56 protein-coding genes, 2 tRNA genes and 1 riboswitch (2 of these 59 cut by a window edge) are annotated in these 57,671 nt (G+C 43.3%); of the genes, 12 read left to right on the top strand and 46 right to left on the bottom strand.

Annotated features, from left to right (window positions below; all coding sequences use genetic code 11):
* Window positions 1-516: the 3' portion of a GNAT family N-acetyltransferase gene (locus NST94_RS09410; RefSeq protein WP_254857033.1), read on the top strand. It extends 96 nt beyond the left edge of the window; 516 of the gene's 612 nt are visible here — the last part of the coding sequence; its start codon lies off the left edge, out of view; its stop codon occupies window positions 514-516.
* A 76-nt stretch (window positions 517-592) separates the two neighbouring features.
* Here NST94_RS09410 and NST94_RS09405 read toward each other — a convergent pair whose 3' ends face one another.
* Complete coding sequence (locus NST94_RS09405; RefSeq protein WP_256720936.1) at window positions 593-1,042, bottom strand: helix-turn-helix domain-containing protein; 450 nt, start codon at window positions 1,040-1,042, stop codon at window positions 593-595.
* A gap of 195 nt (window positions 1,043-1,237) precedes the next feature.
* Window positions 1,238-2,275, bottom strand: coding sequence for an NADH:flavin oxidoreductase/NADH oxidase (locus NST94_RS09400; RefSeq protein ID WP_076124961.1), 1,038 nt, complete (start codon window positions 2,273-2,275; stop codon window positions 1,238-1,240).
* Between the two features lie 246 nt (window positions 2,276-2,521).
* Here NST94_RS09400 and NST94_RS09395 point away from each other — a divergent pair, with 246 nt between their 5' ends.
* A complete protein-coding gene (locus NST94_RS09395; RefSeq protein ID WP_076301285.1) occupies window positions 2,522-2,902 on the top strand; it encodes a VOC family protein in 381 nt (126 codons plus the stop codon).
* 31 nt (window positions 2,903-2,933) lie between these two features.
* On the opposite strand, the gene NST94_RS09390 is transcribed toward NST94_RS09395, so the two are convergent.
* Together NST94_RS09390 and NST94_RS09385 are read right to left on the bottom strand one after the other, a co-directional pair.
* Window positions 2,934-3,584, bottom strand: coding sequence for a suppressor of fused domain protein (locus NST94_RS09390; protein WP_076124958.1), 651 nt, complete (start codon window positions 3,582-3,584; stop codon window positions 2,934-2,936).
* Window positions 3,585-3,644: 60 nt separating this feature from the next.
* Entirely contained in the window at window positions 3,645-4,736 is a 1,092-nt protein-coding gene (locus NST94_RS09385) for an alpha/beta hydrolase (RefSeq protein ID WP_076301286.1), read from the bottom strand.
* Between the two features lie 180 nt (window positions 4,737-4,916).
* On the opposite strand from NST94_RS09385, the gene coaA reads away from it, so the two are divergent.
* Together coaA and NST94_RS09375 are read left to right on the top strand one after the other, a co-directional pair.
* The gene (gene coaA, locus NST94_RS09380; RefSeq protein ID WP_076124954.1) at window positions 4,917-5,852 is read left to right on the top strand and encodes a type I pantothenate kinase; all 936 of its coding nucleotides are present in this window, start codon (window positions 4,917-4,919) and stop codon (window positions 5,850-5,852) included.
* 165 nt (window positions 5,853-6,017) lie between these two features.
* Window positions 6,018-6,971 (top strand): glycosyltransferase family 8 protein, encoded by a 954-nt coding sequence (locus NST94_RS09375; protein WP_076184303.1) that lies wholly within the window; start codon window positions 6,018-6,020, stop codon window positions 6,969-6,971.
* Between the two features lie 17 nt (window positions 6,972-6,988).
* On the opposite strand, the gene NST94_RS09370 is transcribed toward NST94_RS09375, so the two are convergent.
* From NST94_RS09370 to NST94_RS09310, 13 genes are all read right to left on the bottom strand, one after another.
* Window positions 6,989-8,227, bottom strand: a complete 1,239-nt coding sequence (locus NST94_RS09370) for an RICIN domain-containing protein (protein ID WP_280752698.1) — start codon at window positions 8,225-8,227, stop codon at window positions 6,989-6,991.
* Between the two features lie 177 nt (window positions 8,228-8,404).
* Window positions 8,405-9,103, bottom strand: a complete 699-nt coding sequence (locus NST94_RS09365) for a hypothetical protein (protein WP_339281895.1) — start codon at window positions 9,101-9,103, stop codon at window positions 8,405-8,407.
* A gap of 506 nt (window positions 9,104-9,609) precedes the next feature.
* A complete protein-coding gene (locus tag NST94_RS09360; protein ID WP_076301288.1) occupies window positions 9,610-10,254 on the bottom strand; it encodes a hypothetical protein in 645 nt (214 codons plus the stop codon).
* A gap of 144 nt (window positions 10,255-10,398) precedes the next feature.
* Window positions 10,399-10,920: a hypothetical protein gene (locus NST94_RS09355; RefSeq protein ID WP_076184300.1), complete on the bottom strand. Its 522-nt coding sequence runs from the start codon at window positions 10,918-10,920 to the stop codon at window positions 10,399-10,401.
* A 21-nt stretch (window positions 10,921-10,941) separates the two neighbouring features.
* Window positions 10,942-11,403 (bottom strand): FMN-binding protein, encoded by a 462-nt coding sequence (locus tag NST94_RS09350; protein ID WP_076301289.1) that lies wholly within the window; start codon window positions 11,401-11,403, stop codon window positions 10,942-10,944.
* Window positions 11,404-11,492: 89 nt separating this feature from the next.
* Window positions 11,493-12,071, bottom strand: coding sequence for a TetR/AcrR family transcriptional regulator (locus NST94_RS09345; protein ID WP_280752697.1), 579 nt, complete (start codon window positions 12,069-12,071; stop codon window positions 11,493-11,495).
* Window positions 12,072-12,137: 66 nt separating this feature from the next.
* Window positions 12,138-14,219: an alpha/beta hydrolase fold domain-containing protein gene (locus tag NST94_RS09340; protein WP_280752696.1), complete on the bottom strand. Its 2,082-nt coding sequence runs from the start codon at window positions 14,217-14,219 to the stop codon at window positions 12,138-12,140.
* Window positions 14,220-14,426: 207 nt separating this feature from the next.
* Window positions 14,427-15,983: a glycoside hydrolase family 32 protein gene (locus NST94_RS09335; protein WP_256720938.1), complete on the bottom strand. Its 1,557-nt coding sequence runs from the start codon at window positions 15,981-15,983 to the stop codon at window positions 14,427-14,429.
* 88 nt (window positions 15,984-16,071) lie between these two features.
* The gene (locus tag NST94_RS09330; RefSeq protein ID WP_076219908.1) at window positions 16,072-17,556 is read right to left on the bottom strand and encodes a glycoside hydrolase family 68 protein; all 1,485 of its coding nucleotides are present in this window, start codon (window positions 17,554-17,556) and stop codon (window positions 16,072-16,074) included.
* A gap of 138 nt (window positions 17,557-17,694) precedes the next feature.
* Complete coding sequence (locus tag NST94_RS09325; RefSeq protein WP_076301291.1) at window positions 17,695-18,972, bottom strand: ABC transporter substrate-binding protein; 1,278 nt, start codon at window positions 18,970-18,972, stop codon at window positions 17,695-17,697.
* 29 nt (window positions 18,973-19,001) lie between these two features.
* Window positions 19,002-20,198 (bottom strand): helix-turn-helix domain-containing protein, encoded by a 1,197-nt coding sequence (locus tag NST94_RS09320; RefSeq protein ID WP_076301292.1) that lies wholly within the window; start codon window positions 20,196-20,198, stop codon window positions 19,002-19,004.
* A gap of 5 nt (window positions 20,199-20,203) precedes the next feature.
* Window positions 20,204-21,985, bottom strand: coding sequence for a sensor histidine kinase (locus tag NST94_RS09315; protein ID WP_076301293.1), 1,782 nt, complete (start codon window positions 21,983-21,985; stop codon window positions 20,204-20,206).
* A 209-nt stretch (window positions 21,986-22,194) separates the two neighbouring features.
* Window positions 22,195-22,977: a helix-turn-helix transcriptional regulator gene (locus tag NST94_RS09310; protein WP_076301294.1), complete on the bottom strand. Its 783-nt coding sequence runs from the start codon at window positions 22,975-22,977 to the stop codon at window positions 22,195-22,197.
* 208 nt (window positions 22,978-23,185) lie between these two features.
* Here NST94_RS09310 and NST94_RS09305 point away from each other — a divergent pair, with 208 nt between their 5' ends.
* Window positions 23,186-23,551, top strand: a complete 366-nt coding sequence (locus NST94_RS09305; protein ID WP_051491055.1) for a VOC family protein — start codon at window positions 23,186-23,188, stop codon at window positions 23,549-23,551.
* A 101-nt stretch (window positions 23,552-23,652) separates the two neighbouring features.
* On the opposite strand, the gene NST94_RS09300 is transcribed toward NST94_RS09305, so the two are convergent.
* On the bottom strand, window positions 23,653-24,858 hold the full coding sequence (locus NST94_RS09300; RefSeq protein ID WP_076301295.1) for an MFS transporter: 1,206 nt from the start codon (window positions 24,856-24,858) through the stop codon (window positions 23,653-23,655).
* 192 nt (window positions 24,859-25,050) lie between these two features.
* Here NST94_RS09300 and NST94_RS09295 point away from each other — a divergent pair, with 192 nt between their 5' ends.
* Window positions 25,051-25,623: a TetR/AcrR family transcriptional regulator gene (locus NST94_RS09295; RefSeq protein WP_076301296.1), complete on the top strand. Its 573-nt coding sequence runs from the start codon at window positions 25,051-25,053 to the stop codon at window positions 25,621-25,623.
* A 333-nt stretch (window positions 25,624-25,956) separates the two neighbouring features.
* On the opposite strand, the gene NST94_RS09290 is transcribed toward NST94_RS09295, so the two are convergent.
* Window positions 25,957-26,835 (bottom strand): SDR family NAD(P)-dependent oxidoreductase, encoded by an 879-nt coding sequence (locus NST94_RS09290; RefSeq protein ID WP_076301297.1) that lies wholly within the window; start codon window positions 26,833-26,835, stop codon window positions 25,957-25,959.
* Between the two features lie 165 nt (window positions 26,836-27,000).
* Here NST94_RS09290 and NST94_RS09285 point away from each other — a divergent pair, with 165 nt between their 5' ends.
* Window positions 27,001-27,459 (top strand): MarR family transcriptional regulator, encoded by a 459-nt coding sequence (locus NST94_RS09285; RefSeq protein WP_076124930.1) that lies wholly within the window; start codon window positions 27,001-27,003, stop codon window positions 27,457-27,459.
* Between the two features lie 220 nt (window positions 27,460-27,679).
* Entirely contained in the window at window positions 27,680-27,763 is an 84-nt protein-coding gene (locus NST94_RS09280) for a putative holin-like toxin (protein WP_219214875.1), read from the top strand.
* A gap of 214 nt (window positions 27,764-27,977) precedes the next feature.
* On the opposite strand, the gene NST94_RS09275 is transcribed toward NST94_RS09280, so the two are convergent.
* The 3 genes from NST94_RS09275 to nrdR form a co-directional block, all read right to left on the bottom strand.
* Window positions 27,978-28,050 (bottom strand) — tRNA-Lys (locus NST94_RS09275).
* Between the two features lie 10 nt (window positions 28,051-28,060).
* Window positions 28,061-28,136, bottom strand: a tRNA-Ala gene (locus tag NST94_RS09270).
* Between the two features lie 251 nt (window positions 28,137-28,387).
* Window positions 28,388-28,864, bottom strand: coding sequence for a transcriptional regulator NrdR (gene nrdR, locus NST94_RS09265; protein WP_036678976.1), 477 nt, complete (start codon window positions 28,862-28,864; stop codon window positions 28,388-28,390).
* Window positions 28,865-29,027: 163 nt separating this feature from the next.
* On the opposite strand from nrdR, the gene NST94_RS09260 reads away from it, so the two are divergent.
* Window positions 29,028-29,246 (top strand): alpha/beta-type small acid-soluble spore protein, encoded by a 219-nt coding sequence (locus NST94_RS09260; protein ID WP_036678974.1) that lies wholly within the window; start codon window positions 29,028-29,030, stop codon window positions 29,244-29,246.
* 84 nt (window positions 29,247-29,330) lie between these two features.
* Here the strand turns inward: NST94_RS09260 and NST94_RS09255 are convergent, their stop codons facing one another.
* The 11 genes from NST94_RS09255 to NST94_RS09205 all read right to left on the bottom strand — a co-directional run bounded on the left by NST94_RS09255 (window position 29,331) and on the right by NST94_RS09205 (window position 41,727).
* A complete protein-coding gene (locus NST94_RS09255) occupies window positions 29,331-29,894 on the bottom strand; it encodes a lytic transglycosylase domain-containing protein (RefSeq protein ID WP_036678971.1) in 564 nt (187 codons plus the stop codon).
* Window positions 29,891-30,487, bottom strand: a complete 597-nt coding sequence (gene coaE / locus NST94_RS09250; RefSeq protein WP_076220141.1) for a dephospho-CoA kinase — start codon at window positions 30,485-30,487, stop codon at window positions 29,891-29,893. Before coaE ends, NST94_RS09255 begins: the two co-directional genes overlap by 4 nt.
* A 9-nt stretch (window positions 30,488-30,496) precedes the next feature.
* Window positions 30,497-31,243, bottom strand: coding sequence for a manganese efflux pump (locus tag NST94_RS09245; RefSeq protein WP_076124925.1), 747 nt, complete (start codon window positions 31,241-31,243; stop codon window positions 30,497-30,499).
* Between the two features lie 131 nt (window positions 31,244-31,374).
* Window positions 31,375-32,211 carry a DNA-formamidopyrimidine glycosylase gene (mutM, locus tag NST94_RS09240; protein ID WP_076124923.1) on the bottom strand — a complete coding sequence of 279 codons (837 nt, stop codon included), beginning with the start codon at window positions 32,209-32,211 and terminating at the stop codon, window positions 31,375-31,377.
* A gap of 52 nt (window positions 32,212-32,263) precedes the next feature.
* The gene (polA, locus tag NST94_RS09235; protein ID WP_076301298.1) at window positions 32,264-34,933 is read right to left on the bottom strand and encodes a DNA polymerase I; all 2,670 of its coding nucleotides are present in this window, start codon (window positions 34,931-34,933) and stop codon (window positions 32,264-32,266) included.
* 189 nt (window positions 34,934-35,122) lie between these two features.
* On the bottom strand, window positions 35,123-35,782 hold the full coding sequence (phoU, locus tag NST94_RS09230) for a phosphate signaling complex protein PhoU (protein ID WP_036678957.1): 660 nt from the start codon (window positions 35,780-35,782) through the stop codon (window positions 35,123-35,125).
* A gap of 73 nt (window positions 35,783-35,855) precedes the next feature.
* Entirely contained in the window at window positions 35,856-36,611 is a 756-nt protein-coding gene (pstB, locus tag NST94_RS09225) for a phosphate ABC transporter ATP-binding protein PstB (RefSeq protein ID WP_036678954.1), read from the bottom strand.
* 198 nt (window positions 36,612-36,809) lie between these two features.
* Window positions 36,810-37,538 carry a response regulator transcription factor gene (locus NST94_RS09220; RefSeq protein WP_036678951.1) on the bottom strand — a complete coding sequence of 243 codons (729 nt, stop codon included), beginning with the start codon at window positions 37,536-37,538 and terminating at the stop codon, window positions 36,810-36,812.
* 109 nt (window positions 37,539-37,647) lie between these two features.
* The gene (locus NST94_RS09215; protein ID WP_076124920.1) at window positions 37,648-39,444 is read right to left on the bottom strand and encodes an ATP-binding protein; all 1,797 of its coding nucleotides are present in this window, start codon (window positions 39,442-39,444) and stop codon (window positions 37,648-37,650) included.
* A 178-nt stretch (window positions 39,445-39,622) separates the two neighbouring features.
* Window positions 39,623-40,009: a VOC family protein gene (locus tag NST94_RS09210; protein WP_076124919.1), complete on the bottom strand. Its 387-nt coding sequence runs from the start codon at window positions 40,007-40,009 to the stop codon at window positions 39,623-39,625.
* Window positions 40,010-40,167: 158 nt separating this feature from the next.
* Window positions 40,168-41,727 carry a fumarate hydratase gene (locus tag NST94_RS09205; protein ID WP_076301386.1) on the bottom strand — a complete coding sequence of 520 codons (1,560 nt, stop codon included), beginning with the start codon at window positions 41,725-41,727 and terminating at the stop codon, window positions 40,168-40,170.
* Between the two features lie 102 nt (window positions 41,728-41,829).
* Between NST94_RS09205 and yfbR the strand changes: the two genes are divergently transcribed.
* Window positions 41,830-42,435, top strand: coding sequence for a 5'-deoxynucleotidase (gene yfbR / locus NST94_RS09200; RefSeq protein ID WP_081383138.1), 606 nt, complete (start codon window positions 41,830-41,832; stop codon window positions 42,433-42,435).
* Between the two features lie 61 nt (window positions 42,436-42,496).
* Here the strand turns inward: yfbR and thiH are convergent, their stop codons facing one another.
* The 6 genes from thiH to NST94_RS09170 form a co-directional block, all read right to left on the bottom strand.
* Window positions 42,497-43,633, bottom strand: a complete 1,137-nt coding sequence (thiH, locus tag NST94_RS09195; protein ID WP_076301300.1) for a 2-iminoacetate synthase ThiH — start codon at window positions 43,631-43,633, stop codon at window positions 42,497-42,499.
* Window positions 43,634-43,666: 33 nt separating this feature from the next.
* A complete protein-coding gene (locus NST94_RS09190; protein WP_038569684.1) occupies window positions 43,667-44,434 on the bottom strand; it encodes a thiazole synthase in 768 nt (255 codons plus the stop codon).
* A 55-nt stretch (window positions 44,435-44,489) separates the two neighbouring features.
* Complete coding sequence (gene thiS / locus NST94_RS09185) at window positions 44,490-44,693, bottom strand: sulfur carrier protein ThiS (RefSeq protein WP_038569682.1); 204 nt, start codon at window positions 44,691-44,693, stop codon at window positions 44,490-44,492.
* A gap of 38 nt (window positions 44,694-44,731) precedes the next feature.
* Window positions 44,732-45,337, bottom strand: coding sequence for a thiamine phosphate synthase (locus NST94_RS09180; protein ID WP_280752695.1), 606 nt, complete (start codon window positions 45,335-45,337; stop codon window positions 44,732-44,734).
* 113 nt (window positions 45,338-45,450) lie between these two features.
* A riboswitch (TPP riboswitch) is annotated at window positions 45,451-45,552 on the bottom strand.
* A gap of 87 nt (window positions 45,553-45,639) precedes the next feature.
* A complete protein-coding gene (locus NST94_RS09175) occupies window positions 45,640-46,512 on the bottom strand; it encodes an SDR family oxidoreductase (protein WP_076184281.1) in 873 nt (290 codons plus the stop codon).
* A 95-nt stretch (window positions 46,513-46,607) separates the two neighbouring features.
* Window positions 46,608-48,815, bottom strand: a complete 2,208-nt coding sequence (locus tag NST94_RS09170; RefSeq protein ID WP_256720939.1) for a GDSL-type esterase/lipase family protein — start codon at window positions 48,813-48,815, stop codon at window positions 46,608-46,610.
* Between the two features lie 293 nt (window positions 48,816-49,108).
* Between NST94_RS09170 and NST94_RS09165 the strand changes: the two genes are divergently transcribed.
* Window positions 49,109-49,993 (top strand): AraC family transcriptional regulator, encoded by an 885-nt coding sequence (locus tag NST94_RS09165; RefSeq protein WP_143766381.1) that lies wholly within the window; start codon window positions 49,109-49,111, stop codon window positions 49,991-49,993.
* 75 nt (window positions 49,994-50,068) lie between these two features.
* Here NST94_RS09165 and NST94_RS09160 read toward each other — a convergent pair whose 3' ends face one another.
* The 4 genes from NST94_RS09160 to citZ all read right to left on the bottom strand — a co-directional run bounded on the left by NST94_RS09160 (window position 50,069) and on the right by citZ (window position 54,200).
* Window positions 50,069-50,497: a hypothetical protein gene (locus NST94_RS09160; RefSeq protein WP_036678923.1), complete on the bottom strand. Its 429-nt coding sequence runs from the start codon at window positions 50,495-50,497 to the stop codon at window positions 50,069-50,071.
* A gap of 127 nt (window positions 50,498-50,624) precedes the next feature.
* On the bottom strand, window positions 50,625-51,566 hold the full coding sequence (gene mdh, locus NST94_RS09155; RefSeq protein ID WP_076301302.1) for a malate dehydrogenase: 942 nt from the start codon (window positions 51,564-51,566) through the stop codon (window positions 50,625-50,627).
* Window positions 51,567-51,644: 78 nt separating this feature from the next.
* Window positions 51,645-52,940: an NADP-dependent isocitrate dehydrogenase gene (icd, locus tag NST94_RS09150; RefSeq protein WP_036678918.1), complete on the bottom strand. Its 1,296-nt coding sequence runs from the start codon at window positions 52,938-52,940 to the stop codon at window positions 51,645-51,647.
* A 147-nt stretch (window positions 52,941-53,087) separates the two neighbouring features.
* Window positions 53,088-54,200, bottom strand: a complete 1,113-nt coding sequence (citZ, locus tag NST94_RS09145) for a citrate synthase (protein WP_036678915.1) — start codon at window positions 54,198-54,200, stop codon at window positions 53,088-53,090.
* Between the two features lie 397 nt (window positions 54,201-54,597).
* Here citZ and ytvI point away from each other — a divergent pair, with 397 nt between their 5' ends.
* On the top strand, window positions 54,598-55,713 hold the full coding sequence (gene ytvI, locus NST94_RS09140) for a sporulation integral membrane protein YtvI (RefSeq protein ID WP_076124908.1): 1,116 nt from the start codon (window positions 54,598-54,600) through the stop codon (window positions 55,711-55,713).
* Between the two features lie 89 nt (window positions 55,714-55,802).
* On the opposite strand, the gene NST94_RS09135 is transcribed toward ytvI, so the two are convergent.
* The 3 genes in view from NST94_RS09135 to NST94_RS09125 are tightly spaced (at most 38 nt apart) and all read right to left on the bottom strand, a layout consistent with a single transcriptional unit that may run on beyond the window.
* Entirely contained in the window at window positions 55,803-56,201 is a 399-nt protein-coding gene (locus tag NST94_RS09135) for an FxsA family protein (protein WP_076124906.1), read from the bottom strand.
* Window positions 56,198-56,725: a thioesterase family protein gene (locus tag NST94_RS09130; protein WP_038569667.1), complete on the bottom strand. Its 528-nt coding sequence runs from the start codon at window positions 56,723-56,725 to the stop codon at window positions 56,198-56,200. The genes NST94_RS09135 and NST94_RS09130 overlap by 4 nt, the downstream gene beginning before the upstream one ends.
* A gap of 38 nt (window positions 56,726-56,763) precedes the next feature.
* Window positions 56,764-57,671: the 3' portion of an MFS transporter gene (locus tag NST94_RS09125; protein WP_036678905.1), read on the bottom strand. 277 nt of this gene lie beyond the right edge of the window; only the last 908 of its 1,185 coding nucleotides appear in the window; its start codon lies beyond the right edge, outside the window — the gene reads right to left on this strand; its stop codon occupies window positions 56,764-56,766.

The raw sequence follows: 57,671 nt of genomic DNA, 5'->3' as shown, positions 1-57,671 counted from the left end.
GAGGAGTTTCATGCACTTACTCTACAGCCTGAAATTATTGAATTCTTGCCGGATTGGAATGTTCCTAAAGAACAACGATTGGACTGGTTAATAAACTATGAAATAAAAGAGAACCAGCAGTTTCTTCAAGCGATCTCAGCGGGCGGAGATATCGGAGAGCTTCGTCTTCGTTTAGGCATTATTTTAAAAGAGTCCGGTGAGTTCATTGGTTGGTGTTGTACAGGAATTAAGGATGAATTGCCCGTTCCCAACAGAGAGATTATGTATGCCATATCCAAGGATCATCGCGGTAAAGGCTACACTACTCAAGCTGCCAAGGGATTAATTAAGTATTTGTTTGATAATAGCTCTACCGATGTATTAAGTGCCATTGCTCTGAAGCACAATATCCCGTCTAATAGAGTCATTCAAAAATGTGGTTTCGAGCTTCTTGACGAGATTACGATTGAACATGAAGACTATAATTATTACCGCCTTTCCCAGCAACAGTGGAATGAACAGGTAGGATGTAAATAGCGCCCCACACTAAAAAACCTCTGTATGGGAAATGGAGATTCGGTCCATTTACCAAAACAGAGGTTTTATTGTGAATTCATGACTGTTGCTTCATGCGAAGCATTTGATTCAAAAGCTCTTTCACATCTTTTTCTGGAAAAGCTGCAAGCAGGGTCTCTTGAAAGGTATCTTGTGCACGAAGGAGCTTGTCTTCGCCAATGGCAGTCAAGGCAGTATAGATACTTCTGCGATCAGCATCACACGCTTTTCTTTCTAAAGCGCCACAGCCTTTGGCCTCAAACCGACTAACCAGTCGGGAAACTGCACTCTGGCTTAAACCCACCATAGCTTCGAGTTTCTGCAATTTCAGTTTCTTCTCCGGCGCTTCCGACAAAAATAACAGCAAATAAAATTCTTTTAAGGATAAGCCATGTTTGGCTTGTAGATTAGCTTCCAATTCATTCGTCACATTCATTTGTATATGCGTTAACGTCAACCAACTCGTTATAAGTTCATTGTTAAGAATGTCGCCCATTTTATTATTCATCTCCCGGGTGTATGGCTTTTCATGATTTTTTCCTTCTATATAATAGTACTACAATCCACAACCATACATAAAGTATAGGTTCGATACTATACTTTATTTTATTTTAAAAAAGAGGAGAGACCGTTTCTCCAAGAAGCCGGCCCCTCCACACTTTACAATTATTTTGTTTAGACTTCACACCATTTAAATTAATCTTTATCCATTAATTCTTGGAAACCCGAAAGAATATTGTCTGGGAATACCCGCATCTTTCTGAAGCTCGACCCCTGCTTCCAGCGTCCAGTATGGATTTCTCAACATGCCCCGGCCCACGGCAACAAGATCAGCTTCCTCATTCCCAATCACGGCATTAGCAAGTACAGGCTCATCCAATCTGCCAACCGCAATAACCGGAACATTCAAGCCATATTTGATTTCTCTGGCCAAAGGAACCTGATAAGCTGCATGCGTCCCTGGTTTCCCGGCAGCTGCGATAGGACCTTCACCACCTGCACTGATATGGAAAATATCTGCGCCTGCTTCTTTGTAAGCTTTACTAAATTCCAAGCTTTCTTTGATACCGTACCCGCCCTCAACATATTCTTGGGCGGAGATACGCATAATCAATGGCATTCCTTCCGGCATTTCACTTTTTGCTGCGCGAATGACTTCTGTACCAAACAGTGTTAAATCCTTGCCATATTCATCTGTTCTTTGATTGGTTAGAGGGGAATGGAACTGATGAATAAGGTAACCATGCGCTCCATGAAGCTCGATAACATCAAATCCCGCTTGTATCGCCCGCTTCACGCCCAACCGGAATTTCTCAACCATAGCTTTCACTTCTTCAGTTGTTAAGGCACGTGGTGTTTTGGAGTCAGCGTCAAAAGGAACGTTAGAGGAGGATACAGGAACTGCTGCATCTTCTGCTTTACGTCCGGCGTGTGCAATTTGAATACCTACTTTAGCGCCATAAGAATGACAAGCTTCAACGATTCTGGCCAGTGCAGGAATTTGCTCATCAGACCAAATGCCAAGATCAAAATCAGTAATCCGGCCATCAGGCTCCACGTCCGTCATTTCAATAATAATTAATCCGGTTCCGCCAACAGCGCGGCTTACGTAATGATTATAATGCCAATCCGTAGCAATTCCGTCTTTGTTAGAGACTGAATACTGACACATCGGAGGCATAACCACGCGGTTCTTCAGCTTCAAATCCTTCAATTCATACGGGGTGAACAAGTCCTTCATGATATCTCTCCTCTTTATAAAAAACTAAGTATAGTATGATCAATGCTTCCAGTGAACATGAGTTTCTAAGTTCATCTTATATAAAATATTTATAAATGCATGCTCATGCATGTATATTATTATAGAATAGCGATGATGTCAACCGTGAATAATCTTCAGCTTAATGGAAACTCCGTGTATTGTTGAAACTTCTATCTTAAGGTAATATATGGATATCTATTTTTCTTTGAAAGGATGACCTCACTCGTGGACAAAAAGCTCTTACAATCGCATAGTATTTTCCCTACGTTGAATATTGAGCAAACCGCTGACTTCTACAGCCAGTACTTAGGTTTTAAAGCTGTACCCTATTTAGATACACAAGAACCACATCTTTGTTTGTATCGTGACGATACAGAGATTATCCTTACGCAATCCCATGGACAAAAGGTCATTCCCAATCGAGAGTTGTACGGTTATGGATACGATGCCTATTTTATTACGAAGCAGCAAGAAGAGTTGGAGAAGGAGTTCGAAGCTGCCGGTGTTCATATTGTTCGTTCTTTATCAAACACCGATTATAATAACAAGGAATTTGTGATCGAAGATGTGGATGGTCGCTGGATTGCTTTTGGAATCAAAAAATAAAAAAACGGCTCTCAGCCGTTTTTTCTTGTATTTAAAAGAGTCCCCATAACTTCTTACAACTATTTTTACGGGAAGGATCCAAAACATCCGTAACCCCAATCTTATTTAACTTGTGTAGTAACTCTTCCTCGCTATGCTTGATTTTATAATCTAACTCCTCCCCATAGAGCGGAATTAACGTATAAAAGTGCACCACTTTCTCATGGCTCATTTCTAAATTAAAGAAACCGGCTTTATCTTTTACATCTGGAACCCAAACGAACATCCCTTGAAATCCTGTATCCTCACTATAAGGCTGGGCGGGATTACCGTTTACAAGCGTATGCCCCATATAAAGCCATGTATTATATTCATGCGGAAACCTAGCCATTGTTTTCAGGGCTCGAATCGGCCAATAATTCCGTTCATCCTTAAAAGCCTCATCCGACAGCTTCCAGGTAGGAGGGAGACAAATCATTAGTTCAGCATATTGATATTCTTCTGCACCTTCTGGCACCGTCATCGGTAATTCGCTCATTCCAGAGGTAATTAAAGTATAGAAGTTCCGCTCAGGCGTCGGATCAAGAATTAGAATATCTATCGACAGAACACCTGAAATAATTTCTTTAAAAACATTATCAATAACACCTATGTATTTTTCAATATGATTACATATTTTCTCATTAGACTGAGCAGAATGCATTCATAATTCCCTCCCTTATATATGTTTATCGGTATAAACAAAGGAGAGTTTATTGCTAATTTACAGAATTTCTTCTCCACTACCATGGATCTCACAAAAATCTTTATGAACCCTACTAATTAATGCCGAATAACCTTGCCCCTGATCTAAAAGATGCTCCACAAGGAACTTACTTATAAGCTCATTTAAGCAAGTATGAATTTCACAGGTTCTTTGTTTTAAATTCTCTCCTTCCTCATAAAGGGGCAGATCGCTAAATGACATATGTGTAGCCTTTCGTATTTTCAGAAAAGATTTATATCCGTTCCAATTCTGAAAAAGCGCCTCTTGTCCTTTGATGAAATCATTTGCCAGTTTCTCCTGTAATATATTACTTAAGGATTTTAAGGTCGAGGCCTTTTGCCTTAATACAAGAAGCGGCACAGTATTGTTCTTCTCTTCATTCTCAATATATAAGTGCATGCTTGCATCTAATAAAATAGCAGCTTTAATTCTATCGTCTTCCATAGTTAAATCTAATGCAGTAGCACCGCCGATGGAATGGCCGATAATACCAATCTTATTCATATCAAATAAGCCCATCACATCTTTATCCATAGAATTAAGCGTGGACAGGTGATCCAGAACGTATTGGATATCTTTTTTTCGAATGGAAATTAAGTTATGTAAATCGGTATAATCCGCAGCTTTTATTTGCCTCATGGCTTCGGATTGATTAATAAATTCTCCACTAGGGCAAACAGTAAACATAGCTTCGTACGCAGCACTGACCGTTACCACTATGAAACCTTGCTTGGCCAGCGCTTCTATATTATAAATATACATATCTCTATCTAAACCTAATGCAGGTGAGTAGATGATGACTGGATAGGAGCGTTTGGATTTGCTTTGAAAGGTCCGATCGCTGATTGAGGTAGATAATGTATTTATGATTTCCATGTTCATGCCAATATCTTGTAGAAGCTCTCTCGCCTGTTGTTCACAGGGCCCGAAAAGCTCCATATATTTCATTGCAGATGCGTTTTTATTTAATACACCCTCTGTATCCGGATAATAAATACTTATAACTATTTTCCTTCCCTCTGACTCTTCTTGGAACGTTTCCGTGCGTGTGTAATCCTTCAATAATTCAACTTTTCGAAAAATTCCCATTGCCCCACCCCATCCTTCCTAATATTCTATATTTTAATTGATTTTCCCATTTACTGAAATGCAATCTCCTTAATGTCCATAATTATGTCGATTACAATGAATGGAATGAAGCTGTATGAACGGTTATAATACCTAAGTGCATAAGAAATCTCTAAAAACTTCAGGGATGTGGAAAATTTAATGGTGAATAATTCAGCATATACACTTTATTTACGTGAGGATTGGAAAAAACTAAGCGATTTCACCGCTATCCAATTATCAGAAGAAGAACTTATGGAAGTCCAAAGTATTAATGAAAAAATCTCCAGCGAGGATGTTAACGAAGTCTATCTTCCTCTGTCCAATTTACTAAATCTGCAACTTCTATCTGCTCATAAATTTAATGAGTCTATAAATCACTTTCTGAACAATGATCTAAAAAAAGGTCCATTTATCATAGGTATCGCGGGAAGTGTCGCTGTTGGTAAAAGCACTACGGCCAGACTCCTACAAAAACTCCTCTCACAATTACCTTCCCATCCAAAAGTGGATTTAGTTACGACTGATGGTTTTCTACATCCCAACGCAGAGCTGGAAAAGCGCGGTATAATGACGAAAAAGGGCTTTCCTGAAAGCTACGACACGCGTAGTTTAATTTCTTTTTTAACGGATGTGAAGTCTGGGGTGCCGCGGGTCCAAAGCCCTGTATACTCTCACTTAACTTATGATATTGTGCCAGATGAATATATTACGATTGAGAATCCGGATATTCTAATTGTTGAGGGCTTAAATGTTCTTCAGACTGCGATTACAAATAATCATAATATGCCTAACTATTTTGTATCTGATTTCTTTGATTTTTCTATTTATGTGGATGCTGATGTGAACGATATCGAGACATGGTACATTGATCGGTTTATTAAGCTCAGAGATACTGCCTTCCAAGATGAACAATCTTATTTCAAAAAATATGCACAGCTGTCTCTAGAGGAATCTATTGAAATTTCAAAGCGGATCTGGAAAGAAATAAACTACGTTAATTTGCAGCAAAATATTCTGCCCACCCGAAATCGTGCGGATCTTATAATGCATAAGGACAACAATCATCACGTAGATCAAATTAAGCTGCGAAAATAAAGATTGAAGTCCTTAGCCGACCAAGTTGCTGAGATTCAGCACTTGGTTTTTTGGTGTTCACATGAAATTGGGTGAATATTCTGGGTTTAATGTCTCTGTCCTCTGATCAAGGCGAACGTATACTGTGGTACATTCGTACACAAACGTGAAGAGAGGATAAATCAAATGATCGATATCGCCTTGGCTTTTCAAGATAAGGATGGGAAATATGCTGAACATGCCGGAGTCGTTCTAGCGTCAATTTTTCATCATACGAGTTCCCCAATTCATATTCATATTTTACATGATGTTTCTTTAAGTGAAACTAATAAGCGCAGGCTTAGCGCATTAACTACAAAACATAATCATACCCTTAGCTTTTATTCAATCACTATGCCTGATGATCTAACTCAGGTGCTAGCCAATGTTAACTCCATTAATGTATGGACGCAGGCATGTATGTATCGATTGCTTCTTCCTGCACTAATACCCGTGGACAAAATCATCTATCTGGACTGCGATGTATTAGTGAATATGGACATTACTGAATTATGGCAGGTTGAACTGAATGACAAGTATTTGGCTGCAATTTGGGACCAGGGAATTAGAGAGGTTGCTCATATTGTGAGCGCTAAGGGATTAAATCCTGATCTTTATTTTAATTCCGGAGTGATTTTATTTTCTTTGCATAATATCCGCCAGAATACCAACTGGTACGAAGAAATGCTAACCTTCCTACGTACCTTTCCTGATGTCACCATGCCAGATCAGGATGTTCTGAATGCAGTTTTTGGTGGGAATTACCTCCCCCTTGATATCCGTTTTAATTCGTTCAACACAAACATTCCGGACCATGATTTCACTAACAAAATCATCCATTTTGCCGGAGATGATAAATGCTGGAATAAAGATTCCGCGGGTTCATCCCTATATCAGCAATTCCTAAAGCTAACCCCTTGGAGAATCACCAGAGCCAAAACCAGACGAAGAAAACGGAAAAGCAGCCCTTTAAAACCACACCTCACCCGAAAAAGAAACAAGCAGAAAATAAAAATTGTTCAGTTGAACTTAACCCCTATTCTTTTAGCCGATTTAAAACAAATTAGACCGATTAGACCGATTAGAAAAAGCCCCATTTGATATGGGGCGGCATTTCTTTAGTTCACTTTCGTAAAAAACCATTTCTGAGCATCACTCCCGTTATCCGTCCACTGCTGAACTGCTGCACCATCGGCTGTTGATGCTCCGGATACATCCATGGCTAATCCGCTCACTTTTGAAATAAGCTTATAATAGCCCCCTCCAACATCAATAATGCTCCATCGCTGAGCGTTGGTACCATTGTCATCCCATTGCTGCAGCTGTACACCGCTCGCGGTTGATGAGTTCGGCACATCCAACACTTTTCCACTATGCACCGCCGTAAGCTTGTAATAACCGTCGCCTGTACTCTCCACTTTAAATTTCTGATTATTGGCAGTGTAATTGGTCCATTGCTGCATTTTCGCCCCGCTTGCTGTGGATACATCTACTACGTCCAGAACCTTACCACTAGCCTTGTCAGCTAAAGTGTAAATCCCACCACTAACAATGCTTGAGGTAGGCGCAGCCTGATACACACGTACGTAATCAACCAGCATTTGAGCTGGGAAAGCAGTTGAAGCATTTGGACTTCCCGGCCAATTTCCACCCACGGCAAGGTTTAGCAGGATGAAGAAAGGTTTCTGGAACTCCTCCGTATTCCCAGTTCCGTTCTCAATATAAAAAGCATTAAACGGGTTGCCGTCTACAAACCATCTTATATAATTCGCTTCCCATTCCACGCTGTACACATGGTACTGTGAGAAATCGAGGTTACCAGACACCTGACCGTACTCGGCATGCCCATTGGCATCCCAATGTACCGTCCCGTTAACAAAAGCATTATTGTTCACACGCTCCATAATGTCCGTTTCCCCAGATTTCGGCCAACCCACTGAATCAATATTCGCCCCAAGCATCCAAAATGCTGGCCAGAGCCCCTGTCCTGAAGGCAATTTGATTCTAGCTTCGATTTTTCCGTAGGTGAAGCTTTTGAGTCCCTGTGTTTTGATCCGTGCAGAGGTATAATTCATCCCCCCATACGACTCCTTTTGTGCAGTAATCACTAAATTCCCACCCGTTACCTGCAGGTTCTGCGGACGACTGGTATAATACTGAAGCTCATTGTTTCCCCAACCCCCGCTACCCGTACCAATTTCCGCCGACCAATTATTAGTGTTCAGAGAATTCCCATCAAATTCATCGCTCCATGCCAGATTCCAGCTTGATGCCGCGCTTGAACTCCCTGTAGGTACCCAAGCAATTAAGAGGGTGAACAGCAGAAATAGACTTAACATTTTTCCTTTTCGTAACATCGTCTTTTCCTCCTACTGATTTCATTGCGCGGCGCGCTCGCACATTTGAAACCGGTTTCGAATAATGGATAAAACAAAACGTTATCCCATAAACAGCTATAACAGCCAGAGTCAGGTTAACGCCTCGCTTCATTTGATGTGTACGTCTTTTCTAAACGCAATATGCCAACATTTCGATTAAAGGGACCATTTTCCATAGTTCTGCATGCTTAATGTCCAGGTTTTCTCTGCGTATTTTACCGTCGCCATACTCTCTGAGAGCGTCCATGCGATACCAACATACTGGTCCTCTTGATGGTCAAGGAATGATTTCCAATGTTGTCCCCCGTCTATCGTTATATATAACAATGTATGTTCATTTTCAGCGGGCCGAGTAATTAAGATTCCTTGATCCTTCGTAAGAAAGAGGGGAGGATAAGCATAGATTTGCGAGTTTACTAACTCATCCGGCACTGTGACTGTCTGTTCACTCCAGGTAACTCCACCATCCATTGTTTTATATAAACCAACTTTTCCCTGCCAAGGCACATTCGTTGTAATCCAGCCTTCTTTTTCGTTAACAAAAGTAAGTCCCGATTTCACCCCGCTAGGAAGAGTACTTCCTGCTTGTAAGCTATCCCCAATCTCCTTCCAAGTCTCTCCCCCATCACTAGTTGTATAAAGCTCCATATCTTCACGTGACATTCCTTGAAAATGATAGACTGTTTTCCAACCTATATTTTTGTTGAGGAACACAGTATCTTCTCTGCGGTTATCTGAAGGATCAGGAGAAGGAGAAGTTTCCTGATTAGAAGTTGGATGAGGGATTGGAGTGGAATTGGAACAACCAGATGCTATCACTGCAGCAATTAGTAGTATTGAAACTAGATATTTCATCTTGTTACCACGCCTTCGTTTATTTATCTGAAAAAGTATAGTGTGCTGTACATATAGCTTAGTCCGCAAACGTATTTAGTAAATGAAATTTTATCCTAAACTATCTGAAAAGTATTTACAGTTTCTTTATATAATCCAGCAACACCAAGGCCTATCGGACCGAGGAGACGTTATTGGTTCATTTTCAAGAGAATTCTTCTGTTAACGGACTGAGATGCAACTATTTGGCTAATCCTCCTACTTTTATAGGCAATAAACAGACAATAAGGGCTATACGGTCCGCGAGTTCGGTAAATGGAGCTAAAAAGCAAAGATAAGCGCTATACAGTCCGTAGATGATGTGAACGAAACCTTCAAGCAGCAGGTTATCAGCTTAAAGCTATCAGCTCAAAGTAAATATGAATGAATTCATCAAGCAAGGATCTACTCTTTGAATGTCAAAAGAAAAAGAAACGGCATTTCTGCCGTTTCTTTGGGTTATGGATGGTCAGGGCTCAGAGCCTGTTTTACTCCAATCCATGTTCTTTGCGGATGTTATACATGCCTTGAACAAGCAGTTCGGATGGATCCCGGTTCAATTGCAAATGAGTCAGCAACAGATGAAGCGGGAATGCGCATACGTTATTCCCATCGGTGATTGCTGGAAATCCAGCCTCGAAGACTGGTCCCAATTTCTCGTTCCACGCTAGCCCGACATGCACTTTTTCTGGAGCAAATTCTTGGGTAATTTCCTTAATACAAAGCGGAACTAACACATTATCAATGATCCCTTTTGCTTCTTCTTCACTTGCTGGTGGTTTTGGAAGTGTTTTGCCTCCCTCAATTTTCATCAGCTCAACGAAGAATGAGGCCATCCATGCTGCCGGATCCTTACCCGACTGGAATCTTGCAATTAACTCGCGCAGAAAAAATCCGCAAGAATACACCTGATCTAATTCAGTTTTCACGTGAAAAACAAAAACAGGGCCGTAGGCTTCCATGTTCAATACTTGTCCTTCAACATCTTTAAAGTGTACTCTCAACGCTACAAGGCCGTTATGGTGAACAGCCTTTAGCAGCTGCGCCATATCCTCTTCAGACATTTCTGTATTATCATTTACTTCCTCATTCTCATTTGTTATTTCATTTTCATTAGTCGTCTCATTGTTCATTTTATAATTCCCTCCCATACCTATCATACCATCTAGCGAATTGAAGGAACACTTTATAATAGAACAATTTCTACCAGATTGCAGAGAAAACAAAAAAAACGGCAGCTTTGCCGTTTCTCTGTTCGTCTCGCTGGAGCTTAAAAGCTAGGTCATATCCCTTACTTTCTTCACTATTTTTCCAGTTAACTGATTAATATCGCCCTCATTTAACTTATAAGCTGAGGTATCTTTACGTGCAGGTTTGTGATCTGCTGATATCAGATCTGCGATATGCTGCTCGATGAATACAACAGGGTCTGCTCCAGTTCTTTTTCTAAGCTCCCCTGGCACCTTCGGATTTGGACCGTCAGCTCCACCATTGATTGAAAGGTAACCATACTTTTGCGGATTTTTCTTCAAGTACTCTAAATAGGCACGGAGCGGTGTGGCCACTTTCCCCATCCAAACCGGTCCAAAAAATAGGATAATATCATATTTTCCTATTTGCTCAGGCTTCGGTTGAACCAACGGTATCCTGTCAAAAATCATATCAAAGGTAATCCTACCGAGTGTTCGGGGTTTAGCTTCCGAGATTCGGATATATTCAGCCGACAACGCTTTCGCCACACTCCTTGCTAATGCTTCATTATTACCTGTGAATGAATACGAAATGACTGCAATGTTCATATAAATTCTCCTTAAAATGAATTATTTCGTCTCCGCCTGCAGTAGGGCATTTTCGAGTGCCTTAAGATGTGTTTTAGAGGTAAGCGTTGCCCCGCTGATAACGTCCACCTGAAGAGACTGCGATTCAATCACATGACCAAACAAATCACCAATGCTTAGCCCACCCTTCAGTTCAGCAGGGTTCCCTGTTTTGTCCAAGGCACCTTTGAGTATTTTGATATCTGACAGCCGTCCAGCAGATATTGTGGCCTTCACCTTGGTATCTCTGGAATGATCTTTGATGCCAATGTATTCCCCCACATAGCTGCCTTCCCGCAGTTTCTGTATATCTATGGCGTGGATAGTAAGCTGCTGAACTTCATGCCTTCCCGGAGCAGATAAGAGAATACCACCTATCCAACCTATGACTGTAATCCCGCATAGAATGCTGAGAACAATAATCCATTTATTGAATTTTCGCTTTTTTCCTCTTCTCTTACTCACCTGCTTGCCTCCTTCCTTTTGCTTTAAAATTTGAATGAATATTTAATAATTCATTCATTTCACTAAAAAAAAACTGCACCATAAGTGTATTAGGGGCAGTCTGTCAAACCCTTCATAATTAGTTCCAGCATATTGTCCAAAAGTTGTGGAAAATACTCCAGCCCGATTTCTTCCTTGTGGGTTTCCACATTAATCATTGCGCCGAAGATCATCATAATCATTTTACTATCCATATCGCTGCGCATTTTACCATTGGCTTGCCACTGCTTAATGATTTCATGGAAGCTATCATACAAGAAGTCGTTTACCTGAATGTTGGTTTCTTCCCGGTACAACTGTTCGATTTTTGCGAAAACACTTTTGTTATACCATTCCTTAAGAATGGGGTTGGCTATCATACCTTCCAAATTAAGCACCATCATCTGCCGTATTAGTGCTAATGGGCTTTGGCTCATATCGAGCGATTGCATACAGCTTTTTTTGAGCTTTTCGTTTTCCTCTAAAAAAATATCCATAAAAAGCTTTTCCTTAGAGGGATAATAGTTGTAAAAACTTCCTACAGCTATTCCAGCCATTGTGGTAATGCCAGAAACATTCGTGTCTTTAAAGCCTTTATTGCTAAATAGCTCTTTCGCACATTCGTATATCTTTGTTTTTTTGTCTTCCACTTTTCGTCTCTCCGTGAATGAATAATTATTTTTTCATTCATATCATAGTGTTAACAGCATAATATGTCAATGCACAAATAGATCACCAAAAGCATCAACATCCTTAGCCGAACCAATGCCGCTGTTATATTCCACCCAGCCCTTACGCCCCTCACCATCATTGTCATTGACCAATAACGAAAATTTCAGCTTCATTCCTGGCTTCACCTGTACATCGTCGGATTTTAGTTCACGCCAGGGAATGGCTAGTTCGTAGCTGGTTTTTGAATCTTTACGTTCCACGGCATATTGTAATTCTATAACATCACCCCAATTAAACCCCTTTGGTGCCAACCAGCACCATTTGAGTAATTCGCCCGTATCTCCGCGAGCCACACCGAGTTCATGGTACTCAGAAGGCACCGTTCCATCCCCGTTGGCAATGCCAATTCCAATCTGGATGCTGTCCCCACTCCAGATGGCATCTCCTGATGCTGACTGTGCATGATAATCATCGATAACTTCTACCCCAAGGTAAAGATTGTCGGCATCCCATGCTAAGGAACCCTTGGCGCTGAGATCCTGCTCTCCTTGCCAGCCCATGATTTTGACATCCTTCATATCAAAGGGAGCTTGATTCCCCCAGTCCGACAAGTTGCCATCGATTTGGACAGGCGGACTGAGTTTCGGCAACAGAAGCACGTTAGAAGAATCAACTGCCGATTGCAATAAGGTACCTATATCATTAAAAACTTTAAGCGAACGCTGGCCTCTTGCCAGCTCAGGAATCTCAAGACGAACGCTCTTACCCGGCTCCAGATTTTCCACAGTTGAAGTATAAGTACCTCGGGTAGATCGTCCCGTCTCATAATCAGCTTCCACTGAACCGCTGAAATTGCTTGTAGATTGATTGGTAACATCCATATGGGTTTTTATCTCTTTGGCAGACTCCTCATAAAAAGTCTCGTAATACACTGCCAGCGGGTCGATTACGTTGATATTCATAGTGAAGCTTGATGCCGCTGTAGGCTCTGCACCCCGAGAGACGAACAGCGAATCGTTTCCGCGCACCAAGCTTTCCGGAACCTGTATCCACAGCGAACCTTCTTCTTCTCCACTAAGCAGCCATCCCTCTGGCAAATCGATATTAAGCGGCTCCTTCGATGCGCTGCGATAAGCTTCAGGCAGCTTAATATCAAAAGCAGAACCAGAAGCAACCGTGATCCCCGAATTTTCCGGAAGACTCGCAAGGTCCGAACTGTTCATGACATTCCACAGAAAATGTGCTGTCGTCTCCATAATTTCATCGATGTATTTTTCATTTTTATAATCATGTCCGACTCCCTCCAGCGTGAGCAGATTATGATAAATACCTTTCTCTTTCAATTGAGCGGCTAGGTCAACACTTTGCTGGTACGGCACCATTTTATCTATCGTTCCATGAATAATTAGGACAGGCGGCAGCTTGCTGTCAGCACTTCTTGTCAGTTCACCACCATAAATATCTATAATGGAAAATACAGACTTAACTAGGGAGGGATCTTTTGCTAAGGATAGATTCACAAAGTTCATGGCCAGATGACCTCCTGCTGAATCTCCGCCAATAACTATACGTTCCTTGTTCAATCCATAAGTCTCCGCATGCTCATTAATCCATTTGATCACATCGTTTATATCCTCATTCGCATCGTTAAGTGTGCGAGTGAAATTGAAAAACGGATCTTTTTTTAGCCTATAATCAATAGTGAGAACAGCATACCCCCGTTTCGCCAGGCCTTCGGAAAAATCTGCTGCATCAGACTTATCCCCTCCGGTATAACCTCCGCCATGAATAAAAATAAATACTGGCCTCTGCTTGGTTTCATCTCCAATGGGCTGGTACAAATCGAGCTTCAGCGGTTCTTCAGCATCCGTCTCGTTTTTCTTACTTGCATACAAAATATCGTGTTTCACTGTAACTTTATATGCGGGATCCAAGTACTGCACCGGAGTTTCTCTGTTATTTACAGTAACGTTAGCCATTGTTGTGTTAGTATCAACAGTACTCGTAGGCAGCACTTCCTGCACTTGCTTCTCCGAGGCGCTGTTATTTTCCCGGTGATTCAGCAGCAACCATGAACCTAATACAATAAACAGAATAAGAACAACATAAATAGGCCTTCGCTTCATTAGGACAACCTCCCAGAATGATTTTGAAACCAAAAAAGTAACGTGATGCCAATAACCTCATTCTAGAATTCAAGATAGCGTTTAACAATTATGTATTCCTTCGTGAATTAGGTTTAATATTACGTACTTATAATAAAAAAAGAGGACATCCATAGGTTGGAGTGCCCTCTTATTGCGCAAGAATTAGAAAAACTCTGTATATTCATTCTAATCTTTGCCAAAATGCTTAATTACAACATTATTAAAAATCGCGGTGCCACCTTCAGAAAACAAGGTAATGCCTTGATCATTTATTTCCGGGAAGATTTCATTAGAAAATACAATTTCACCATCATCTATAAAAACTTCAATACTTGTTCTATCCACAAGGATCTTCAGATGCACTTTTTTCTTGTTCACATCAAAGGGGGCCTTGCTTTCAAGATATCTGTCACTCTCATCAGGTTGTCCAGTGAAGGCTCTATTAACATAAGAATATTGTCCTTCAACAAACACTCCTACGTCCACGTGGCGCGTCTTATCTGCGGATTCACGAAGTCTTAAGCCTACATTGGTAATCTCTGACCAAGATAGATCTGCATCGAGCTGGTAATTTTCGCCTGTGATATCAAGTGTTGACGAGCCGTTCACTTTTATTTGTTGCAAGGAATCCGTTGAAGTTACCATTTGATCTAATGCTTCGATGGGCTGTGATACTAACTGATACGACTGCTCTTCATCTCGTGTTAATTTTATTTGACGCACGATTGAATCCATTCCGTTAAAACCTTCGTTAAGATTGGGGGTAACATGAGGGTAATCCCAATTATTCATCCAGGCCAAAGCATATCGATGATTGTATTGATCCTTGTCCTTTCCTTCTTCAAAAGTTACAGCACCATACCAATCAAATCCATAATCTAGCCACTGTGGTTCATGATGATCCGCGATAAATTCATTCTCATTAAAATCTCCAGTCCAGTAGGCATACGTGTTAGGTTTACCTATCGACTTACCATTTGCACTGACCCCAAGAACCCATTTATAAGTGCCATCATTCGCCCGCATCATATAGAAGTCAGGACACTCTACAATTCCGATATTTTCTGTTTCGAAGCCGCTTGTGTAGTGCCAATCTTTTAAATTGTCAGACTCGTAAAAGCCCACTTTCGTACCTTCGGCTAGCGTCATCACCCATTTATGAGAATGTTGATCCCATATTACCTTCGGGTCTCTGAAATCTTCTGTGCCCGGATTTGGCAAAATAGGATCATCACTATAAGATTTAAACGTCAGCCCACGATCCGTACTGAACCATAAATATTGTTCTTGCTTCCCCCCCTCTGCAGAGGGCTGTGTTAAAATCGCCACAATAGCCCCTTCGCCAAAACCTGCTGTATTGCTATCGTCAACAACAACAGATCCTGACCAGGGATCACCATTGGGTGTTGTATATTTTGGAATCGCAACGCCTTCATCTGTCCAGCTCACCAAATCCGTTGATGTGGCATGTCTCCATTCTGTACCATTTCCATCCGGGTAATCAGCATTATAGAGATAATAGTAATGATATTTACCATCAAAATAAATGGGTTTTTGCGGATCGTTTTTCCAATGCTCAGGTACAGTGAAATGATAGCTAGCCCGAGTGGTAGGTTTATGATCAGGAACGTCGGTCCCCGGCTTCTTCTTCTCTCCAGCGTCATAAGTTACTAATACTATCGTCACAAAACAAATTAAACAAAGGATTAATATAGTGATTCCTATCATTTTTTTCTTATTCAAAATATACCTCGCTTTTTTCACATTGCTAATCTCAGCTTATAAAAAGAAAAGTAAACGCCAACTACATTGGCATTTACTTTGTAAATGATTAATACGGTTTGTTACCTTTAAGCGTCAATTGCCCTTGTTCCAAAATGCTGTTCGGTACAACTGAAGTCTTGGAGCCTTTAATATTCAGCACAAAGCTTGGGGCAAAAGTGGAATGATGATCCCCAAAGTAACCTCTATTCGTCATGTAACTTGTGATGACTACATTATTCCCTTTCGCTTGCGGAATCGCAAAGTGAGCATAAGTCCAGGTAATATCATAAGGATTAAGATCTTGATGGAGGACAAGTCCTGTACCATTTAATGGTTTATACGGTCCGGTTAAAGAATTAGATACGTACCCGAGCATATAGATGTCTTCATCATCAATGCCATCAATGAACATTTTAGAACCTCTTGAGCTTGTGAACAGATACCACTTGCCATTCAATTTAAATATGTTCGCACGTTCAATTTCATCTGTCACGGTGTTGGAGGCAAGTAGCGGCTTCATTTCTTTTTTGAATGTATAATCATTATTTAATTCAATGATACCGAGCGCACCATTCGCGGTTTCCGCAGATGTTTTGTCAGCACTGCTAAGTAATTTCTTTTTCTCCGCTTGGAAGAAGGCATTGCTATTACCATAATAAGCTTTGTTAAAAAGAGAGTCTTCACCCTGGTAACCCGTAGTTGTCCCTGTATTTGCTTCAAATACAAGATACTTGTGGCCTTTATCCTCCACATAGTGAGGATCTCTTAAGGTATGATTATCGTCGTAATCGCCTTTGCTAAAACCGGTGATATCAACACTTTGATAAATTTCACCTTGATTACCGTCATAGATGGATTTCATATCTTCTACGCCATCAATCTTAAGGGTATCCCCATCCGGGGCAGAGACATTAATTTGAGCTGTAGTTAAAGTTTGTTTCCCGTAAAATCCGCGATCTGGATCCCAAGGATGACGATTAGTGTAAAACAAGCGAACTTTGCCATCAGATGTCATGGTTGCTGAACCGGACCATTCTTCGGCTTGATTGTTTAAAACATAATCATCAGGAACAAGTTTGTCACTATCCTTAAACACTCTGCCGGCATTCTTCCAGCTGCTGATAGAGTTGTCTCCTTCTTTCTTATAGAACAAATAAATAAATGTGTCTGATCCATTATTAGGGTCGCCCGCCAGACCAAAAACAATTTGATACCCCTTATAACTGGCTACAGTTCCATCTGCATTTTGCAGCGGCCAAGTATCCCAAACATCCATTTCAATTTTGTTTCCATTCTCATCGAACTTAATGGCTGCAGGAATGTTCTCAATCGTTGAAGCATCAAATTTTGGGACTTGGAATTGTTTACTATTTTGTTGTTTGGGTAATTTCAACATGTCAGCGCGAGTGATATGAGAGAAACCATAGTCATTGTACTCCGGCTTGTTCGGCTTGTTATTTCCTTTCGCAAAGGTTTGAGTAGCTCCACCTAACATTAAAGCAGCTGTAAAGGTTAGGATTGTTGTTTGTTTAATCATTTTCTTGAAATTCATCATCTAACTCCTCTTATACTTTAAATTTGGGTTTCGATCTTCCTTTGTGCTGTTCCCCTTTTAAATTCTAATGAAGAGTAGACGTTATGAGTATGTCGTAAATTGATGCATTTACAGGGTTATATTGATTTGGTTTTATTACTTCACATGGGTATCCCACGATTTTTGAAGTTCTTGAAGCAATTGATCCCGATTAATTTGCTCTCCTACATAAGCTCGCATAAGATAGCCAAACTCCTCTCTTGCTCTGGGAGGGAATTTGAACCAATTCCAAGATAAAGTTTTCTGTTCATCGACGTATCGCATAAGATCTTTTACAAGCGCTCCCGAACGGTCCGTCTCTATATTTTTAAAAGCTGAAATAAAATGAAAGCGATCCTTCATGAACTTTTTCCCTGTTTCCGAGGAAACCATCCAGTTCAAAAACTTTTTGGCTTCCTTCTTCTTTTCTGGCGAAGATTCTTTATTAACAGCCCAATTATTAGATACCCCTACTGGCAACGCATTGTTTTCGGCACTATCATTAATAGGCATGGGTAAAAAACCGATATTCATATTCGGCGATATTTGATCAATTTTAGACTGAACCCAATTCCCTTGTTTTAGAATCGCCGTTCTCCCTGTTGCAAATAACTCAACTTCCGAATTATAATCTGTTGTCAAAAAATTTTCGTTACCATATTGTACGGTCAAATCCAGCATCCGAATGACATCTTTAACTTCCTTATTCGCTCGAAAAGATTGTGTTCCGTTGTTTAACCCTTGAATAAAAGCATCCGGGTCCTCCTGTTGTGCAATAGCAATATTCAACAGGAGTACAAAAAACCAATGATCGGAATACCCAACAGAAAAAGGAGTCACACCTATAGCCTTCAGCTTTTTCGCCGCCTCTTTTAATTCCGTAAACGTTGTTGGGAGAGGAGTAATCCCAGCCTTTGCGAATAAATCCTTATTATAAATAAAACCGTAGCCTTCAAAATTGATCGGCATCCCGTATATTTTCCCGTCCATCTTCATCGGTTCTAGCGCCTCGTCATAAGCCTGTTCCACCCAAGGTTGATCTGATAAATCCTCAAGATATCTACTCCATGCCTTCGCTTCTTCATAACCGCCATTTGGAAAAATATCCGGACCAACATTGGCCGCAAACCTCGCCTTTAGCTCATCAAGGTAGTTAGCTCCCCCGCCAAAGGTTAGAATTTCTACGTTAATATTCGGGTTTTCCTTTTCATATTCCTTAACCATCTGCTCGAATTCTATAGAGATTTCCACTTTAGGATTCAGTACCTCCAATGTGACTGCCTTATCCGCTACCTTCAAATCTGCTTCCTTCAGTGGACGTGTATGCGCACCACATGAAGAAAGCGTTAGCGTAATCAACCCCACGATAATCATTTGAACCCTTTTTATTTTCATAATTCCCCCAGATGCATTCAACAATGAACTTATGTACTGGCTATCCTGACTTCCGCGTCTATTTCTCTTGCTCCCTGTGAATTACGATATTCAGCAGGCGTCATACCGACGTTTTTTTTGAACAGCTTAGAGAAATAAATCTCATCTTGATACCCTAGCTTTAAGGCAATCGAGTACATCTTTTCATCCGATTCTAGTAACCACTGTTTCGCTTGATTTATTCGTAAATGAATGACGTAGTTAGTAAGAGTCCTCCCTACTTCTTGCTTAAATCTCCGCGAGATATGTTCTCGGCTCAGAAAAAAACGGGTGGATAATTTGTCCAAACTTAGCTCTTCCATATAATGCTCATCAACAAATGCGACAATATCATTCATACGCCTAACATCATCTAAATCCGCCAAACGATGGATTGCTCTAAAATTTTGTTCAGCCATAGACCTTTGTACAGATTGAAAAGATAACGATATCTCTGCGAGCGATTGGATGGAGGGGCCACTAACCAAACGAACAGGTATATCAAAATGCTGGGTAATCCATTCCTCTATCGGGAAAAGCTGTCCATGAAGGGACAGAATCACACAGACATTAGGATCATTTTGAAGCGTAAATGCATTTCCCCACTCCCGTGTAGCCAGTTCTTCGGTCAAAAGCTGAATGTATGGCTCCGAATAATGAGATTGGTAAAAATACATCATGGTGAAGTCGTATACTTCTGCCTGTGGGAGAGCCGAGGCAATTTCGCCTGCATCAAAAGCTTCACCGTTACAAGCAGCAGTAATCTCCCTGTTTAAGCGAAACATTTTTACCTCTTCATAAAATCCGGACTCCATATTGCGACGTTCTCCCTCTTCTTGTTCCCAGGCTCTCAACGCCCCTTCTAAAGTTTCATTCAGCATTTTCTCTTCAATTGGCTTCATCAAATAATCAAAGCATCCCAGCTTAAACGCTTTACGCATGAAACAATAATCGTCAAACCCTGAAATCATAATCACTTTCCCCGGATAGTCTTTAGCAGCCAACCACTCGATTAACTCCATCCCGCTATTTTTGGGCATTTTGACATCTGTCATTATGATTTCTGGAGATTTCTGCTCAATCAACGCCTTAGCCTCGAGACCATTTCTGGCTTCCAGCACTTCGGTAATCCCGTATTGTTCCCACCGTCCCAAAAAACGGATGATTTTTCTAACATTAGACTCATCATCTACAATAAGAGCTTTCATAAACGTTACTTCTCCTTTAGGTAGAGTGGAATTACTAGCCGTACAGTGAACCCTTGTCCCTGCATCGAATCTAGTTTGATTCCCGCTGTCTGATCGAAATGAAGAACCAAGCGATCATGAATGTTTTTTAACCCGATATGCGCAAAAGAAGGAATGCCTTCGTTAACCGGTGTGTAGAGATTATTTTTTAATGCCTCAAGTTCATCATCCGTCACGCTGTTTCCGTTATTTTCTACGACTAGATTCAAATAATCACCTTGTATTTCACCATAAATATGGATGTAAGCTTGTTCATAGCCCTCGTCATAACAGTGCTTAAAAAAGTTCTCAACGAGCGGCTGCAAGATCATACTAGGAACCGGAATATCAAGAATATCTTTAGGTACATCAATGGAATAGCTAAAATCAGTCTGAAAACGTTCCGCTTGAAGATTCAAATAAGCCTGTACATAATCCACTTCGCTTTGAACCGTCGCCTTCTGATCCACACGAATTGAGTACCGCATCATTTTGGATAAAGAGGTAATCAGTTGATATACTTTTGGAGATTCAGAGAGTAGGGCAACAGCAGCAATGGATTGTAAAGAATTAAATAAAAAGTGCGGATTGATCTGCGACTTTAGCGCCCTATGCTGATTTTTTCTGTTCTCTATCTCAAGCTTATACTCCCGGTCAATGTGACGGTTGATCCGATTCATCATCTCCTTGATGTGTCTTTCTAGAATACCGATTTCGTCCTCCCGCATATCGTCGAAAGGGGCATTCATATTCCTCCCCTCGATACGCTGGACTTTTTGACTAAGCAGTTTTATCGGCCGTGTAAATCCATATGAAATGATTGTTATCATTATCAAGCCCAGTCCACCTACAACCACACCTACGATGATGTTTGTATAGGCAGTTTTCCTTACATCTTCAAATAAAAAAGAGCTCGGGGTTACCTTAGCAAAATGCCACGCTTTTATCGGTTCCTGCAATGTTCTAGTAAACACAATATCTCCTTCTGGAGATTTAGTATCTGCCTGTATCGGACTTATTTTCCTTTGCAGTTCATCGGGAACGGTTTTGCCTATCCATGTTTCATCACTTGCGTAAATGACATGATTCTCCGCATCGGAAAGCCATACGCTCTCTTTATTTTTCTGTAGAAAATGATTAGCGATATGAGCAATCTTGTCCAAATCAATATCTATAGTGATGACGCCCAGAAATTCCTGTGTTAGGACATCCACAATTTTGTGATGAACCGTCAAGACCATCGTTTTATCCGAAGGAGGCATAATGGAGGTATCGTTATAGTTCTCAATCGGATGCGGAGCTTCAATAAGATCATTGCTATTAGAGCTCATCAGCTTCTGAATGGAAGCTTGCTGTAATAAATCCGGATTCCTTTTACGGGAACTTAACATGGCATTATAAACTGTAAATGAGCTTTTCCCTTCGTTTATGAATAGACGGACCTGACGAATTTCACTCCTCATGAGATAGAAGTTAGTCATACCCTTATTAATTTCAAGCTGCTTGTAATAAAAATCTCCTTCTAACCCTTCTTCAAACACCCTGAATAAGTCTGGATTTCGGTATAAAATATATGGAAGATTAATGATTTCATCAAAATATTGCTCTAGATCGGCTGACGCCTGCTGAATTTGCTCTTGGCTGTTCTCAAGTTCATGTCGTTCCACATTCTCTTTCGTCTGCCGATAGATCAACAACACGGATAAAAAATACGGTAGAATTATAAACACAAGCAGCAAGAATAATAAGCGCTTATGAATGCTTTTCAAATAAATACTCCTCTGTAAAAATTTCGGTTTTCAGCAAAAAATCTAATATCAGGTTTTATATTTTCACAAATATCCAACACAAAATCAAAATACTTGTTGCTGAGCAACAAGTATTTTTGCCGGATCAATATATGACAAACGCCAGTCGTTTATTACCCAAATTATATCCATATGAAACAACCGTAAAGAAATTTCCGCAAATTAATCAGCTATTTGAAAATTGAAATAATTACCTGCACAATGGGTTTCCAAAGATGTGGATATTCTTGCTGAATTAACTTTCTTACCTCCTCCCCCTTGATGTCGTTGAAATTATTATCTTGAGTAATAAAGGTATAAGCACCTTTTACGGTATCCCCTATAGCTATATGCCCGCTTGCATACCCACCCATTGCAATATGGGAAGCGATAGAGAGACCACCCAAGGAGAACATACCTACAGCTAAACCTCCAACAGCAAATATCCCCAATGCTATTCCACCAACGGCCATTGTACCCGCCGCAATGCCCCCAACGGCTAACAAAAGCCCTAGAGCCAGACCTGCAAAACTGATGAGTCCTAGAACAAGCGCGCCTAAACATAATCCGCCCAAAGCAACAATACCAATGGATACCGCACCAATCGCAACATTACCTATGGCAATAACCCCTTTAGCAACGTATAGCCCCCGTCCGATATGGATATGAACCAGAGGAATTCCAAAGCATGTTCTCTTACTTTTGTACTCATAATGAAACAAGGAATTCAGATCTACATATACGGGGCTTGCGACATGCTCTGCTCTGGTATCGCTTGAAGCATCCTTCACCAGATGATCCAAACTTACGTGAAATAATTCACTTAAACTAATCATCTTATCCATTTCGGGATAGGATTGACCTGATTCCCACTTAGACACGGCTTGCCGCGAAACACCAATCACCTCCGCCAAGTTCTCCTGGGACATTCCTCTCTGTTTCCTATAGCTTTGCAATTTATTTGCAAAGTCCATTCGCCATCACCTCATGCTCATCATATTATAACGTTCTGTAATTGACTACCTATCTACCCTTACATACTGTCAACCACTGGTTGCAAAGCTGATTTTGCGGTCTTTTATCCTCATTAAACGTTCTTGATTCCCATTCTCCCTGTTTCCGTGCAAGATGATAGCGTATAATATACGATATAGAATATTCATCAGAGGAGACTATAAAACCATGAAATTGAGTATGAATTGGATTACGCTTCGGGTCCGCGATCTGGAGGCTTCCCTTCATTTTTATAACCGGATACTGGGGCTACCCATTGAGCGTAGATTTGAGAGCAGTGGAAAACAGATCGTCATGTTAGGTCTGGAGGGGCAACCCAAGATCGAGCTTATTCAGGGAAGTGACCCGGCTTTGAAGCCGGAATGTGGCGTTTCTGTGGGTTTCGAAGTGGAGTCACTTGATGAAGCGATGGAGAGTTTAAAAAGCCAAGGTATCCCAGTAGCGCGCGGACCAATCGCACCCAATCCCCACCTGCGGTTCTTTTATATCCTGGACCCGGACGGGTTTGAGGTGCAGTTAGCGGAGCATAACTAACGTTTATCAAGCGTTATTACCTCAAAAAGAAATAGACCGCCCTAACCAAAGGTAGCGGTCTATTCTGCCGTAAGCCTAACCCCCACTCTTAAAGCAAGGATTTATTCAACAGCTTTAGTTGATCTTTTTTCAGTGAAAAAGTAAACCAAAGCCAATAGCGGCAGGATCACTCCGATGAGTGAGGCGAAGGTCCATCCCCCATAGGCATAAGCCCAACCACCCAAAGATGATCCAACGGCTCCACCCACGAAGAAAATCGCCATAAAGATCCCATTAAGACGTCCCCTCGCTTCACTTCCCAATGAATAAATCACACGCTGTCCGAGTACAAGATTTCCGGATACGGCCATATCCAATGTAATCGCGGAAATAAAGAGCAGGATGAGAGCAAAAGTTGAGTGGCTATGGAAAAGATGAATTAGTAAAAAAGACAAGGTGGCAATGATCATGGCCAGCCCGGTTAACCATTTACTCCAACCTTTATCTGCCAGTCTTCCAGCAATCGGCGCGGCTACAGCCCCACCAACACCTACTAAAGCAAACCATGCGATCCCTTGCTGCGACATTCCAAAATCATCCGCCAACCGCAACGGAACCACCGTCCAAAAGAGACTAAAAGCTCCAAATAAATAAGCTTGATATAAGGCACGTCGGCGCAATATAGGCGTTTGTTTTAAAAGGGTGCCTAAAGAGACAATTAATTTACTATAGCTTACCGAAGGTGCAGGTTTACGTTCAGGAAGAAATCGCGACAGAAGAATGGCTAACAACGTGATAACGACCGCTGAAAAAATAAACACGGCTTGCCATCCCCAGATGCTGGTGATAAAGCTTGCCACGGGCCGGGCAAACATAATACCTAATAAGAGTCCACTCATAACATTACCAACCACACGGCCACGCTGCTCTTCAGACGCTAAATAGGTGGCATAAGGCACCAGGATTTGGGCTACCACAGAACCGGTTCCTATAAACAAAGATGCTGTCAGGAACAAAGGCGCATTAGCTGCGAAGGCTGCAACCAGCAATGCACCCACTGCAACCATTAACGTGATTATCGTGAGACGCCGATTCTCAACAATGTCACTCAGCGGCACGATAAATAACAAACCTACAACATAACCGATTTGAGTTAAAGTGACGATCAAGCCTGCGGCTGTAGAAGAAAGTCCTGTCGAGACACTGATAGGTCCGACAAGGGTTTGAGCATAATAAAGATTGGCCACGATAAGCCCGCATGCCGCTGCTAACATAAACATCATCCAACTTGAAATGTGGTTCTCTTTCGCCGCTTGTTCTTTTTGCATGTGAATCCTCCTCAGATGGTCATAATAATTTAAATACTATACGTTCAGTTCACTAATTCATGTTTAAATAATATACTGAACGTATCGTTTTGTAAATAGGCGATGGTCATTTATTTTCCCGGATTTTTTTAGTATACTGAACGTATAGTTTATATTTTGACTGGAGACAGATTAACGAAAGGGTGATTTCAGATGGAGAGTAAACGAGGACGTCCGCGTAATGTTGAGACGGAGAAGTCTATTCTTTCCGCTTCCTATGATTTGTTATTGGAAAATGGTTTTGGAGCAGTTACGGTGGAAAAAATAGCGGATCGTGCCAAGGTCAGCAAAGCTACGATATATAAATGGTGGCCTAACAAGGCTGCCGTGGTGATTGATGGATTCCTATCCTCCGCTGCGGACAGACTGCCCGTACCTGACACAGGTTCAGTATTCGATGATATTCTCATGCATGCAACGAACTTATCCCGGTTCCTGATTAGTCGAGAGGGTAAAATCATTACGGAGATCATTGGCGAAGGACAGATGGATTCAGGCTTGGCGGAAGCTTATCGGACCCGATATTTCCAGCCTCGTCGGCTTGAGGCACGGCTGCTTATGGAACGAGGTGTTCAGCGCGGGGAATTGAAGGATAATCTCGATATTGAAGTTGTTACCGATCTTATTTACGGGCCGATATTCTACCGCTTGCTGGTGACCGGCCAACCCATAGACGATGCTTATGTGCAGCAGTTGGTGAGATACGCTTTTGAAGGAATACGGTAACTAACGGTAACTGTAAAATAGACCGCCCTCTCTCACAAGGGATCGGTCTATTTCTGATCGTAGTACTAAAAAATGTCGGACTGGCGGAAGGTTGAGATACAACGGACCGAGGTGCTCTTATTTTCTCATTATGAGGCGTTTTCCCAAGCTATCGGACTTCTACGCACTTATCTAGTCTTTTCAAAGCAAAATACTGCTACTGATGAGGGAATAAGTGCGATACGGTCCGATCACTCGACTAATTTCATTAAATAAAGAAAATAAGAGCTATACAGTCCGCAGGATCATGAATGGGTGATTCGAACGGACATGAGGTTAGTTTCACTAATTAAATCAGTTTCCAAAGAAACCTTTCTGCTGCAAAATGTCTCGCGTATCGTTCCATAATTTATTTTCCATTACCCTATCTCCTCCCGGTTGGACGGGTACAATGGGATTGCCTGTCCCAACGTTAAAATATCCCCCACTGCTCTCTTGATACTTAGGATCGCTCATTAAACGAATAATGATCTCCGCTCCTTTACGAGGATCGCCAATACGAAAGAAATTCAATAAGTGCTTAAGCATCGAAGAAAACCAAAGTTCACGCCCGAGACCTGTAACGTTAAAACCCGGATTCAATGCATGAACACTGATTCCCGTTCCCGCCCAGCGGCGTGCAAGCTCACTGGTAAACATAATATTTAACAGTTTGGTTTTCCCATAAATCTCAGAAGATCCTCTGGAAGTAAAAGAAGCTGTATTGAGCAAATCTTCTGGCAACTTTAGCACTCCATGACGGCGTGAAGCTTCTGAAGCAACATTTATGATTTTTGCACTTCCTGCTGCTCTCAAAGAACGTTCTAAGGTATGTGTCAATAACCATGGTGCAAAATAGTTCACAGCCATCATTTCTGAGAATCCATCGGCAGTTATCCGCTGTTCAAACCCATGAAGCCCTGCGTTATTTATTAACACGTCTATCTTCGGAAAAACATTAGAGATTTCTTGTCCTAACCTAGTGACATGCCTCATTGAGGATAGGTCTCCGTAAAAAAAACTAATTTCGGCTGCTGGTACGCTCTCCTTTATCATTTTTCCAGTTGCTTCCGAACGCGTTTTACTCCTTGCAGTCAGAACAAGATGGGCACCTCGCTTAGCCATTTCAAGTGCAACGAGTTGTCCCAAACCGCTTGTAGCTCCAGTAATTACAATAATCGGCTTTGTCATCATCTACATTCTCCTTTATATCAGGAATTCATCAGGGGCAATTTCATTTTGACAGCGTATTGTCCAAATCATATAATTGATATATATCAACTATATGTTGATGATTGACATATGTCAACTAAATAGATGTATGACAACTTTAAAATACAAGAGTAGGTGGTCAAAACAATGAATGCCGAACGTAAAGACACGTTGAGAGGGCAATTAGAACTGAAGCTAGGTGGACAAATTAGTGCCCTCATTAGTGCTTCGCATGCCCTAAATGTCAGAACTGCTGCCGCTTTCGATTCATCTATACAGCCTGCTGCTTTCCATATAGTCCGTTGGCTGTACTCTTATGGACCAACAAGCGCCTCTGTGTTGGCAGAATCAACGGCTATGGATCGTAGTTCAGTCAGCCGTCTCATCAAGCAACTCGAGAATTTGGGTTATGTTAGAAGAGAAGACTCTCCTAATGATCGTCGAGCCATCCTTCTTACACTCACTGAACTTGGACGACAAAAAACCTTTGATGCGCTGCAGGATAAGGAATTCATATTTTATGAGCGCATAGCTCAATGGGATAATCAACAGCTTGAAACCTTTATTCAAATGCTTCAGGAGTTTAATGGATTTAATGATAATTAATAAATGGGAACAAAAAAAGAAACAGCATCTTGCTGTTTCTTTAGATATGGATTGTCTGTAGTCAGAGCCATCAATTCAATAATATGAGGTTTTACGGAATCAATCAGATCAAAAACAGGAACATTCGTACTTACTATATTCCCATAATATGCTATACTAATCGGGCAATAGAACGGCTTGCAAGGGCGGTTGGCTAATCTCCCAGAAGGGAGGTGAGGCCGTGGAGGTTTATCAAGCGTTGTCATTGATGTTCATGTTCGGCATGTTCATTATTGCATTGCTCAACTACCTCAAAAAGAAATAGACCGCCCTCTCGCAAAGGAATGCGGTCTATTTCCTGACTAAACTTCCGGAGCCGCCGCCCTTAAAAGCGGCTATTGCACTGGGAGTCGTGTTTCCGCACGACTCTCTTTGCATTGTACGTTTTATCTACCCAAACTATACCACGATCAAAACCAAATAAAAAGTCACTCTTCCCCAAACAACAAAAAAACGGCATTTCTGCCGTTTTTTTAGGATGGACTCTCAGGGGCTCGAACCCTGGACAAATAGATTAAGAGTCTACTGCTCTACCAACTGAGCTAAGAGTCCATATGATGTTTGGTGGAGCCAAGGGGGATCGAACCCCTGACCTCATCGCTGCCAGCGATGCGCTCTCCCAGCTGAGCTATGGCCCCAAACTGAAATTTCAGATGTATGTAATCACACATTTTTTAATTTTAGTTTGGTCGTAATTGAGTTGTTCCGATAAACTCAAGCGTCGTAGGCGACTTCTATATAATATAAAAAATCGCCCTCTATGTCAACACTTTTTTTAAAATTCATTTTTCCAATCAAATTCCCCGCTCAAAACTCAGAGGAAACAAACCAGTACAAGCACTCCTAACAGACCCTAGGATTGGCTGTAACGCCCTAACTGGACAAAACCCTATAATCCCTCTAATTCTCCCGTACTCTTGGATAGCAGCCCCTTGAGTTCCTTCATGAACATATTAATATCCTTGAACTGGCGATATACGGACGCAAAACGAACGTAAGCCACTTCATCTACTGGGTAGAGCTGCTCCATCACGAATTCACCAATCTGTTGGCTTTCCACTTCCGCAACGGCGATGCCGCGCAAAGATTTCTCAACCTCGGACACGATCTTTTCTAGACGTTCCACAGAAACCGGCCTTTTCTCACAAGCACGGATGAGACCGCGGAGTATTTTATCACGACTGAATTCCTCACGGCTGCCGTCTTTTTTAATTACAATCAGTGGCGTTTCTTCAATCATTTCAAAAGTAGTGAAACGTTTGCTGCAACGCTCACATTCACGCCTACGACGGATTGACTTATTTTCATTCGCTGGTCGCGAGTCCAGCACTTTAGTATTTGTGTGATCACAGTAAGGGCATTTCATAAGCTTCATCACTTCCTAATACATAATGGTTTGGTCCCGGAACGTTATAAATCCGGCTTTTGAACGGCTTTTTTAATATTTCCAGAAATCACCGTTTTTTTCTTGTAATGATAATGGCAAGTCCGGCACATAATACAGTTACCAACAGAGGAGGTGAACAGCAATGAGCCAAAGCAACAACTCCAATAACCTTGTAGCTCCAAATTCCCGCGGTGCCTTGGAACAACTTAAATACGAAGTTGCCCAAGAACTAGGAATCACGCTTTCCCCAGATGGTTACCAAGGCAATAAAACTTCTTATGAAAATGGTTCGATCGGTGGTTACATCACTAAACGTCTTGTAACCCTGGCAGAACAACAACTGGCAGGTCAATACAAATAACCTGACCAACATAAGCTTTTTGAAGAAGTATTAAACGACCTACAGGTCGTTTAATACTTCTTTTTATACATAACACGGTAGAAATTAAAATTCTTTGTAAATGTCCGTGTACTGATCATAGTAATAATTAACGCGCTGTACATAATGCCTGGTTTCACCAATGGGAATATCTTTAATGGTTGCATCTGTCCCATCCCAGATCCCTTCGTCCAACCAGCGTTGAACTTTTCCGGGTCCAGCATTATAGGCTGCGATAATTGCTGTACGTTTACCTTCGAACTGACGGGATAAAGTTGAAAGATACCATGTACCCAGTTCAATATTAGCCGAAGGCTCATGCTTGAGTTCTTCCATAGATACGTTTGGAAGCTTGGCCTTTTCCAGCGCCCACTTCGCGGTATCCGGCATAAGCTGCATCAGCCCTAGTGCGCCTTTTTTGGATTCTCGTCCAGTTTTAAAGTTCGTTTCTACACGAATAATCGCGGTTACAAGAAACGGGTCTATCTCATAAGTGATGCTGTGCTTGCGAATCTCATCTTTAAAATGGATGGGATAAAACCACGACATCCAGTTAGTACTCAGAAACAATATTGCCGTAAAACCCACAAATAGCAGAAGCAGTACTCTTTTTTTACGTAGCCATTTCATGATAAACCCAGCCTGTCCCAAAAAACAGCAACCTGTTGCTCAGTGTACGCAAGATCGCCACTGTTGTCGATGATGTAGTCCGCTTTATTACGTTTCTGTTCAATATCCATCTGTGCATTCAATCGCGCTTCTGCTTCTTCTAAAGAGAGCCTATTACGTTCCATTAATCGAGCAATTTGCATTTCACGGGGAACGTACACTACTACAATCTCATGGAACAGGGTCTCAAGCCCTGATTCAAAAAGAAGCGGAATATCCACAATAATAAGCCGCTTCGGCTCTTCCTGCTCCATGCTGTACATACGGTCTTTGATTTCCTGCCGGATGGCAGGATGCGTCAAATTGTTCAAGGTTTGCAGGGCCACAGGATCTTGAAAGACGATTTCACCTAATTTGGCCCTATTCAGTGTTCCATCCGGAAAAAGGATCTCTTTTCCGAATTGCTTAGCAGCAGCAGCCAACACTTCATGCCCGGGAAGCATAACTTCTCTGGCGATCACATCGGCATCAACCAGCCTCGCTCCCTTGTTCACAAGCAGTGCAGACACTGTGCTTTTTCCGGATGCGATTCCTCCGGTTAAGCCTATAATCATGTACTCACCTCATAATAGCTTCAGTATTCCCATTGCAATTAATAATAACGCTGGTAATGCGGCAGCATGCTTCATCCAGTAGTTCCCGGCAAATCTAAGTCCAGTCTTCATACCCAGCAATAGAAATGTACCACTAAACAAAGCTATTGTAAGTGATGTCCATATCGGATTGAAGCCAAGCAGCGCTGCGCCAAGTCCAGCCCCAAAAGCATCCAGAGAGAGCGCAATCCCCAGTATCATCGCTTCCATCGAAGAGATACTTCCTGAGGCATCCATATCCGCAGAAGACGGGGTACGCAAGATCTGTACTACAATCCCCAAACGGCGAAGCTCAAGTGAAAAAACAGCTGATTTCAACGGTTCATCATTCATAACAGGTTCTGTACCCGCTTCAGAATCAGCAGCTACCTCTGCCCAAGCCTGCTCGGAAAATGAGCCCTTATCTACCGTTTCAGCTTTACGTCCGCCATCTGCATCTTTCTCTTTTTGCATCAGCATCTGAACAAGCGACCAGCATCCCATTAGCACAAGTATAACCGCACCAACTATAGAAGCTGCATTCGGAGACACTACCTTGGCAAGCAAAACCCCAACCTGCATCGATACACAGATAACTACCCCCGAACAGAGCGAGATAATCAAAACGGAGAGCAGTGGTATTTTCATTTTACGCAGCCCATATGTAATTCCTACACCAAAACCATCCAAACTCAAGGCAAACGCTAGCAATAGCAGTGAAAATAATGGGCTGAGCACCCGCAATCCCTCCTGTGAAGAACCGGAAAACTGAAATTTTATCGTTTCAGCTTCCGTTCTCTATTAAGCATTCTTCACACAGTATATGGGCGGGACAAGTAGTGGGTGCCAACCTTATTATTTCAACAAATTCAGTGAACAGTCGGACGCTGGCAATTTGGACAATAATGCGTGCCACGACCGCCTACAACCGTCTTCTCAATCATCGTTCCGCAGTTACTACACGGCTGATCCTTACGACCGTAAATCAATAGCTGCTGCTGATACGTACCGCTCTCACCTTGGCCATTAACATATGACTTAACAGATGAACCTCCGGCGTTAACCGCTTCGGCCAGCGTGCTTACAATAGCATGATGCAGCTTGTCCAATTGATTGTCCGTGAGCGCTTTGGCGCTGTCTTCAGGATGGATACCCGCACGGTGCAACGACTCATCTACATAAATATTGCCGATGCCGACGATATATTCCTGATTAAGCAGCAGCGATTTAATTTTGGTGCTTTTACCGGACACGATCTGCTTAAACCTCTCCGGTGTAAAAGAAGGCTCCAGCGGCTCCTGCCCCAGCTTATTTAAAGGCGGCAGCTGAAGATCTTCTCCCATCTGAAAAAGATGCATTGTCCCAAATTGGCGAACATCCGTGTAACGCAGCTCAGTTCCATCCGTAAAATGAAAAATCACATGTGTATGCTTGTCCAGTGGGTCATCATTTGAAAAAAGTCCGTAACGGCCTTCCATCCGTAAATGTGACACAAGCACCAGACCATCCAGTACAATACGCAAAAACTTTCCTCTTCGTTCAACTTTTACAATGCTATGACCTGCCAGCAGGTGGGCAAAAGCCTGAATATCATCCGGACGCTGAATAATCCGCGCCAACCGGACGGTTACATTCTCTATCTGCTTTCCATTAACTAACTCATTAAGTGTTCTCTTGACTGTCTCTACTTCCGGTAATTCCGGCATGATGTCTTCACCTCAACTACATTATAGCTGATATGCACACCTTAAAGGGAGTCTATTTCGCCTCGTACCAGTTACTTCCAAAGCTGACCTCTGCCTTAAGCGGCACAGATAACTTTAGTGCTCCACCCATTACTTCCGGCAAAAGCGTCTTCATAAGCTCCATTTCATCCTCTGGCACCTCGAATACAAGCTCATCGTGTACTTGAAGCAGCATACGGCTCTTAAGCCCACGATCAAATAACGCCTTGTCCATATGCACCATCGCCAGCTTGATTATATCCGCTGCTGTTCCCTGTATAGGTGTATTCATTGCTGTCCGCTCCGCAAAAGAGCGCAGATTAAAGTTCTTCGCATTAATCTCCGGCAGATAACGGCGACGTTCGAGCAATGTGGTCACATAACCATACTTCCGTGCCTCCACTACAATATCGTCCATATAGCGGCGTACACCCTGATAAACCTCAAAATATTGCTCAATAAATTGCGCGGCTTCCTTACGCGGAATATTCAGATTCTGCGAGAGACCGTAATCACTGATCCCGTAGACGATCCCAAAGTTAACGGCTTTTGCGGCACGGCGCATATTACTGTCCACCTGTTCTGCGGTCACACCGAATACATCCATCGCTGTCTTCGTGTGAATATCCATATCATGCAGAAAGGCTTCCTTCATCCGCTCATCGCCGGAAATATGTGCCAGCACACGCAGTTCGATCTGCGAATAGTCGGCTGCCAGGATGGACCAGCCCGGTTCGGACGGAACGAATACCTTGCGGATTTTGCGTCCTTCCTCTAGACGAATCGGGATATTTTGCAAGTTCGGGAATTGGCTGCTAAGCCGTCCTGTAGCGGCAATTGTCTGCCGATAGAATGTATGCACCTTCCCTGTGTTCGGGGAAATTTCTTTAAGCAGCCCCTCTACGTAGGTAGATTGCAGCTTTGCAATTGTGCGATATTGCAGAATCAAACGCACCACATCGTGGTATGGCGCCAGTTTCTCAAGCACTTCGGCATCCGTGGAATAACCCGTCTTCGTCTTCTTGACGACAGGCAGACCTAGCTTTACAAACAAGATTTCACCCAGCTGCTTTGGTGAGTTCAAATTAAACTCAGTGCCACAAATCTCGTATATTTCACTGACCAATTTAGAAATTTGCGCCTCGAATTCTTTTCCAAGCTCTTTAAGATCACCAGCATTGACTGCAATCCCCTGTTTCTCCATATCCGCCAAAATCCGTGACAAAGGCATTTCCAGATCCTCGAATAGCCCTGTCATTGCGGTCTCCACCAGCTCCTGCTGTTGCTTCTGTGCGATTCCAAGAACCGTTGCACTCTTTCGTGCAACGTGATTTCCTAAAACTTCAAGCTCAGGGATTTTGTATTTGGCACCTTTACCAAATACCTCTTCATCAGGAGAGAGCCGCGGCAAGCCGTATTTAGCAGTGAGATCATTTAGATTCTGATTAGCCTCCGTAGGATCAAGCAAATAAGCCGCCAGCTGCACATCATGGGCTGCACCTGCAAAAGCAATTCCCTGCCAGTGTAGAGCCAAATCAGCGCGGTGAAGATCATATCCACTTTTCGGAGCCTTTTCATCTCCTAGCCAATCACGCAGCTTCGCAGCGGCCGGTTTATGCAGTAATTCAAATGGCACATAGTAATGCCGCTCCAGAGAGGACAATCCTATTCCGATTACCTCGGCACGATGCGGATTATCTCCATACGATTCCACATGCAGCGCCGAAATACCAGCCAGGGCTTCACTGAGCTCCTTAAGTTCTTCTTCACTTACGATCGTAATATCAAGTGCCTCAGCTTCTACTTCAGCAGTACTCTCCTCACCCTCGGCAACAGGAGCGTAGGCACTAAGTGACAAACGTTCCAACAATGATTTAAATTCCAGCTTGGCAAGCGCTGGTCCGGCTGTATCTGCTGAAATTCCATTGAAGACCATGTCTTCCCACGAATGCTCAAGCGGTACTTCACGATAGATGGTCGCTAATTTTTTGCTCATCACCGCATCTTCCGCATGGGTTTCCAGTTTCTCTTTCATTTTACCCTTTAGCTCACCGGTTCCAGCTAAGACACCTTCCACTGATCCAAATTGATGCAGCAGCTTCAAAGCTGTCTTCTCACCTACGCCGGGTACTCCCGGGATGTTATCACTTGCATCGCCCATCAGCCCTTTAAGATCAATGATCTGCTCAGGGGTTAGGTCATATTTCTCCCGGATTTGTTCCGGCCCATAAAGCTCAACTTCGGTGACCCCTTTGCGGATTAAAGCAACGGTCGTATGCTCAGAGGCCAGCTGCAACATATCCTTGTCTCCCGACACGATCATAACCTGCCGTCCCGCTTCATCCGCCTGGCGTGAAATGGTGCCAATAATATCATCAGCCTCATAATTGCCAATTTCAAACTGCGGTACACCTAAATTAGTCAGCAATTCCTTCAACAAAGGGAACTGCTCGGAGAGTTCCGGCGGTGTTTTTTGCCGGCCGCCCTTATAATCTTGATAACCTTCATGCCGAAAAGTAACTTTCCCTGCATCGAAAGCGACAATCATATGTGTCGGTTTATGTTCTTCGATTAAACGAAGCAGCATCGTTGTAAATCCGTACACCGCATTTGTCTGTTGCCCTGCTGTATTCGTCAGCGGGGGCATCGCAAAAAAAGCACGGTAAATAATATTGTTTCCATCTATAAGTATCAACTTGTCCATAGTGCACCTCGCCTTTTTCATGCTTACTCCTTACATCTTACCATATGCCCTGTACAAGTAGAAACGGCTTTACCAACCTAAACAGTGGGATAAGCTGATATGTTAAGGATATACAACAAGTAGCCGCCCTTTTAAAAGGGCGGCTACTTAGTTTAACTAAAGATATAACAAAAGCTGTGTAAGTGCAAATTACTGATTCAAGTCCGGACGGCTGCCTGTGACCAGATAAACAACACTCTCACCAATGTTAGTCGCATGATCGGCAATCCGTTCAATATAACGGCCTACCAGCGTTAATAACATAGCTTGGGATACAGAATCCGGTTTTGCCACCATATAACTATATAGCTCATTGATCATCGAACCATATAATTGATCGACCTGATCATCATCTTGTGCCATTCTATAAGCCAGATCCGTGTTCTCATCCAGATAAGACTGGATAGCCTCATCAATCATGGTCGTCACAATTTCCGCCATACGTGGAATGTCTACAAGCGGCTTGATCAGCTGCTGTCCATGGATGCGCATAGTTGCTTTCGCAACATCAATAGCCAAGTCACCCATACGTTCCAAATCGCTAGATATTTTGAAAGCAACGATAATGCGGCGCAAATCTTTTGCTACAGGCTGCTGTGTAATAATTAGCCGTGAGCCAATTTCCATGATTTTATCTTCCATGGCATTCAGCTGCAAATCTGCTTTAATGATTTCCTGAGCGCGCACAGTATCAAGATTCTGTAAAGCAACAATTGCTCCACCAAGAGCATCTATTACATGTTCACCCATCTGCTGCAGCAGACTGCGCAGCTCTTCCAAATCTTTATCAAATTCTTTTCTGCGAATCATAGTAAGAGCGATCCTCCTCATTAATGTATGGTCAGCTTGCCATTTCCAAGGACGAGCGCCCTTGTAGCCCGTATCAGCCGAAACGTCCAGAAATATAATCTTCGGTGCGGGAATCCTTAGGAGTAGAGAACAACACCTCTGTATCCGCCGCCTCTACAATTACACCATTCAAGAAAAACACGGTTCGACCAGATACACGTGCCGCCTGATGCATGTTATGAGTAACCATAACGATTGTATACTTACTTCTTAATTCCTGTACAAGCTCCTCTATCTTGAGCGTAGACACAGGATCAAGTGCAGACGTTGCCTCATCCATGAGCAGAATATCCGGCTGTACTGCCAAAGCTCGGGCAATACACAGCCGTTGCTGCTGTCCGCCGGACAAGCTAAGGGCAGATTTTTTCAGAAAATCTTTAACTTCCTCCCACAGCGCGGAATGACGCAGACTTTGCTCTACAATCTCATCCAGTTCGCTCTTTGAACGAATGCCGTGCAGGCGAGGACCATAAGCTACATTGTCGTAAATCGACTTCGGAAAAGGATTGGGCTGTTGGAATACCATGCCCACCTGCTTACGCAGGCTTTCTACCTCTACCTCGTCACTATAAATATTTTTGCCGCCGATGTTTACAGTTCCTTCAATACGTGTACCAGGAATCATATCATTCATACGATTCAGCGTGCGCAACAGAGTGGATTTTCCGCAACCGGAAGGTCCAATAAAAGCAGTAACCTGTTTCTCCGGAATTTGCAGATTCACATTCTTCAGTGCGTGAAATGACTCATAGTAGAGATCAAGTTTCTCTATGTCAATGATGGATTTCATTAGTATTTACGTCTCCTTCTCATCATCTTCGTTCTCCATAATAAGCTTTTAATGTAAATACAGTTGGAGAGAAATGTTAACGCAATGTAAAATTGGTGAAGATGAATTAGTCCACGTGATAGTATTCCCTACAATTCGGCGTGTAATCTCACCTGAATCTTGTTTATGAACGGGATAAAGAAGAAAACTCCAGTCATGCTAAATGACCGGAGCTCTCTTTTTGTTAACAACTAATTTATAACCTACACCTCGAATGGAATCGATATGGACGGATTCTGGATCTAGCTCAAGCTTTTTACGAAGTGAACTTACGTGCACATCAACGGTGCGCTGTCCACCAATATAATCAAAGCCCCATACAGCGTTCATAAGATCATCTCTTGTCAGCACTACCCCTGGTTTACGAGCCAAATATAACAATACCTCGAACTCTTTCGGTCGCAGGTTAATGCTATGTCCACCTAAGGAAACTTCATACCGCTCAGGATAGATTTCTAGTTGTCCCAGAATGATCGTAGAAGCAGATATAGGTGTCTCTTGTGGAGCCTCCTCAGCAAGACCGGAAATCCGCCGCAATACAGCGCTCACTCTTGCAAGCAATTCGGATACCCCAAAAGGTTTGGTTATATAATCATCAGCACCGGATTTCAGCCCTCTAACCACATCTTCTTCAGCATTTTTAGCAGTCAATACGATAATAGGTGTGCGGATACCTTGTCCACGCAATTTATCAAGGATGTCAATGCCATTCATTCCTGGCAGCATCAGATCCAATACGATCAAGTCAAAAGGTTCCCTCGTCGCACGATCATATCCTGCCGTTCCATGATCCTCTACCGTCACCTCGTAACCTTCCTGCGTTAAGTTATAGGACAGCAGCCGGGCTAGTGTCGGTTCGTCTTCAATGACAAGCAATCGTTGAGCCATAGGTTCCCCCGTCTTCCATATAGTTTGATTTTTACAAAACAGCAACAAAACCATCATATCACCGTAATGTTAACTTAGTGTAAAATTAAAAAAGTGAATTTACAAAAATCTAATCGGTCTTTTCTTCCTGCAGCAAAGGCAATTCAATCACAAAGGAACTGCCGATTCCCAGATCACTTTCAACTGAAATCACTCCATGGTGCATATCTACCAAATGCTTTACAATAGACAGCCCCAATCCCGTTCCGCCGGAGCTTCTGGATCTTGCCTTATCCACCCGGTAAAAACGTTCAAAAATACGCGGAAGATCTTTTTTAGGAATCCCCATACCTGTATCGCTAACAGTAAATTGAACATTTTCGGAGCCGTCTGGTTTCAGTAGACTCTTAACGTAGACCTTTACGTTTCCGCCTTCATGTGTGTAATTAATCGCATTAGAGAACAGATTCATAAAGATTTGACGCAGCTTATCCTCATCCGCCTCAATGAATAGCTCCTCAGGAACCTCTACATTAAGACTAATGTTTTTCTTCTCAGCGACTTTACTGATGGTTCCCAGCACGGAATCAAAGAATTCAATGATATGAACCGGTGAGCAATCGAGCTGCACCCGTTTAGATTCGATTTTAGATAATTCCAGAATATCTCCAATCAAGCGATTTAAACGCTCGTTCTCATCATAAATAATTTGCAGGAAGGATCTCGCCGTCTTCTCATCTTTAACTCCGCCACCCAGTAAGGTCTCGGCAAACCCTTTGACCGCTGCAACCGGAGTCTTGAGTTCATGCGATACATTAGCTACAAATTCACTACGCATCCGCTCCAAACGGCGAATTTCCGTAACCTCTTGCAATAGGAAAAGCATACCTCTGTACGTACCATCCTGGATCATCGGAACCGCGTCCATCCGTACAATTCGCTCTCTTGGGTTATAAATACTTCGTTCTTCATGAATCGGCTCCCGGCTTAACACCCCTTCTTCAAGCAGACGGGTTAGCTCATAATGCCGTTTTAACTCTTTGTACGAATGACCCGCCATTTCACCGTTACTGACATCAAGCATTCGCTCTGAAGCCCGATTAAGCAGCGCAATCTCTTCTTCCGCATTGATCATTATGATGCCGCCAGTCATATTATCCAGCACGCTTTGCAGCAGATCCTCATTATCACGAATCGTCTTAAGCTGGTCTTGAAGACTGTCTGCCATCGCATTAATCGCTGTAGCCAGCTGTCCAACTTCATCTTTACGCTTCAAATGAACTCTGGCATCATAATCCAGATCGGTAATCCGCCGGGCGACTCTTGTGATTTGCTCCAGCGGGGAAGTCATGCTTGAAGCTACTTTATAGCTCACAATAGTTGCTGACAAGAACAAGATAATTAGACCTGCAGCCATGATCATCCAAGCATGCTTAAGACCTTGCGTTACAGCATCAAGTCCCATTGAGACCCGAATATAGCCGTCAAATCCCTGATCAGAAGTTACCTTTCCAGCCACATATAACATCTCATGCTTTAGAGTTTCGCTGTAACGGATTGCCCGTCCAGTTCCCTCTTTCGCAGCCCCTATCTCTTCTTCACGATTGGAGTGGTTGTCCATTTCCAAGGGGTTTTTCTCAGAATCGCCAATTACTTTACCCGACTTTGTAATAAACGTTATCCGAGAATCTAAAAGTTTAGAAATATGCTCCGCCTGTTCAGTGTAATACGGGATCGCATTTGAAGAATTCATATCTACAAATTCCAGTGTTCCTGAGAGCAAACTTATTTCCCGGGACATATTCTCTTCCAGAGCAGTTATATGGGAGCTCTTAAACAGATGAGCCATCGTAAATCCAGTACCAATCATGGAAATACCGATTAAGGCCATAAGTATAAACGTAAGACGAGCGCGAAACGGTTTCATCTGAAATTTGCCTCTCCCTTTATCATTGTATCTTTTATCCTAACTTCATTTTCTTCAAAATACCAGTACGACTATGACCGTGACATAAGCCCCCCAGAGTAGATTATATAAAAATAACAGCCCGAGTTGATTAACTCTGGACTGTTACTTTGTATTACTTTTGTAAAAACACATGAGTTTATTCTGTACGGGTGGCAAGAAACCACTGATTACCCTGACGGTCTCTAACCCCTGCTCCTCTTTCTCCATAGGATTTATCCAGTGGTTCTTCAATAATAGAAGCCCCGGCATCCAGGCACTTGCGGTAGGTCTCATCAACATTTCTTACATAAAGATGAATGGCAAGCTGTACCGGTGAATACTTTTCATTCGCTTCGGAAATCTCAATGATGGAATCACCGATTCTGACCTCGGCATGCCTAATCCTTCCCTCATCATTTCGCAGCATATCAATAATTTTGGCATCAAAGCAGTGCACAACAAAATCTATCAATTGGTCTGCATCTTCCGCAATAAAATACGGCGTAACGTTAAGAAACCCATTTCTAATATAATGTGGTGCCATTCATTGTCCTCCTTTAGACAGGTAAAAACGCCTTCGGCGTTCCTTAAGGATCATTTATAGTCTGGACATATAAATCCTTATAATTTGATTAAAACCCATGGAAAAGCCATTCAGAGAATCTGCCCTCCTCATGACTTATCCACCGGTTGTAACCCCATTTATTTAAACACTGGCTCCTTGAATTGAGTCAATTTAGCTGCAGAATCTTTTTCCACATCCGCATGCAGACTGTTGCCGTGAGCATCCATCGTCACAATCGCTGCAAAACCCTCCACATCGAGATGCCACATCGCCTCAGGAATACCAAATTCCATAAAATCAACAGCGTTGACCTTCTTAATGCACTCTGCATAATACTGGGCGGCTCCACCAATCGCATTGAGGTATACCCCGCCGTGCTCCTGTAACGCTTTTAACGTTTTTGGACCCATACCACCTTTTCCGATGACTGCACGGATTCCAAATTTTTTGATAATATCGCCTTGATAAGGCTCTTCACGAATGCTCGTAGTTGGGCCCGCAGCTTTTACATGCCAGCCTTCCTCATCTTTCATCATCACAGGACCACAATGATAAATCACAGCCCCTTCCAGATCTACCGGAGACTCATGATCCATTAAATATTTGTGCAAAGCATCACGGCCTGTATGCATTGCACCGGATAAAATAACCACGTCTCCAACACGCAGACTACGGATATCCTCTTCACTTACCGGCGTTGTAAGACGTACTTCCCGCGATTCAGAGGCTGGGCTGTTAGCTCCCTCAGCAATTACTGCTTCAGATTCATGTGCCCCTTCATCATCTACAGATATCCCTGTACCACTCTCATACAACCAATCCTCTATATTGCCTGTGGATGGATCAACCAGCACCCCTTGGCGGCGGAAGGCCCAACAGTTATAAGCAACGGATACGAAAAAGCTAGCTGGCAGACGATTCATTACGCCAACCTTACAGCCCAGCAGCGATACTTCACCACCAAAGCCCATCGTGCCAATTCCAAGCTTGTTAGCATTCTCCATAATATAGTCTTCCAGCTTACTAAGGTCTTCTATTGGATTAACATCCTCCACTTTGCGGAACAGCTGCTTCTTAGCCAGCTCGTAGCCAGTCGTACGGTCACCGCCGATACCCACGCCAATAAAACCGGCACTACAGCCCTGTCCCTGCGCCTGATATACCGCGTGTAAAATACATTTACGGATTCCGTCCAGATCCCGACCCGCTTTGCCGAGTCCTTCTAATTCTGCCGGGAGACTGTATTGAATATTTTTATTCTCGCAGCCTCCACCCTTCAGAATAAGTCTAACGTCTATTTTATCCTCTTCCCATTGTTCGAAATGAATGACTGGTGTGCCTGCACCCAAGTTATCTCCGCTATTCTCACCTGTTAATGAATCTACAGAATTGGGACGAAGTTTACCATTCTTGGTCGCTCGTACAATGGCATTATGAATATCTTTTTTCATCTCAATCTGATTGATTCCCACAGGGGTGTGAATGATAAATGTAGGCATTCCCGTATCCTGACAGATCGGAGACACTTGCTGCTCAGCCATTCCGATATTTTGCGCAATCGTGGTTAAAGCAAGACCGGACCGGGTAGCCCTGTCTTCCAGCGCGCGACCTTTTGCAACTGCCCGGCGTACATCTCCCGGCAAATTCGTGGAAGTTTCTACGATAAGGTTATAAATACTGTCTTCAAAATGCTGCATCTTCATTCAAGCTCCTCTCGGCAGTTCCAGGTTATCTAAAGTTTGATACAATTAGTATAATAATATCATACCTAGCACCGCATGAAAGGGGTTACTTTAAAATTGAGCTACCATTTTTCTGCCTATCTATATCGTCTTCAGTATATTCAGCGCTGGAGCTTGATGCGCAGCACCGCACCGGAGAACGTCGCTGAGCATTCTTTTCATGTTGCATTGCTCACACATATGCTCTGTTCCATCGGTAATGTTCATTTTGGACGTTCACTAAACGCGGAACGAGCAGCAACCCTAGCTCTGTTCCATGATGCCAGCGAAGTGTTCACAGGTGACATCGCCACGCCGGTAAAATACAACAATCCTCGCTTGCTCACCAGCTTCCGCGAAATGGAGAAAGTTGCGGCTGATCGCTTAACTGGAATGATTCCATCAGAGCTGAAAAGCATCTACACTCAGCTTATACGACCGGAAGACAGCCCTCCCGATTCGGAGGACATTCTGCTGCACAGCTATGTGAAAGCCGCTGATCGGCTGGATGCTTATTTGAAATGCGTATGGGAAGTTGCTGCAGGAAACCGAGAATTCGCCGCCGCGAAGGAGCAGACAGCAGCAAAACTTCGTGGGTTTGGCCTGCAGGAAGTGGATTATTTTCTGACTCATATGGCACCGAGTTTCGAAATGTCTCTCGATGAGCTCTCTGCCGGAAACTAAACACCCTCTATACAATAAAAAATGGACCTCCGCATAAATCTCGCAGGGGTCCATTTAGTAATTAATAATTGATAATACAAGCGTTCGTTGCTGATTCGGTCAGAATATCCCAGTCTTTAAAAATGGGCTGCAAACCCTTCGTATATAGCATTTCCGTAATCTCCTGCACACTACGGCCATCGGATATTTCGAATTGCGGAGTTCCCCCTGCATTAGTGTGACCGCCCACCTCAGTAGTGACCCCGGCTGACATCTTAGTTATTCCTAGATGAATTAAATGATCGCGTAGAGAGGCAGGCTCTCTTGTAGATAAAGTAATGCCCGAACGGGGTAAAAATAACCGGTATGCCAAAATAATCTGCACTAGCGATCGGTCGGTAACATCACACTCCGGGTTAAATTCCCCTAAATAAGGCCGAAACCGTGGAGGTGACAGACTGATCTCGCAATCTGGATACCGATCCTGCAAATAGCGGGCATGCATGGCACTTTGGAATGCCTCTTGCCGCCAATCATACATCCCGAGCAACGTACCAATATTCACAGAACGAAAACCTGCCTGACAGCCGCGTTCAGGTGCATCCAGGCGATTCCGGTAGTTTCTTTTAGGCCCTTTAACATGCAGCTTTCTGTAAGTCTCCTGGTGGTACACCTCTTGGTATAGTGTTAATCCATCCACCCCTGCTTGAAGAAGCTCTTTATATTCTGCAGTTAATAGAGGATTTATCTCAATACTGACGGAGGAAAAAAATTCTCTAAGTACAACTACACAATCCTTAATATATGAGACAGGATTCTCCCGGCGCGATTCACCAGTCAAAATGAGGATATGCCGCAGACCTGTAGCTGCAATCTTCTCAGCCTCCCTGCGGACCTCCTCCAAGGACAGCTTTTTGCGCGGAAAATCATAAATGGAGCTGAAGCTGCAGTAGGTACAATGATTCACACAAAAATCCGCAAGATACATCGGTGTGAACAGCTGCATCGAATAACCAAAATGTGCACGGGTCAGTCGCTGTGCAGCCAACGCCATCTCCTCTAGCAGCGGCGTTGCTGCCGGAGAAAGCAATGCCAGCAAATCATTTTCGTTCAGCTTGTCTTTTCCAAGCGCCCGCTTAACGTCATCCTCCCGGAACTCCTTCCACAGCTGCTCATAAGGATACTGCTCCAAGCGGGCCAGTGTGTCAAAAAAGCTCATGCTAATCTTCCCTCCTTTCGTGACCTATCAAATTCAGTTCAAAAATCCAGTCAACGGTGACGAAGCAAAAGCAACTTCTTCTACAGGACCCAGTCCTGCCAAATAAGCTTTGCGGCCAGCGGATATCGCCTCGCGGAACGCTTCCGCCATGACGAGCGGATTACGTGCCGTTGCGATAGCCGTATTAAGCAGAACAGCAGCGGCCCCCATCTCCATTGCTTCCGCCGCTTCCGAGGGCTTGCCAATCCCGGCGTCTACAATAATCGGCAAATTCACTTCTTCAATAAGAATACGCACAAGCTCCTTGGTGCGCAGGCCGCGATTCGTCCCGATCGGCGCACCAAGCGGCATCACAGCAGCAGCACCGGCATCTCTCAGACGTAAAGCAGCCGAAAGGTCCGGACTCATATAAGGCAATACTACAAAACCCTCCGCTGCTAAAATCTCTGTAGCTCGTATGGTCTCCAGATTATCTGGAAGCAGGTATTTCTGATCATTGATCACTTCGATCTTGACCCAGTTCCCCAGTCCCGCAGCTCTTGCTAATCTTGCAATACGGACTGCCTCTTCCGCTGTACGCGCTCCTGAGGTATTAGGCAGAAGAGTCATGTGGCCGGGAATGTGGTTCATGATATTTTCTGCTCCACCTTGCGGGTCCACTCGGCGAAGCGCTACAGTAATCACCTGAGAACCAGAGCTTGCGATCACTTCGGGGATCAACGTATTCCGGCTATATTTTCCGGTTCCGATAAATAATCTACTGGTTAATTCGATGCCGCCAATATGTAACGGGTCATGCATGAAATTACCTCCCTTTGGTTCTTATAAATTTCTCAAAATTCTATACCGCTCCATCTCAACCCCCACCAACAAAGTGCACCAGTTCCAAACGATCATCCTCGCTCAGAGCAGTACTTTCATAATTCTCCTTACTGACAATTTCTCCATTCAGCTCAATGATCATCAAACGACCCGACCACTCAGGAAGACTGATCAAATCAGCTATAGTTTGAATACCACCAGAACACTCTGCGGATTTCCCGTTAATCAACAGCTTCATTCTGAATCACCCCCTTCGCCCGTGCTGTTACCTCCAGGCTATGAATGAACCGCCTTATGAATAGCTTTGGCGGCCTCATAAGGATCATCCGCTCCGCAAATACCGGACATCACAGCAACTCCTGCCGCACCTTTCCTGATGATCTGCGCCGCATTAGCGGGGCTAATTCCGCCAATCGCAATTACAGGAATAGAGCTGGTCTTCACCGTTTCTGCAAGCAGCTCTAACCCACGTGCGGGCAGCCCTAACTTGCTATCCGAGGGAAATACATGACCAAACAAGCAATAATCAGCTCCCTGCTCTGAGGCATTCGCCGCTTCTTCCGGAGAATGAACCGATCTCCCCAGCCAAAGCTGAGGTGCAATTCGCCGGGCTGTAACCGGACTCAGACTGTGCCAGGCCAACTGAACCCCCGCGGCACCAGCTGCCAAGGCTACATCGATCCGGTCGTTGATTATCAGTTTGGTAGCGGGCATACCGGCAGCCAACAGCTTCTGTGCCGCAGCGAGCAGTTCGCATGCAGGACATTGCTTATCTCTCAGGTGAATATAATCGACCCATGTCTGCACCGTGACAGCTAGTTCAACAAAATGTCTCAGCTGTAGCTTGCCGTCTGATATTAGATGGATCTCAGCTTGCAACATCACGATCTCCTCTCTCACTTCCCTGTAGGTCAGTAAAAAACAAAAAAACTGCCCCCCGTAAGGAAGGCAGTCAGAATCTGTATATAGACGGCACTACAAATAGCCCGACAACAGAAATTCGTTCTCCACTTCCCTACGCTGGTCTTAACCAGATCAGGTTCAAAGGGTCCGGAAATCCATTCCGTCTCAGCCAATCGGCACCCCTAGTGACATAAATATACAATTTTAAAATGCTAACGTGGTTTATAGTAACATATTTTTTTATTGAAATACACCCATTTATTCACATTAGCTGTACTGATCTAACCGTTTACTACCTCGCCACCATTTACATGAATAACCTGTCCAGTCACATAACTGGAATCGTCAGAGGCCAGATATACATAGGCTGGTGCCAGCTCTTCTGGTTGTCCAGGCCGTTTCATAGGCTGTGTACCTCCAAACTCGCTAACCTGTTTTGCATCAAAGGTAGAGGGAATCAGCGGTGTCCAGATTGGACCTGGTGCAACACCGTTTACCCGTATGCCCTTCTCTGCCAGATTCGTGGACAAGGATCGTGTGAAGCTAAGAATAGCTCCTTTAGTTGATGAATAGTCCAGCAGCTGCGGGCTTCCGCGATAAGCGGTAATTGAAGTTGTATTTATAATGGTAGATCCTGCTTTTAAATGAGGCATAGCTGCTTTTGTTAAATAGAACATCGCAAATATATTCGTACGGAAAGTACGCTCAAGCTGCTCGGAAGTAATATCCTCGATCTTAGCTTGCGGATGTTGCTCTGCCGCGTTATTGATGAGAATATCAAGCTTTCCTAAGCCCTCCACCGTCTGTTTAATAAGATCCTTACAGAATTTCTCGTCACCGATATCACCTGGAATTAGGATACATTTGCGGCCTTCCTGCTCGACCTGACGTTTAGTTTCCTCTGCATCTGAGTGTTCATTAAGATATGAAATGACCACATCAGCGCCTTCTTTAGCAAAAAGCACAGCAACTGCACGCCCAATTCCGCTGTCTCCACCGGTAATTAACGCCGCCTTGTCTTGCAGTTTACCTGCTGATTTATAATTTGCCGGCTCGTATTTGGGCAGCGGCGTCATTTCACTCTCAATCCCTGGCTGATGATGCTGCTCCTGTGGGGGTAAGGTTTTTGTAGCTTGTTTATTGTTGCCTGACATCTTCCCTATCTCCTCTCGTTAAGCAAATTGATAGTTAACTGATCGTCTTAGGATGGCACAACTATGCACGTTTATACGCTGGGTTTGTCATTTTCTTAAATCGCTTTACGAATCTTACTTACCACAATGAAAGTAGAAATAAACAACCGTGAGAGATACACTGCTGTAAGTGGAGAGGAATTCACTGCATACAAATAGACACAGCATCGCTGCTGTGCCTTGAATTGTTCACCCTGACTATTTTGAGAAGAAACATGATTTTCTGCATTCACTTCATGTTCCAGCACCCACATAAAGTACAGAGCTTTGGCCGCTTTCTCCCGGGTCACTATAGCTTTAGGTTCTAGTTCTGTCCCATTGACCATTTCGCCTCTGGCAATCCCCACTTCAGATCTAATGAGTCCTAATTCATATGCACTTTTCACTTTTGAAATTAAATAAGGAGAAATGTCCGCTGTATCAACAAGCTGCGTCCAGGATACAAGAGGATAGTACATCGCACCTCTAGCTCCTGGCTCCAGATTCGAATCATAGCCAGGATCTCCTGGCACTACTGCTGTGCCGTTATAATCAGTCATGTACTTAGGTTTATTAGCAAACTTTATTTGGTAAACGTCATAGAGAATAGCACCCATCGTTTCACGTGACAGCTTACCTTTCGGATAATAGGCAAGATCTGATCTTTCCACTTTCATTAACTTAGAAATACTGCGTGTGAATTCAGCAACTGTCATCTCCGTATCCGGATTAAAATTCCCTTGACGGTCTTTGCCCATTACTCCCAGCTGGATTAATTTTTCAATTTGATTACGGTAATAAGCAGCTTCCCCAGTCGTCGTATCATTCGTTATTTCCGGAAAAATCTTACCCCAGTTCCCTGTTAGTGCCGCATGCTTAACGTTCCCTTTAAGGTAAGGAGTAATGGAGGCAGCAGTAGAATCGCCAGTAGCACCTTTCTCTACAAGCTCCGTGACAATCATCCGTGAAAATTGTTTGGAGAGCGCTTCTTTAAAATGAGTCCCATCGACTTTCTTTGAAGGATGCCCGTTAGCGTAACTTCCGTCATTTGTTTTGCCTGGCGTTTCTCCGGCTTCAATTGACATGAAGAGGGATGTTATTGCTTCTACACCGATCTCGTTATAATATTTCAGACTTTCCGAGTTAAGGTCAATAAGTGTAACTCCAGATTCATCTGCGACCCGTTTAAGAATATCTACAAACTTTCTTGATTTAAAAGAATTCTCATAGATATATCCCGGACTTGCATTCCCTTTAATTCTGGACATTGGCGTTACCAGTACTGGTATCATGCCCCGGGCTTGAATCGCAGGGAGATAAACTTCTTTAAGATAATTTTCATACATTGCTTCTGTCGAACCTTTGCCGTAACGTCTGAACTCATCTGCGCTCTCATCATTGTGTCCGAATTGAATAAACACATAATCTCCAATGCTGCCATTCAGTAAAATGTCGTTCAGTCGACCTTCTGTATAGGCATTTTTAAACGAGCGTCCCCCCATGGAATAGTTAGTTACACTCAATTTATGTTGATTAAACATACTGCCAATAATCTGGCCCCAACCACTCATTGGTGCTTCGTCGAAGGTGTAGGACTTGACCGTGGAATCTCCAAGTATAAATAAATTCGGAAGAGCTCCAGCCGCTCTATGCTGAGGCAAAATCGGTTCCAGTATGATCTCCTCAATCCCCACAGCTGTGTTCACTTTGTTCGGTTCGATCTCAATATCTATATGGTCACGGCCGTTTACATACGTATAAGTCCACTCTTTCCCTTTGGCTACAGCCGTATGCTTGACGGGTACAAGCTTTGCAGCGTCCCAATGTCCACTTTTCAACAAGCGGCTGGTCTGCATTCCTGATACTGACACGATCCCATCCTCTGCGTCAGAAGTCGTTTTTACATATACGTTGTAGGTTCCAGGGGGAGCATCCATTCGAAACGCCATTCCGTAGTTGTTATAATTATCTTTCTCAGATTTAGGTTCAGCAAAAAAAATAGGTTCTGTGATGAAAAAACCTGTTCCATCGGATGTAATTGAGTCGGTGTGCACTTCTCTGGCGGGTAAAGCGTTGGTCTCTTGAACAAAACCATAACCTAAAGATGAGTCATACAATTGTACACCGTGATTAGGATCATACCTAACGGATTGATATCCTGTTTTAACTTGGTTTGTAAAATTCAACTTGTATACGCTTGCAATTTGGGTTGGAGGCTGCCTCTCTGCCCCATCTTTTATAAAGGCTGCCTCTGTTGTACCGTGAGTAAGAGTCAATGAAGCCATAAGTAAAGAAGATAAGATTAGTATATTCCTACACAGCTTTCTCACTTCATTACACTTCCTTCCGTTTCTCGAAATACTTACCTAGGTCCCTCCATTATCCCTGTTCTCTAAAGTGATTCAAATGATGATTTCATTCTTTTTTTTGACCTTTTGTAACGAAAACCATGGAATGATCAACGGCTCACACTGCAAAATGGTCATATGTATAGGTATCCTTGATATAATTAAGAACATCCCTATTGATCCTAAGGAGGAGAACTCCTATCGCTTACAAAGTCAGCTTTCCGAACATTATGAGTACACTGCAGCTGATCGGTGTTCATTATCGTGTAGCAGAACCTGGGTGGGCATACCCTGATCATCATCACAAAATCTTCGAACTATTGTATTGCTACGACGGCAACTCCCATCAATATGTAGAAGGAAGTTCCATTGCCTTTGGTAAAGGAGATTGGTTAATTATTCCGCCTGGCTTACGTCATTATGTAGTTAATTCTGGCCTGAGCAACTATATCTACCTCTCCTTTCATTTCGATATTGACGATTTAAAGTTTCGTGAATGGTTTCAGTCTCAGGCTGTACAGAAATGGAATAACCAGCAAATGCAGCATTCGGGATTAAATCACCAACTGGAACATTTGGATGAATTTATTAAGAACAATATTCTCGCCACGACGGCCTCCACTGGATTTCCCGAGGAAATTGAAGAAATGATTCTTGTAAAAGAAAGGCTTCGTTTGCAAGCGATCATCCTGATGATTTTGACTGAACTCATTGATGTACAGCTCTCGAATTCGGAGAATTCCAACACAGCGCGACAAGCAAACTCTTTGTACGAGGTGGAAACTGCTCATCAGATCGAAAAATATATTGCAGCCAATATTCATTTGCCGGAGCTCACGGTTAATTTGATTGCTGAGCAGCTTTGCTTAAGTCGGGTGCAGTGCCATAAGTTGTTTACAAAGGTATATAAGATATCTCCTAGGCAGTACATAACTAATCTAAGATTAAAGAAGTCAAAACATTTGCTGCTTCATACCGATTTAAAAATACAGATGATTTCTGAACAACTCGGGTTTGCTTCCCAGAGCCACTTCAGCCGACAATTCAAACGATGGACGGGTGTTTCTCCGTTAAATTACCGGCCGAAGTCTTATACGGATCCTATCAGGGATTAACGGAATGAAGATAAATTACCGGAACATACGAAAAACCCGCTCTCCATTACGGAGGCGGGTATAATTCGCTATAGATTAAACTATGTCGTTAAACACCATGAAGAATACCATTAGTAGCAATGACACCGTAAGCAGTGCACTAAGTGTGCGCAATTTTCCAGTCTCTGCGCTAACGTCGCGGTTCTCACGAATTCCAGCTGCTGCAAGACGCAAAGGCTTGCTCATAATACCGCCAAGCGCAAACATCGCTAGCAGTAACACAACAACAATAATCATCCACGCTACTGAATAATCACCTTTGGTCATCATGTAACCGCCTGTAAGGAGTTGGATCACCAATCCATACTGCGCAAAACGATTAAATCCGGTTACTGCACTTAACGTTCCTTCTTTAGCCCCAGACGACAGTTTCTCTGCACGTCCTAGGATGAAGGGTAGCACAAGGTAGAAGCCAAGTGCCAAGGTTCCGATCATATGTAAGAAAAACAACACGTTCCAATCCATAACATATCTCCTCCAATTTAACTGTGATAATAGTTACATTTAATTATACCCATTATTGCTTGAGAAGAAAAGGAAACCCCCATTTTAAGTGAACAAAATGGGGGTTTCTTCATACCTCTGTCACAATCTATACAGTTAGCACAGCTGTTACGCTACGCACGGATTCAGCAGACTTATCTAAAGCCGCTTTTTCCTCAGCTGTAAGCTCCAGTTCAAAAATCTTCTCGATACCATTGGCACCAAGTAACGCCGGAACACCCATGAACAGGTTATCGTAGCCATATTCTCCTTCGAGCAAAGCGATAACCGGAATGATCCGTTTTTTGTCCTTCAAGATAGCTTCCGCCATCTGAACTAAAGAAGCCGCTGGTGCATAATAAGCACTACCATTTCCTAAGAGGTTAACAATCTCTCCGCCACCTACACGTGTACGTTGCACAATCTCATCAATACGATCCGCAGATATCAATGTATCAATTGGAATGCCACCGACACTGGAATACCTTACGAGCGGTACCATATCATCGCCGTGTCCGCCTAATACGAAACCACGTACATCTTCAACAGATACCTTCAGCTCTTGTGCAATAAACGTGTTATAACGGGCTGTATCCAGCACTCCGGATTGTCCAATTACGCGACTCTTCGGAAAACCCAGCGCATTAAATGCCGCATAGGTCATAGCGTCAACTGGATTACTCAGAATGATTACGATGGAATCTGGTGCTACACGTTTTATGTTCTCGCATACCGACTTCACAATACCTGCATTGGTGTTCACGAGATCATCGCGACTCATTCCAGGTTTACGGGCAATCCCTGCAGTGATGATTACAATATCTGAATCCGCAGCATCTTCATAGCTTGAGGTTCCTGTAATTTGACTGTCAAATTTCTGTACAGGACCTGCTTCCAGCATATCTAGTGCCTTCCCCTTGGTTGTGTTCTCCATTTGTGGGATATCAAGCAGCACAACGTCACCAAGCTCCTTTTGAGCAAGCATAAGAGCTGTAGTAGCCCCAGTAAAACCGGCACCTACAACTGTAATTTTATAACGTTTGATTGCCAAGGATTCTCCTCCTAGAACGGTGTCGGTATAGCTTGTATTAGCTAAACTTCAATATATTCAGTTGGTTGAGCCAGCCTCTTAGAGGTGATTAATAATCTCGTCGGCAAATGCAGAGCATTTCAGTTCAGTTGCGCCTTCCATCAGGCGGGCAAAGTCATAAGTCACGGTTTTGTTATTAATAGCTGTTTCCATACCTTTATAAATCAGATCTGCTGCTTCCTGCCAACCCAGATGCTCCAGCAACATTACGCCGGACAGAATCACGGAACCAGGGTTCACAACATCTTTGTCTGCATATTTAGGTGCGGTGCCATGAGTGGCTTCAAAAATCGCATGTCCAGAAATATAGTTAATGTTCGCTCCAGGAGCGATACCGATACCGCCGATTTGCGCAGCAAGCGCGTCAGACAGGTAATCCCCGTTCAGGTTCAAGGTAGCAATAACATCAAAATCAGTCGGACGAGTCAGAACTTGTTGCAATGCGATATCCGCAATGGCATCCTTGATGATAATTTTGCCCGCAGCTTCAGCATCCTTCTGAGCAGCATTGGCAGCAGCTTCACCTTCACGTTCTTTAATCACATCGTATTGATTCCAAGTGAAGACCTTATCTCCGAACTCTTGCTCAGCAACTTCATAACCCCAGTTTTTGAAGGCACCTTCAGTGAACTTCATGATGTTTCCTTTGTGCACAAGCGTTACGCTCTTGCGTCCGTGTTTGATCGCATATTCAATAGCAGCGCGTACCAAACGTTTTGAACCTTCGGAGGATACTGGTTTGATACCAATACCAGAAGTTTCAGGGAAACGGATTTTGTTAACTCCCATCTCTTTTTGCAGGAATTCGATGACTTTCTTCACTTCAGCAGAACCTTCTTGATATTCAATCCCTGCATAAATATCCTCCGTATTCTCACGGAAAATAACCATATCCACCAGCTCAGGACGTTTAACAGGAGAAGGAACCCCTTCGAAATAACGAACTGGACGCAGACATACGTACAAATCCAACTCTTGACGCAAAGCTACGTTCAATGAACGAATACCGCCTCCGATTGGAGTCGTAAGTGGACCTTTAATAGCTACAAAATATTCACGGATTGCCTCCAAAGTATCATTTGGCAGCCATTCGCCATATGTATTGAAGGCTTTTTCGCCAGCAAAAACTTCGTACCAAGCGATTTGCTTTGTGCCGCCATAAGCTTTAGTTACTGCTGCATCAAGTACGCGTTTGGAAGCCTTCCAAATATCACGGCCTGTGCCGTCACCCTCGATAAAAGGAATGATTGGATGATTAGGAACCTGCAGTTTACCATCTTTAATTGTGATTTGTTCGCCTTCTGTTGGCAGATCGAATTTTTCTAATTTCAACATTTGAGTGTATTCCTCCTAAAGTTTTGTGGGATTTAATTTCTCATGGACAAGCCTCGAACAAAACTCTCTACGTATGAATATGCATTATTGCATATATTCTAGGGTTCATTCTACTAAACTTTAGGAGCAGCCCGCAAGGCTGCCCTTCTATCTTTCGTCTACTGGAACGTATTTCTGTTCAATCATACCTGTGTATTCTGCACGTGGCCGGATAATACGGTTATCTGTATATTGCTCCAGAATATGTGCAGTCCAGCCTGAAGTCCGGCTAATTGCAAAGATAGGAGTGAACAGCTCACGTTCAATACCCAGCTGTGTATAAACTGATGCCGAATAGAAATCAACATTCGGTTTAAGTCCCTTTTGTCCGGTAATCAATTCCTCGATATTTACGGACATATCATACAGCGTAGTATCATTTTTCATTGTGCCAAGTTCAAGTGACATTTTCATCAGGTGTTTAGCACGTGGATCACCATTTTTGTATACTCTATGGCCGAAGCCCATGATCTTCTCGCGGTTATCCAGCTTCTTACGAATATAAGGTTCAACCGCTTCCAAACTTCCGATCTCTTCAAGCATCTTCATAACGGCTTCATTCGCCCCACCGTGAAGTGGACCCTTTAGTGCGCCGATAGCGGAGGTCACGCCGGAATAAATATCGGACAAGGTTGCAACCGTAACTCTGCCTGCAAAAGTTGAAGCATTCAGCTCATGGTCCGCATGAAGCACAAGTGCGGTATCAAGCGCTTTAACAGATACACTGTCAGGCTCTTTTCCCCATAACATATACAGGAAGTTCTCGGCAATCGAGACGCCTTCTTTAGGAGCCACAGGTTCCAGACCTTTGCGAATACGCGATAGGGCCGCCACAACCGTCGGGAGCTGTGCCTGTAGTTTTACTGCTTTAATCTCGTTAGCTTCTCTACTCATATCGTCAGCCGCTTCATCATAGAGAGCAAGGCTTGATACAGCAGTCCGCAATGCTGCCATGGTGTTGGTGTCTTTTGGATAGAGCTTCATTTGCTCGATGACTGGCTCAGGAATCCGTGCGAAAGCACTGAAATCCCGTTTGAGCGCTTCCAGCTCTGGTGTTGTTGGTAGACTGCCAAACCACAATAAATAAGCGGTTTCTTCGAAGGTAGCATTTTCTGCGAGATCATCAATATCATAACCACGGTAAGTGAGTACCCCATCCACAATAGAGCTAATGGATGAAGTTGTTGCAACGATACCTTCCAAGCCTTTGGTAGCTGTCATAGCATATCTCTCCTTTGCCAACAAGGTATAAAAAGCATTCTCGGTTTCATGTAAACATTTCCAATTTAAAGCATTGAAAAATCTAAGGAGTGCAGTTCAAGGACATATCCGGCGAGGATGTTGTCTGACTTTCGTAATCGAATCTTTATTCATCATACTGGATTTTGTCGGTTATGTGAACAATGTGGAAGCTTTGCAGCGCATCAAATGATTTTATCACAGAGATAGAAAAAAACTTCTAAACCCTTGATTCACAGTTGAGATTTTAGTTTATAGCATCCGGTTCAGCCCAATATTTATCCCGTTTCCTAGTCTTTAAATAGGTTCTATGAATATATATGAAGACGAGCTTTTATTCCCCTGCATCCGCAGGAATGAAGGAGGTGTAGATCTTCGTATGGACCGATTAGCATTAAAAAGACTGCTGCGCGGCCTGTGGGTCGTTCTGGCTACCTCTATCCTCCTGCTGGCAATCTATTTATTGCTTCCGCTGTTATACCCCCTCCTGCTCGCTTGGTTGCTCGCTTATATCATGCATCCACTAGTGTTGATTCTTAAAGGCCTTAAGCTCCCAGCGTGGCTGGCGGTGTCGCTCTCGCTGCTATTTTACATAGGCGGAACCGCACTAGTACTGACCGCGATGATTACAAGGCTAGTGAAAGAATTGATCGTGCTGCTGCAGACCTTTAATCTTCATACGGACCAATGGAGAGAGCTTCTGCTGTCCTTGAGCCAGAATGCAAGCATACAGAATATCATTAACCAGATAAATCAGTTCTACCGCGACAATCCTGACTATCACGCCACCATTGACAGCAATATCAGCAGAACAACGGAAACCGTTGGTTACGCAGTTACGCAAGTGGTGACCGGATTTTTTAATGTGATCTTAAAGCTGATCTCCGCTCTACCCAGTATGGGTACAATTCTTATCGTGGTCGTTCTCGCTGCCTTTTTTATTAGTACTAGCTGGGAAAGACATAATGCCAAACTCACAGGCTGGCTGCCAGCCCCATTCTTAAAGCCGGTATCGGGTATCTGGCGGGATCTGCGAAAAGCTCTCTTCGGCTATCTCCGGGCTCAGCTAATCCTGATCTCCATTACAGCGGTCATTGTCGTGATCGGGTTGCTGCTCTTGGGTGTAAAATCTGCTTTCGCTATTGGCTTAATGATTGGTTTTGTGGATCTGTTGCCTTATTTAGGGGTTGGAATCGTAATGATTCCTTGGGCGTTATACTCTTACATGACAGACAATCTGGCACTGGGGATCGGACTTACTATCCTATATGCCGTTATCCTTGTAACCCGCCAAGTGCTTGAGCCGAAAGTGCTCGCCAGCAGCATTGGGCTTGATCCCCTTGCTATGCTGGTCGGTATGTTTGCAGGTTTGCAGCTGTTCGGTATGCTTGGGCTGATCATCGGTCCCGTTATTCTAGTTATTCTTGTAGCCTTTAACCGAGCAGGTGTATTTCACGCATTACACAGCTATATTGTCAGCGGAAGACTAAGATAATAAACAATACCCTACAATTCTTGGAATAGCAAAACAGAGCGGGCTCCTATCAATGACAGGGGCCCGCTCTGTTTTTGTTTTGATGATGACTAGCGGCGGTAAAAGGTGAAGGTGCCGTTTTTCATCTTTTTCTCAATCCACTTCAGCAAAAATATACGATACAAAGGCCGAGTCAACGGAAACACCAAGGAGAAACCTACAATATCCGTTATGAAGCCAGGTAAGATCAGCAGTAAGCCACCGAAAAAAATGCATAGGCCATCCAGCATCGTCCGGCCAGGAACGCGTCCCTCCTGCATATGTGTTCTGCTGTCTTGCAGCACTTTATTCCCTTCGAAACGCATCATCAATAGTCCGATAACCGAGGTCGTCAACATAAGCAGCAGCGTTTTGAATGCTCCAAGTTGATCTGCTACAAAGATAAAGCCGAATAATTCCACGGCAGGAATGATAAATAATGCAGCCCACAACCATTTGCTTCTAATCATACAGAACCCCTTTCTTCCCGCAGCGCTCCTTTAATCGCGTGAAACAGCTCCGGAAGGGCTCTATCCAGCCTGGCAGGCTTCCATTCTCGATTCACCCAAACATGATTTGTCGAGCCGGTAACCAGCAGTTCCCCGGGGAGGTCCATCGACCGCAATTGTCCCAAAGTAGCCGCTGAACCCTCTAAATTCCTACCTTCTGCTTCCGAGAGCCTCCGCACCTGATACTCAAATGCGACTCTTAACGCCGAAAAGGTAGTCATTCGCGCATACACGGAGATAAGATCATCATATCGCGCCGGACTTTTAAATTGCAAATCGGCTGAGGTAACAGGCAGCAGCACTCCCTGATTCTCAAGCTCACGATAAGTAAAGCCAAGCTGACGTAACAACTCCGTACGGCCAGACTCAAACCAGTTCAAATAATTCGCATGATACACTACGCCCATCTGATCACTTTCCTGGTATCGAACACGCAGGGTAGACTCATACCACCGGCTTCGCAAGCCGTCTTGCTGTAATTCCATTTATAAATACTCCTTTCGGCATAGGCAGCAGGGAGAGCTTAGGCCCGGGCCCCGTCTGAAGATAGCTTTGTCGTCGATAGTTTGCTTCGGGAGCTTCTGGCGACATAAAATAGCAGCATCGCTCCTGCAATTGAACTCAACATACAAGACAGGTTCATCACTTCTACGCCGCCTTGATTGAGCAAGAATCCATTTAATAAATTGCCAACAACACCGGCAAAACCCGAGAACACCATATTAAAAACACTTTGCCCAGTCGCCTGCATCTCGTTAGAGGTGATCTGAGATACATATTCAACGGCAGCAATATAAAAGAACCCGAATGACAGACCATGCAGTACCTGCACTCCAATCATTACGGATGGATAAGGGAAAGCCACCTGAATACCCCACCGCAAGACATAAATAAGTGCGCCAAGGAGCAGCGTCCGCTCGCGCCCCAGCTTTTTGATTACCTTGGAAGCAAACAGCATGGAGGGCACGTTCGTTACAGATGCGAGGAAAAGCGCAATTCCTGCATAACGAGTTGAACCTCCAACCGACTGAAACGCAATGACGAAGTAGGTTCCAAAAGCAGTCATCGTCTGGTTCACAAGAAAACTGCCACCCAAAAACGCTAGGAACACCCGATTCCCCAGCAGCTTTTTAACCCCCTGAGAAAACGATTGCCGCATCATATGATTCTCTTCTGCCTGCTTCGGCAGCGTCAATGCAATAAGAACCGCAATCAGATTAAACATAAGAAAGGGCAGCCATATCGTGGATACAGAGAAGGACGATACATACAATCCGCCTAAATAGGCTCCCACAGCCGCTCCAATGCTCATCATAAGCCTTATGCTGCCATAAGTAGCCCCAGCCCTCTTCGCCGCTGAAATCGCGTAAGAATCGGCTATAGGCGCCTGTGTCGAGGAAAAGATTGTAGAGAGGGTATACACCAGCAGTA

The organism is Paenibacillus sp. FSL H8-0282, assembly GCF_037963825.1.
In the GTDB taxonomy this organism is placed as follows: domain Bacteria; phylum Bacillota; class Bacilli; order Paenibacillales; family Paenibacillaceae; genus Paenibacillus_AQ; species Paenibacillus_AQ odorifer.
The sequence above is the reverse complement of the archived record's forward strand: the minus strand, read 5'-3'. Positions and strand labels throughout refer to the sequence as shown.

Excerpts from the sequence above, each read along its gene's own strand:
- NST94_RS09405 (WP_256720936.1), bottom strand. The coding sequence starts at position 1,042 with ATGAATAATAAAATGGGCGACATTCTTAACAATGAACTTATAACGAGT.
- NST94_RS09400 (WP_076124961.1), bottom strand. The coding sequence starts at position 2,275 with ATGAAGGACTTGTTCACCCCGTATGAATTGAAGGATTTGAAGCTGAAG.
- NST94_RS09390 (WP_076124958.1), bottom strand. The coding sequence starts at position 3,584 with ATGCATTCTGCTCAGTCTAATGAGAAAATATGTAATCATATTGAAAAA.
- NST94_RS09385 (WP_076301286.1), bottom strand. The coding sequence starts at position 4,736 with ATGGGAATTTTTCGAAAAGTTGAATTATTGAAGGATTACACACGCACG.
- coaA (WP_076124954.1), top strand. The coding sequence starts at position 4,917 with ATGGTGAATAATTCAGCATATACACTTTATTTACGTGAGGATTGGAAA.
- NST94_RS09375 (WP_076184303.1), top strand. The coding sequence starts at position 6,018 with ATGATCGATATCGCCTTGGCTTTTCAAGATAAGGATGGGAAATATGCT.
- NST94_RS09370 (WP_280752698.1), bottom strand. The coding sequence starts at position 8,227 with ATGTTACGAAAAGGAAAAATGTTAAGTCTATTTCTGCTGTTCACCCTC.
- NST94_RS09365 (WP_339281895.1), bottom strand. The coding sequence starts at position 9,103 with ATGAAATATCTAGTTTCAATACTACTAATTGCTGCAGTGATAGCATCT.
- NST94_RS09360 (WP_076301288.1), bottom strand. The coding sequence starts at position 10,254 with ATGAACAATGAGACGACTAATGAAAATGAAATAACAAATGAGAATGAG.
- NST94_RS09355 (WP_076184300.1), bottom strand. The coding sequence starts at position 10,920 with ATGAACATTGCAGTCATTTCGTATTCATTCACAGGTAATAATGAAGCA.
- NST94_RS09340 (WP_280752696.1), bottom strand. The coding sequence starts at position 14,219 with ATGAAGCGAAGGCCTATTTATGTTGTTCTTATTCTGTTTATTGTATTA.
- NST94_RS09330 (WP_076219908.1), bottom strand. The coding sequence starts at position 17,556 with ATGAATTTCAAGAAAATGATTAAACAAACAACAATCCTAACCTTTACA.
- NST94_RS09325 (WP_076301291.1), bottom strand. The coding sequence starts at position 18,972 with ATGAAAATAAAAAGGGTTCAAATGATTATCGTGGGGTTGATTACGCTA.
- NST94_RS09320 (WP_076301292.1), bottom strand. The coding sequence starts at position 20,198 with ATGAAAGCTCTTATTGTAGATGATGAGTCTAATGTTAGAAAAATCATC.
- NST94_RS09310 (WP_076301294.1), bottom strand. The coding sequence starts at position 22,977 with ATGGACTTTGCAAATAAATTGCAAAGCTATAGGAAACAGAGAGGAATG.
- NST94_RS09305 (WP_051491055.1), top strand. The coding sequence starts at position 23,186 with ATGAAATTGAGTATGAATTGGATTACGCTTCGGGTCCGCGATCTGGAG.
- NST94_RS09300 (WP_076301295.1), bottom strand. The coding sequence starts at position 24,858 with ATGCAAAAAGAACAAGCGGCGAAAGAGAACCACATTTCAAGTTGGATG.
- NST94_RS09295 (WP_076301296.1), top strand. The coding sequence starts at position 25,051 with ATGGAGAGTAAACGAGGACGTCCGCGTAATGTTGAGACGGAGAAGTCT.
- NST94_RS09290 (WP_076301297.1), bottom strand. The coding sequence starts at position 26,835 with ATGATGACAAAGCCGATTATTGTAATTACTGGAGCTACAAGCGGTTTG.
- NST94_RS09285 (WP_076124930.1), top strand. The coding sequence starts at position 27,001 with ATGAATGCCGAACGTAAAGACACGTTGAGAGGGCAATTAGAACTGAAG.
- nrdR (WP_036678976.1), bottom strand. The coding sequence starts at position 28,864 with ATGAAATGCCCTTACTGTGATCACACAAATACTAAAGTGCTGGACTCG.
- NST94_RS09260 (WP_036678974.1), top strand. The coding sequence starts at position 29,028 with ATGAGCCAAAGCAACAACTCCAATAACCTTGTAGCTCCAAATTCCCGC.
- NST94_RS09255 (WP_036678971.1), bottom strand. The coding sequence starts at position 29,894 with ATGAAATGGCTACGTAAAAAAAGAGTACTGCTTCTGCTATTTGTGGGT.
- coaE (WP_076220141.1), bottom strand. The coding sequence starts at position 30,487 with ATGATTATAGGCTTAACCGGAGGAATCGCATCCGGAAAAAGCACAGTG.
- mutM (WP_076124923.1), bottom strand. The coding sequence starts at position 32,211 with ATGCCGGAATTACCGGAAGTAGAGACAGTCAAGAGAACACTTAATGAG.
- polA (WP_076301298.1), bottom strand. The coding sequence starts at position 34,933 with ATGGACAAGTTGATACTTATAGATGGAAACAATATTATTTACCGTGCT.
- phoU (WP_036678957.1), bottom strand. The coding sequence starts at position 35,782 with ATGATTCGCAGAAAAGAATTTGATAAAGATTTGGAAGAGCTGCGCAGT.
- pstB (WP_036678954.1), bottom strand. The coding sequence starts at position 36,611 with ATGAAATCCATCATTGACATAGAGAAACTTGATCTCTACTATGAGTCA.
- NST94_RS09220 (WP_036678951.1), bottom strand. The coding sequence starts at position 37,538 with ATGGCTCAACGATTGCTTGTCATTGAAGACGAACCGACACTAGCCCGG.
- NST94_RS09215 (WP_076124920.1), bottom strand. The coding sequence starts at position 39,444 with ATGAAACCGTTTCGCGCTCGTCTTACGTTTATACTTATGGCCTTAATC.
- NST94_RS09210 (WP_076124919.1), bottom strand. The coding sequence starts at position 40,009 with ATGGCACCACATTATATTAGAAATGGGTTTCTTAACGTTACGCCGTAT.
- NST94_RS09205 (WP_076301386.1), bottom strand. The coding sequence starts at position 41,727 with ATGCAGCATTTTGAAGACAGTATTTATAACCTTATCGTAGAAACTTCC.
- thiH (WP_076301300.1), bottom strand. The coding sequence starts at position 43,633 with ATGAGCTTTTTTGACACACTGGCCCGCTTGGAGCAGTATCCTTATGAG.
- NST94_RS09190 (WP_038569684.1), bottom strand. The coding sequence starts at position 44,434 with ATGCATGACCCGTTACATATTGGCGGCATCGAATTAACCAGTAGATTA.
- thiS (WP_038569682.1), bottom strand. The coding sequence starts at position 44,693 with ATGAAGCTGTTGATTAACGGGAAATCCGCAGAGTGTTCTGGTGGTATT.
- NST94_RS09180 (WP_280752695.1), bottom strand. The coding sequence starts at position 45,337 with ATGTTGCAAGCTGAGATCCATCTAATATCAGACGGCAAGCTACAGCTG.
- NST94_RS09175 (WP_076184281.1), bottom strand. The coding sequence starts at position 46,512 with ATGTCAGGCAACAATAAACAAGCTACAAAAACCTTACCCCCACAGGAG.
- NST94_RS09170 (WP_256720939.1), bottom strand. The coding sequence starts at position 48,815 with ATGGCTTCATTGACTCTTACTCACGGTACAACAGAGGCAGCCTTTATA.
- NST94_RS09165 (WP_143766381.1), top strand. The coding sequence starts at position 49,109 with ATGAGTACACTGCAGCTGATCGGTGTTCATTATCGTGTAGCAGAACCT.
- NST94_RS09160 (WP_036678923.1), bottom strand. The coding sequence starts at position 50,497 with ATGGATTGGAACGTGTTGTTTTTCTTACATATGATCGGAACCTTGGCA.
- icd (WP_036678918.1), bottom strand. The coding sequence starts at position 52,940 with ATGTTGAAATTAGAAAAATTCGATCTGCCAACAGAAGGCGAACAAATC.
- citZ (WP_036678915.1), bottom strand. The coding sequence starts at position 54,200 with ATGACAGCTACCAAAGGCTTGGAAGGTATCGTTGCAACAACTTCATCC.
- ytvI (WP_076124908.1), top strand. The coding sequence starts at position 54,598 with ATGGACCGATTAGCATTAAAAAGACTGCTGCGCGGCCTGTGGGTCGTT.
- NST94_RS09135 (WP_076124906.1), bottom strand. The coding sequence starts at position 56,201 with ATGATTAGAAGCAAATGGTTGTGGGCTGCATTATTTATCATTCCTGCC.
- NST94_RS09130 (WP_038569667.1), bottom strand. The coding sequence starts at position 56,725 with ATGGAATTACAGCAAGACGGCTTGCGAAGCCGGTGGTATGAGTCTACC.